Genomic DNA, 57,671 nt, shown 5'->3' on the forward strand with positions numbered 1-57,671 from the left:
TTGGTTACCTGCGATTTATCAAGGATGAAATTTTAATTGTTCTTGGCACAAGCTCATCAGAATCCGTGCTGCCAAGAATGATGGATAAAATGGAACGCTACGGGTGCTCTAAGTCTGTTGTGGGTCTTGTCATCCCAACAGGGTATTCCTTTAACTTAGATGGAACCTCGATCTACTTATCGATGGCTGTGGTCTTCTTAGCGCAAGTGTTTGGTGTAGACTTGTCTATCGGCCAGCAAATTACCATTATCCTTGTTCTAATGCTCACATCAAAGGGAGCGGCTGGGGTGACAGGAAGCGGATTTATCGTGCTGGCTTCTACACTCGCTGCACTACAGGTCATTCCGCTAGAGGGGCTTGCACTTCTGCTTGGTGTAGATCGATTCATGAGCGAAGGAAGAGCCATCACAAACCTCATTGGAAATGGAATCGCGACAATTGTTGTGGCGAAAAGTGAAGGTGAATTTGACGAAGCGAAGAGCAAAACAGCCCTTCAAGAAATGCGCAATATAAAGCAAGCTGTATAGTATAAAAACAACCCAAAACCGAAACCTTATGTCTACATGGGGTTCGGTTTTTTCTTGTGTAAAAAAAGAAAAAACATGAAAGCTTGATAAATTTAGTGCGAATCGTAAGACCTCATTGACCTTTTGTTATATAATTTACAGAAAGATCCGATATAATGTATATCAGATCCAATGAAAAATAGACTTTAGTCCTGGCAGGTGTATAACGAAATGGCAGCATTTTTAAAATTGTTCGAAAAACCCGGTGTTAAGCGGTTTTCTGTATTTGTAGTATTAGCCACAGCCTTATATTTATTAAGAGGAATGATGAATTTAATTCTCTTGACCTTCATATTCACCTTTTTGATGAATCGGTTAGAAGAGGTCATTAGAGGCTTTTTAAGTCGCTTCCTTAAAATAGGGCAGAAATCGGTTATTACCATTTTGTATATTCTTTTGGCTGGTGGATTGACGGTTGGCGGATTCGTGTTTGTGCCAATCATCGCCAAACAGGTGGAGCAGCTATTTCATTTAGGAAAGAAAATTGCAGATCATCCACAAGATTTACCCTTCATTGATGTCATCACGAACGTATTCGGAGATTTTAAAATATCAGCTTACTTTGAGAAAGGGTTTAATTTCCTCTATACATACTTAACTGATTTCAGTACGTTCAGTATCCAGGTCATTATGTCCTTAATATTAAGCATGTTCTTCCTGTTCGAAAAGGAACGCCTCATTCAATTCATGAACAAGTTCAAAACGAGTAAAATCTCTGTGTTCTATAACGAAATCGCCTTCTTTGGACGTAAATTTTCCAGAACGTTCGGAAAGGTACTCGAAGCACAGTTTATTATTGCAACTGTTAACTGTGTTTTAACAACCATTGCGCTAGGTATTATGGGATTCCCGCAATTATTTGGATTAGCGGTCATGGTCTTTTTGCTAGGCTTAATCCCTGTGGCAGGTGTGGTTATCTCACTTATTCCACTCAGCATCATTGCGTATACGCTTGGAGGCGGCATGTATGTCCTGTATATCGTGCTTGTGATCGTCATCATCCATGCCATTGAAGCCTATTTCCTAAACCCGAAGCTCATGTCAGCAAAAACAGAACTCCCTATCTTCTTCACATTTGTTGTGCTGATCTTCTCTGAACACTACATCGGCATTTGGGGACTGATTATTGGTATCCCGATCTTTGTGTTCATTTTAGATATTTTGGAGGTCACGAATAAGGAAGAAAGTAATTAAAAAGTTCATATGAACCTGTTTACAATTTTCCGAAAATAAGGTATAAATAGTATGAAAATATCATATTACCACACGCTTAATCCTTCTAAAGGAATGGGGGACCCATGTTTTTGGGGTGAATTTTTCTCTGTGAGAAAAAAGGACATCTCTTCGTCCTAACCCGTCAGCTAACCTCATCGGCGTGAAGAGAGTAAACAGTGGTACGTGTATGGAAACAAAGACCCACGAGAAAACTCTCTTGTGGGTCTTTTTTGATGAGGAAGGGGAGATTTTATTGAAGCTAGCGACGAAAATTATTATTGCCTTGTTTGTAGGTGCAATCACAGGACTATTGCTTAACATTTTTGCTCCAAATGTATTCAAAGTGTTAGACCCTTATCTATTTACGCCTCTAGGTCAAATCTTCTTAAACCTGATTAAAATGTTAGTGGTGCCGATCGTATTCTTTTCCATCACACTAGGTGTAGCAGGTCTAGGTGATCCGAAAAAGCTTGGCAGAATCGGCGTAAAAACCATTACTTATTTCCTGCTTACTACTACTTTTGCCATCATCATTGGCATTTCATTAGCCTTATTAATCAAGCCGGGAGCATTCGGTCATTTTGATACGAAAGCAGCTGATTATTCCGCAGAGGAAGCCCCATCAATGGCAGAAACACTACTCAACATCATCCCAACCAATCCAGTCCAATCTTTAGTTGAAGGAAACATGCTTCAAATCATCGTCTTTTGTGTATTTTTAGGTCTTGGCATTGCCATGCTTGGGAAGAAGACGGAAGGTTTGCTAAAGCTGTTTGAACAAGGAAATGAATTAATGATGTACCTTGTCGGCATAGTGATGAAGTTCGCACCGTACGGAACATTCGGTTTGATCGCAACTGCCATTGGCAGTCAGGGATTTGATGCGATGAAAGCGATGGGCCTTTATTTCTCGGTCGTGTTAGTTGCGCTCGTGCTGCATTTCTTCCTAACTTATGGGTCAACTGTCGCCATTTTAGCGAAGCGAAATCCGATGGCATTTTTCAAAGGATTTTCTCCAGCAATGGTTGTCGCATTTAGTACGTCAAGTAGTAACGCAGTCCTCCCAGTCTCGATGGAAACAGCCCAGAAACGTTTGAAGGTGCCGGAGCCGATTTCAAGCTTTGTACAGCCGCTTGGTGCAACCATTAATATGGATGGCACAGCGATTATGCAAGGGGTCGCGACTATTTTTATCGCGCAAGTGTATGGAGTTGAACTGACGCTTGTCCAAATGCTGACGGTTGTCTTAACGGCTGTCTTAGCAAGTATCGGTACAGCGGGTGTGCCAGGAGTTGGGCTCATTATGCTCGCTATGGTACTGAACTCTGTGAATCTGCCGGTTGAAGGCATTGCGCTCATCCTTGGCATAGACCGCTTATTAGATATGGCAAGAACCGTTGTCAATATTACAGGTGACGCCGCATGTGCGGTGATTGTGACAGAAACGGAGAAAAAACACGAGACAGACGCAGCATCACCGAACCTATCCATGTAATGTAAAAGAAGGGCTGACTCGATCAGCCCTTTTTTTCATGGAGTCCCTTGTCTTGCGTGATATACTTTTAACAGAATGAGCGGTCTTATTTGCCGCTTTAGGTTTTACATCAGAAGGAGGAACCACGTTGGAATCTGCTGTTCTAAAAGTAGAGAAAGTCGATAAACGAATTGGCCGGAAAATGATCTTACAAGATATATCTATAGAAATAGGGAAAGGGGAAATCGTCGGCTTACTAGGACCAAATGGGTCTGGAAAAACAACCTTGATTCGTTTGATCGTTGGCTTGATGAAAAAAAACAATGGCCGAATCATGATCAATGGATATTCACAGGATGAGGATTTCCTACAAGCGATGTCATCTGTTGGTGCAATCATAGAAAATCCCGAATTTTATTCTTATTTAACAGGCTTCGAAAACCTTGAACTGTATGCGGCGATGCACGATGGAGTGACAGAGGAACGAATGCAGGAAGTGGTGAAAAGAGTTCGTCTGGAGCACGCCATTCATCAGAAGGTGAAGACATATTCACTGGGGATGAAACAAAGGCTTGGGATTGCACAAGCCATATTACATCAGCCGAACCTGCTCATTTTAGACGAACCGACAAATGGACTTGATCCTGCAGGTATGAAGGAATTCAGGGAGCACTTGCAAACGCTAGTAAGAGAAGAAGGAACATCCGTATTATTCGCCACACATTTATTGCATGAGGTTGAAGAGCTATGTGACCGCATGATCATCATTCAAAAAGGACAGATCAAAGCCAGTGCCATGCTTCGAGACATAGAGGGGAAAGAACAGATGCTCATGAATATTCAGCCAGTGGAAAAGGCGGCTGCGTGGCTTGATACACATGCCTATACATATGAACGAAACGGAGCGCATGTATTACTTCAATTGAACAAAGACCAAGTGCCTGAGCTGAACAAACAGCTTGTTCTGGCTGGGTTTGCTGTACTTGAAATGACGCCTCAAAAGCCATCAATTGAAGAGGCATTTATGAAATGGACGGAAGGCGGGACGGCAGATGCTTCAACTCATCAAGAATGAGCATAAGAAAATTACGAGGAAAAAGATCACGTTCATTGCACTTGGATTGATTGTTGTGTTTCAATTGGCGATGGCTCTAGCGTTGAAACGAGTCATCTCCAGCTTTGGTGGACAAGACACTGTCGCCAACTATTTTGCTTATTCCACAAACGTCGTGTTTATTTTACAGGTGCTCGCGGTTGTCATTGGCGCGACCTTGATCTCAACAGAATTTCAAAAAAGAACGATCAAGTTTTTATTGATACGGCCCAAAACAAGGCTGCAAATTTTCCTGTCAAAATACATCACTCTTGTGCTTATGGTCATTTATTTGTTTGTTTTTTATTATGTCATTGCTTTCCTATTTGGCTTTATTTTCTTTGGTACTGCATTTGACGAAAGTACGGGACGATTATTTCAGCATACATTTGCTGTGATCGGATCTCAGTGGGTGGAAGTGTTGATGATGGCAAGCTTCGCTTTTATGTGTTCCAGCTTGTTTAGGAACAGCCTCGTTGCGCTTGTGACCTCGTTTTTTGTTTTATATGCAGCTAAATCACTTGTGCCTATTATGTCTCTTTTAGAAAATCAGTGGGGGAAAATCCTGCTTTTTGCTAATACAGACTTTACTCAGTACAGCTTTCAAGGACCACCGCCCTTCCAAGGCATGAGCCCTTTGTTTTCTCTATTTATGGTAGGGGCGCATTTTGTTTTCTTTGTTGGCACGGCTTGGGTTCTTTTTTGGAAGCGTGATGTAAATGTGTAAAAATTGTGTCAAATAACAAGAAAAATTCGTGACATCTTTGTGAAAACGAGTCTGCATTTCACGATAACCGGCTGATTTTGTCTTATAATAAGAGGGAGTCTTGGAGGTGGCACTATCGTGAAAAATTTCATTACGGCTTTACCCATTTTGTTGCTGCTGTCGTTTTCGTTTGTGTCTTTTGCCTTCCAGTTTGATCATCTTATTTATTTCAGACTAGCGCTGGGGATCTTTTCGTTAGCGGGTCTTTTCTTTCTGTATACACTTAAAAGAAACATGAAATGGTTCATGGTTTATTTATATGCGAGCTGGATCATACTTGCAGCTGTCACAACATTTGAGGAGCCTGTCTTTTCTCAGTTCTTCTTCGGTGGTTTAACAATGACTATGGGTTATCTCACATATATGCTCATTTATTTAGGAATGAAGCAGGACCGCGTAGCGAAATCACATTAAAACAAAAGCCGATAAAATCACAGCATAGATTTTATCGGCTTTTTTTGTTGAAAAAGGCAAAAGAGAGGAGCAGCCAGCTTTGACTGCTCCCCTTTATGTTTATGATTCACGTCCAGCAGCTGCAAGCTGCTTCTGATGCTTTTTGTCGATGGTTTCGTATATACTTTCCATCATTTTAGGATCGCGCATGATGGCTTTCTTGTTTTCTTCAATCAATTGCTGATACGTTTTGATTTTCTTCTTAGACATGTGACTCATCGCTCCTTTATAAGAATAGACGTCTATAGGATTCCACATAGATGAAATTGATAATCATTTTCAATTAGCACCTCTATTATACAAAGCACAATGCCGGAAGTAAAGATTATATTCAGAAAATTCACGTAATCGACAAATTCGAAGCCTAGTCGACGCTCATTCTTTCCCAGGAAATAATTTCTGTCATTTCTTGTCGTAAGAGAAGCATCTATATAAAACATTCTTTCGCTCATTGAAACGTTTTGACTGAACAATTCGTCTTATGAAGAGATTTGATGTAAGAGGTGGAGAAAAAAAGACACCAGCAAGTGTTTGCTGATGTCCTTCGTTTCACGATTTAAGAAACGTGCCCTTGAAGAAACTCTGTCACTTCTTCAGGAGATTTTGCGTTTGCACTGTGTAAATGACCTGTTTTTTCGCCATTTTTGAAAATTAACAGGCTTGGAATACCCATGACCTGATACGCTTCTGCTAATTCAGGGAAATCATCTTTGTTTATTTCAAACCATTCATGGTGAGCATACGCCTCTAAGATGTCTGGAATGAACATGTCCATTCTTGTACAGTCAGGACACCATGTTGCAAAGAATTTAACGATGACTTCTTTGTCAGATTGAATGATTTCATTGAATTGTTCAGTACTTGTGATTTTTTTCAATTTGTCACAACTCCTTTTCAATGTCATTTTAATATAAAATAAAAGCGAATGACATACAAATGCTCGGGAGGCGCTTACAACTTTACAAATCATTTCAATTCCGTAACAACAAAAATTAATTAGAGCATTTTTGCTTGAAAGTGATAAGATAGTAAAGATGAATTTTAGTGGGGGGAGTATCCATTGAAAATAAGTTTAGGATTGATTTACGGCGGAAAGTCAGCCGAACATAATGTATCACTGCAAACAGCCCTTGCAGTTACAAAAGCACTTAACACTGAGAAGTTCGATATACATCCAATTTATATTACAGAAGAGGGCGAATGGCTAAGAGGAGAAAAACTCACTGAACCAGTATCAAACGTCAGAATGCTTCAATTTGAACAGAGCGCAAAGACGTTTTTACCAACTTCTTTAAATGAGAGCATGTTTCCACAGCCTGCATCCGCTGATGAGAAGATTGATGTTGTCTTCCCATTATTACACGGGCCAAATGGTGAAGATGGAACGATGCAAGGATTACTTGAACTGCTAAATATCCCGTATGTCGGCAACGGCGTTCTTGCTTCTGCCGCGGGTATGGATAAAGTCATGATGAAAGATGTTTTTGCTCAAGCAGGACTTGCACAAGCAAAGCACCTTTCCTTCAATAAAAAAGACTATGAGAAAGCCACAGCAGACAGCTTAGAACAGGTAGAACAAGTACTTGGCTATCCATGCTTTGTGAAACCTGCCAACATGGGATCAAGTGTTGGAATAAGCAAATGCCGCAGCAAAGAAGAGCTGCAAACCGCATTCGACTTGGCTTTCCAATATGATCGTCGTGTGGTCGTAGAAGAAGGCGTCGTAGGAAGAGAACTCGAGATAGGTGTATTAGGAAATGACGAGCCGAAGTGCTCTGTCGTTGGTGAAATTGCACCTAAAACAGATTTTTATGACTACAAAGCAAAATATGAAGATGGCGATACAGATTTGATCATTCCTGCGAGTGTGTCAGAAGATGAATACAAGACGATTCATGATATGGCGATTAAGGCATTTAAATCCCTAGATGGTTCTGGTCTTGTACGTGCAGACTTCTTCCTCACAGAAAAAGGCGAAGTGTTGATCAATGAAGTGAATACAATGCCTGGATTCACACCATTCAGTATGTTCCCGCTTCTTTGGAAGCACACTGGTGTAGAGTATCCAGAGCTAATTGAAAAGCTAGTGTCACTTGCAATTGAACGCCATCAAGAAAAACAAACCATTAAAACGACTTTTTAATGTGAGCAACAAGCAGACACTATCCTTAGGTAGTGTCTCTTTTCCTTCAAACGTGAAATGAGAAAGAGAGGCGAAAAAATTATGATCAAACGTACAGTGAATCAAATCGCCCAAATGGCTGGTGGGACACTATCTAATCAAGCTTTTGGCGAAGAGCAAATTTACGGAGTGACGACAGATACACGAAAAGTATCAAAAGGTGCATTGTTTATCCCCTTAATTGGAGAACATTTTAACGGTCACACATTTGCTTCTAAAGCAGTGGAGCTTGGAGCCGCAGCCGTTCTTTGGAATCAAAAAGAAGCCAATCCACCGTTCGGTGTACCTGTCATTCTTGTCGACGATACACTGGCAGCACTGCAGCAATTGGCAAAATCATATTTAAAAGAAGAAAACCCTCGTGTTGTCGGTATTACAGGAAGTAACGGGAAAACGACAACGAAAGATATGATTCATTCCGTCTTACAAACAACGTATCAAGTTCATAAAACAGACGGTAACTTTAATAATCATATTGGTCTTCCGCTCACTATTCTTGCGATGCCAGAAGGTACAGAGATAGCTGTCTTGGAGATGGGCATGAGTGCAAAAGGCGAGATCGAGTTCTTGTCAAACCTAGCTGAGCCTGAAGCAGCAGTCATCACCAATATCGGAGAATCTCATATGCAAGATTTAGGATCAAGAGAAGCCATTGCTGATGCAAAATGTGAGATCACAAAAGGGCTAAAAAAGGATGGTACCTTTTATTATTTAGGAGATGAACCTTTGATCCGCGACAGAGCGACTGCACTTTCGCAGCAAGTGAAAACCTTTGGAGAAGCAGAGGACTGTGATATCAAGGTAACGCATATCAACCAGCTTGCAGAAGGAACTGAATTTCAGGTCGAAGGGTATGCCCAGGGGTTTCTCATTCCTGTATTAGGGAAACATAATGTAAAGAATGCCCTTGCTGCCATTGCCATAGGCCAGCATTTCGGACTGAATGAAAGACAAATCGCCCAAGGACTCATGCAAACAAAGTTGACAGGGATGCGTCTTGAACTGTTTAAAACGGAAAAAGGAATCACTGTTATCAATGATGCATATAATGCAAGCCCTACTTCCATGAAAGCTGCCATTGATCTTGTAGGAGATATGGACGGCTTTGCAAATAGGATTCTTGTACTTGGAGACATGCTTGAGATGGGCAGCGAGGAAGAAACGTATCATTATGAACTAGGCCGCTACATCAAGCCTGAATTCATTGATCATGTGATGACGTATGGCCGCCTAGGTGCATTCATCGCTGAAGGAGCAAAGAAATCATTCGGTGATGCGCGCGTGTTCTCATTTATGGACAAAGAGGAACTGAAGAAAAAACTTGCTGATGTAGCAGGTCCTGACGATGTTGTTCTCGTCAAAGCCTCACGCGGCATGAGATTAGAAGAAGTCATTACTGCGCTATAAAAAGTGAGCGGCAAAGAAGGTGACAGAATGATTGGCTGTCTATGTATACATGGATTCACTGGCGCCCCCTATGAAGTGGAACCGCTAGCGCAATATTTAAAGCAGAAGACAGATTGGAACGTTCAGTCTGTCACGCTTCCGGGACATGGAGATGAACTTCAGCTAAAAGGTATTCTCTATCAAGAATGGATTGCGACAGCTGAATTAGAACTTCTTTCTCTTTACCGAACATGTGATACCATTTTTTTGATCGGGTTTTCCATGGGAGGAATGATTGCTTCTTATCTTGCAGCGAAGTATCCAGTTGCTCGTCTCGTCCTTTTAAGTGCTGCGGCGAAATATGTGAATCCAAAACAAATGATTCAAGACACAAGGCAGTTGGTGAAAGAATCATTGTCTGGGCTGATTGATACGAACCCTTTGTATGATAGATACCGTCATAAGCTAACGAGCACACCGCTGTCAGCCGCTGTTGAATTTATGAAGCTGGTGAAGCAAACGAAGAGCTCCCTTGAGAAACTACACCTCCCTGTGTTAATTGTTCAAGGGGAAAGCGATGGGATTGTGCCAGCTTCAAGTGCACAATTTATTGATCATAAAATCCCGTCTCGTCAGAAAGAAGTGTTTTATTTACCTGACTGTAAACATCATGTTTGTCACGAGCCGTGTGCACAGCAATTGTTTGAAAAAGTAGAGCAATTTCTAAAAAAAACAATTTAATCTATAGAAAAGCGAAAATGTGGCTAAACTAATATAAATTGAATCCCACTTGTTAAAAATTGCATCATTTTTGTCGAATGAGTGACAAGCCTATGGTACAATAGGAAAGAAAAGGTGGCTGATTCGGTTGTTTCAATACGACGGAAAAACCTTTGTCCCGCAGTCTAATTCGAGTAACGGAGAAGTATCGGCAGGCACCATATTTCAATATCGTCAGGACGGGAATATATTAACGGGCACATATCAAGGCGGCAGTATTGTATCTGGTGTACTTGTAGGAACTGTAAATGAGGATGGAACACTTCATTTTAGGTACCACCATGTCAGCAAAGACGGCAGCATGAGAAGCGGGTCTTGCAATTCTACACCTAAGCAGTTGGATAACGGAAAAATTCAACTGTTCGAAAAGTGGAAATGGATGGATGGCGATCAAAGTGATGGTGAATCTGTCATTGTGGAACAGTAGATATATCCATTTCTGTCTTGTTGAAAAACAAATAGTGTAATGGTAAGATATAAGGTAGGGTAATTCGGGCTTTGTATATAATGGACCTGTCCTTTCGGGTAAGGGCAGTTTTTAATGATCATTCACGAGATTACTGAAACAGCAATTAGAAGGAGTTTGAATAATTTGACTATAACGTTTCAAGATTTTCAATTAAGCGAAAGTCTCATGAAAGCTATTAACCGCATGGGATTTGAAGAAGCAACACCGATTCAAGCGGAAACAATTCCTCTCGGTCTTCAGAATAAAGATGTCATTGGACAAGCACAAACAGGAACAGGAAAAACTGCAGCGTTTGGTATTCCTCTTGTAGAAAAAATTGACCCAGCGTCTCCAAATATCCAAGCGATTATCATTGCGCCAACAAGAGAATTAGCGATTCAAGTATCTGAAGAGCTATACAAAATTGGACAAGACAAGCGTGCGCGTGTACTTCCGATTTACGGTGGACAAGATATCGGTCGCCAAATCCGTTCGCTCAAGAAAAATCCTCATATCATCGTAGGGACTCCAGGACGTTTACTCGATCACATTAACCGTCGTACAATGCGTCTTCAAAATGTTGAAACTGTTGTGCTTGATGAAGCAGACGAAATGCTAAACATGGGTTTCATCGAAGACATTGAATCGATCCTTTCAAATGTACCAAGTGAACACCAAACACTTTTATTCTCTGCGACAATGCCTGCACCAATTAAGCGCATTGCAGAACGTTTCATGACAAACCCAGAACACGTAAAAGTAAAAGCGAAAGAAATGACTGTCTCTAACATCCAACAGTTCTACTTGGATATCCATGAGCGTAAGAAGTTTGATACATTGACTCGTCTTCTTGACATTCAATCACCTGAGCTTTCAATTGTCTTCGGCCGTACGAAACGCCGCGTTGACGAATTGACTGAAGCACTTAACCTTAGAGGTTATACAGCTGAAGGAATTCATGGTGACTTGACTCAAGCGAAACGTATGGTTGCGCTTCGTAAATTCAAAGAAGGTTCAATCGATGTGCTTGTAGCAACAGACGTTGCAGCACGTGGACTTGATATCTCAGGCGTAACACACGTGTATAACTTTGACGTACCACAAGATCCAGAAAGCTACGTACACCGTATTGGACGTACTGGACGTGCTGGACGTACAGGTATGGCGGTGACATTTATCACACCGCGTGAAAAAGATATGCTTCGTGCGATCGAGCAAACAACTAAACGTAAAATGGATCGTATGAAAGAACCAACACTAGATGAGGCAATCGAAGGACAACAACAAGTAACCATTGATCGTCTGCGCACAATCATCAGTGAAAACAACTTAAACTTCTACATGACAGCTGCTGCTGAATTGCTAGAAGATCATGATTCTGTCACAGTGGTTGCGGCTGCCATCAAAATGATGACAAAAGAGCCAGATGCAACGCCTGTTCGTTTGACAGATGAAGCACCAATGGTTTCAAAACGCAATCGTAACAACCGCAGCTCTTCTAAACGTAGAGACGGTGGCGGCGGAGGCGGCTATCGCGGAAAAAGTCGTTCATCTTACGGTGATAAAAAGCGTTCTTCAAATGACCGCAATCGTTCTTCTAGCGATCGCCGTCAAAAGAAATCTTATAATAGCTAATTCAAAAGCGAATCCTTTGCAGGATTCGCTTCAGTGTGTAGACAAACCCTCGCATTCGTTGTCAGGTCTGCGCGCTGGTGCTCACGAATGTTCAATTCGCTCCGCGCCAGTGCTCGCCCTTCCTAGACTTCAAAGGTTTTCTATCACGCTGAAAAGAAGACAAAGTGCTAAAATCAACATCATTTTAGCACTTTGTCAACAATCTAAAGCGAATCCTTTGCAGGATTCGCTTTTTTTAACAGGTTTACTGAAACTTTTTAGGCTTTCTTTCGTAATATATTGATAGAAAAGTAAGAGAATGGGGGAAGAATGTGAGAAAACAGCCGCAACGTCAAATTAGTTTAAATGGTTTAAAGGTATGGCGTCTTCAAAATGGAATTATCTCATTGATTTTCTTACTCATCATCATTGGGGTATTTGTTGCTAGTTATTATCTTCAATGGCCATATTGGATTGGCGCCATCCTCGCCGGTTTATGGGTCTTGCAGGTTATTTTTGGCATCTGGCTTATACCGAAAATACGTCATCGCATCTGGCGCTACGAAGTATTCGAAAATGAAATTGAAATTCAGCATGGACTCATTCGCGTTACACGTGTGATTGTACCGATGGTGCGTGTCCAGCATGTCGATACATCACAAGGGCCGCTCTTAAGGCGCTACCGTTTGGCATCTGTTCAAATATCGACTGCTGCCACAGTTCATGATATACCTGCGCTAGAATTAGAAGAAGCAGATGAGCTTCGTGATTACATATCTCGTTTAGCAAGGGTGACGGAAGATGATGTCTGAACCAAAACGTGTACATCCAATCTCGATGTTCATTGATTTTATATCAGATGCCGTATCCATGATTAAAAACTTCATTATCCCTTTTTTCGTGCTTATTTTTGTGAACTCGAATTCGAGCATTCGTTTTTATGCATTTATCTTTCTTGGTGTGCTTCTTTTATGGAAAGCTGTTTCAACCGTTTTAGCATGGAGACGATTTACCTACCGGATGGAAGAGGATGAATTTCGCGTGGAATCGGGCGTCATCACAAAAAAGAAAAAATATATTTCGTTAGAGCGAATTCAAACGGTGAATACAAGTGAAGGTATCTTCCAACGGATTTTTGGTTTGGTGCGGGTCCAAATCGAAACAGCTGGCGGAACAGACGGTCCGGAAGTGAGTCTGACGGCGATTACAAAAGCAGAAGCGGAACAATTAAAGCAATCGATTTTCAACCGGAAGAAAAGCTTGCAGCAAGAAGAAGTGGATGAAAATGGGGATGTCCCGCATGATCCTCTGACAGCGCAGCAACCTGTAGAAAAAGAAATCAATGTTTCCTACCGAATGGGTGTACCAGAGCTGCTTTTGGCTGCGACCACTTCCAGCGGGATCGGAGTCATTATTTCTGGGTGCCTCGCCATTTACACACAAATAGATGAAATTCTTCCTTTGGACGGTTTCCTCAAGCGGTTTTCTTTTTTAAGTCATGCGAGTGTTGAGATTTATGCGATTCTCATATTTATTGCCGTATTGATTGCTTGGATTCTTAGTGTTGGGGTAACAGCCCTTCAATATGCGAATTTTACCGCAAAACGAAAAGGGAAAGACATCATCATCACAAGAGGGCTCATTGAGAGGCATCAAATGACCATTCCGCTTGCGAGAATTCAAGCAGTGAAAATCAAAGAAAATATTCTTCGTGAACCCTTTGGCTTTGCGACGGTGATGCTTGTGAGTGCAGGAGGTTCTATTACAGAAAAAGAAACCTCTTCCGTCTTATTTCCACTGATTCGGAAGAAAAAAATCAACGAACTGCTCTCTCAATTCACAGATGATTATCATTTGGCGCCAGAAGCTGAACTGAAAAAGGTGCCAAAGCGTTCACTCAAGCGCTACCTGATCTCTTTCGGCTTTGTGCCATTACTTGTCGGCGTAATCCTATCTGTCCGTTTCCCGCCATGGGGGTATTTGGCACTCATTCCGCTGCCTATTGCTTTGTTTTTTGGTTATTTAGCTTATAAACAATCAGGCTATACGATCAAAGATCCATTGATTCAACTGACATCAAGAGGCATTGGCAAAACCACTGGCATTGTCTTGAGAAAACGAATGCAAAACTATACGATGACGCAATCTTTCTTCCAAAAGAAAGGCCGAGTGGCGAGTATTCACACCTTTGTGAAATCCTCTGCGCTGCTTGATTCCTTTGGTGTGCATCACCTTGAGGAAGAAGATGCAGCACGTGTAATGGATTGGTATTCGTATGAAAAAAATAAATCTTCTTAAACAAAAAATGTCGATCCGCTTCCTGTTAATAGGAGTGATCGACATTTTTTATGAGGTTAGTAGCGTCTTTTTTTTGAATGGAAAAATAGCGTAAGAGGTGCTAGGAGCATGCCGCCGATTAATCCAAATAAGTGAGCCATGATATTGATGTTCGAGTTGACGAACGTCATGATGACAGAGACGGCAAGAATCGTTAAGATCACCTGAGAATTGCCGCGGTCCATCATATGCGGTTTAAATAGAACAAGGTATAAATAAACGCCAAACAAACCGAAGATCGCACCAGACGCGCCGACATGTACATACTCTAAAGGCTCCACCCAATAGGTTCCGAGATTGCCAATGAACCCTGCACCAAGATAGATAATGAGAAATCGAACCTTCCCAAGCAAATGCTCAAGCGCTGGAGCGAATAAGAACAAAGACATAGAATTGAACAAAATATGGGTCAGACTTCCGTGAAGGAAAATAGGTGTGACGAGCCGCCACCATTCTCCAGTAGCTACACCATAATTGAAACCGACGAGATGGTCGTGACCAAGCTGTATAAGAGGTATAGGAAGCGCAAATAGAAGCCATAGACCAAATTGCAAAGCAAGGATCGTTGTGACGATTGGATACGATCTAATAAATTGTTGAAAGCTCTCCGTTCGAATAAACATAACAAACCCCTTTTGACTAGATAATGGTAAGTTTATAGTAACACGTTTATGAAGAGAACATCCAAATTAGTACGAGTCTCATAGGAGGTACCTCATGATCAAAGGAATAGGTATTGATATAGTAGAGATCAACCGGCTCGCGCGAGTGCTTAGTAGACAGCCTCGTTTACCAGAACGGATTTTAACGTTAAGTGAACAAGACATCTTTCACACACTCAGTGAAAAGAGGCAGCTGGAATTTTTGGCAGGACGTTTTGCAGCAAAGGAAGCTTTCGCTAAAGCATACGGAACGGGAATCGGCCGGCATTTAAGCTTTCATGATATGGAGATCCAGAAAGACGAACTTGGAAAACCTTTCATCAAAAGCGAAAAGACGAAGGGTGACCAGGTTCACGTGTCCATCACTCACACGAAAGAATATGCTGCTGCACAAGTTTTAATTGAAAGGTTGTCAAGCTAGTCTGCATATTGTTTGTCCCCCCTTCATATATTGGGTAGTGCGATAAGGAAGGGCGAGTTGCTAACAGGCTTTGATGGTTCGCGGTACGCAGTTAACTCTTGAGGCGTACTGTTAAAGTCAAACAAGCGGTTTCTTCCTTTTAACACAATTAACGAAGGGGTTGAAAAGGGTGAGAAAAAGCTTTGTTTTGCTTGTAACGGGAATCCTTTTTGTACTGATTCTCTCCGCATGCGGTCAAAAATCTCAGCAGGATATCGTTGGAGATTTAAACAAAAAGGCAGGGGAAATGACATCATACAAAGCCAAAGCAAAAATGACCATTGAGACAGGAAATGACCCGCAGGAGTATCAAGTAGAAATTTGGTACAAGAAGCCGGAACTTTACCGTGTCTATTTAGAAAATCCGAAAAAGGATCAGAGTCAAGTCATTTTAAGAAATGGCAATGGTGTGTTTGTGCTGACACCTTCATTGAACAAGAGCTTCCGTTTCCACAGTGATTGGCCAAATAATAGCAGTCAGGTCTACTTATTTGAGTCACTCGTGAAGGACATTAAAAATGACAGTGCCGCTCAGTTCAAAGCGAAAGATTCAAAGTATGTGTTTGAAACCAAAACCAATTATCAGCACAACCAAATGCTGCCTACCCAAGAGATTTCCTTTCATAAAAAAACAATGGCGCCTGCCAGTGTGAAAGTACTGGATAGCGACAAAAAGCCAATGGTGAAAGTGGAATTCTCTCACTTTGAATTCAATAAATCCTTTGACAAAGATGCATTTGATGAGAAGAAAAACATGACACTCTCTCAAATGGATGTTGCCACAAGTGCAGACCCATCTGACAGCTTTGCGGTGAAAACACCAGTTGACATGCCAGAGGGTGTGAAGAAGATGGAAGAGAAAGAAATGATGACAGATGCAGGTAAGCGTTATGTCATGACGTATGGCGGAAAGAAATCCTTCACACTCATTCAGGAAAAAGCGAGAGTCGCTGAAGCATCTACGCCTGTGACAATGAACGGTGAGCCAGTCGACCTTGGCATGACAGTTGGGGTTCTCACAGATCAATCCCTTTCATGGACATCTGACGGAGTGGACTACTTGATTTCTTCAAGTGATCTATCGAAGGAAGAGCTCTTGATGGTTGCAAAGAGTGTAGAAGGCCAGTCAGCTAAATAAATACCTCAGGCGAGAGCCTTAGAAATGAAACATCAGCCCTATGCATGGGCTGATTTTCTTTGATTTGTTTCACATTATTCTTGATTTTTAGTATCATATGAGGGGATTGAATCATTCAATAGGGAAGTGTGACGGATGGACACAAATGCCTTTTATAGAGACACATGGGCAGAAATTAATTTATCAGCAATCAAGCATAATGTTTCACATATGAAAGATCATATCGGTCAAAGTGTTCAACTGATGGCTGTGGTGAAAGCCAATGCATATGGACATGGAGATATAGAAGTGGCGAGAGCTGCTCTCAAAGCAGGAGCAGACGTATTAGCCGTCGCCTTTTTAGATGAGGCGGTTTCTTTAAGAAATAAAGGCATCAAAGCACCAATACTTGTACTCGGCGCAGTACCGCCGGAATATGTCAAAGTCGCCGTTCGTTACAATGTCATCATGACCGCTTACTCCATCGATTGGCTGAGAGACGTCACCAAAATGGTGAAAGGGCAGATGGGACAACCGATACGTTTTCATTTGAAAATAGACAGCGGAATGAACCGATTAGGTGTGAAAACGATAGAGCAAGTGAACGAAGTGAAAAAGCTTGTCAGCGAGCACTCTTATTTACAACTGGAAGGCGTATTTACTCACTTTGCGACAGCAGATGAAAAGGATGAGGCTTACTTTGATCGGCAGGTCGACACCTTTCAAACACTGCTTGAGCCGCTTCATACGGACAAGCTGCTCGTTCATTGCGCCAACAGTGCTGCAGGTTTAAGGTTTAAAGACGTTTTGTTTAATATGGTTCGCTTCGGCATCAGTATGTACGGGCTGTCACCGTCTGAAGAAATCAAAGATGAATTGCCTTTCAAGCTCGAAGAAGCCATGTCTCTTCATACAAAGCTTGCCCATGTAAAGCATATTCAAGAGGGTGAGAGTGTCAGCTATGGGGCGACGTATACAGCCAATCAAGATACGTGGATCGGCACGGTTCCAGTCGGCTATGCAGATGGGTGGATCAGGAAGCTGGCAGCAACGGAAGTGCTTGTTGGCGGAAAACGCCGGAAGATCGCAGGAAGGGTTTGTATGGATCAATTCATGATTGAACTGAAAGACAAGCTTCCAGTAGGCGAGCCGGTCGTTTTGATTGGTAAGCAAGGAGAAGACATGGTATCAGTCGATGAAATCGCCAAAAGGCTTGAAACCATTAACTATGAAGTCACTTGCTCGATTGGCCACCGCGTCCCAAGAGTATATTTAGAGGACGGCGAAAGAGTGCATGTGCGGAATCCGCTCCTTCAAGGCGGGCCAAGTTTTTTATAAACAACATTCAAAAGAACGATAGTCAAACTGACTTCGTTCTTTTTTATTCGACAAAAGTAGGGTAAACATTCTCCCTTTTTTAGAGATTTTGGAAATACCGTATGATTTTCGGAAAAAAGCGTATAATGGGAAAGAGGAACTCCATTATCATCTTGATTTACGGGTGGCGAGCCGCTTCATGTTCTAATAAGAATTCATGAAAAAACAGCTTTGCTTGTGCATTGAATAATGGTATGATTAGTCTTGGAATGGATCGATACGGTATCCGTAAGTTTTGTGGAGGTGTATGTTTTTTGTCTGAATCCAGCGCAACAAATGAAATGAAGATTCGACTGCCGGAGGCTTTAATGTCTGAGATCGAACGAGTAGCAGAGCAGGATAAGGTAACAAGAAATGAATTGATCTACCGAGCGACAAAAACGTATATTCGTGAACGTAATATTCGACAAAATCGTGAATCGATGAGACGCGGCTACATGGAGATGGCGAAAATTAATCTGAATATCTCTTCAGAGGCACAATACGCAGAGTTTGAGGCTGAGAATACAGTTGAGCGATTAGTCAGCGGGGGTTAAACATTTGATTGTTAAACGCGGTGATGTTTACTTTGCTGATTTATCTCCTGTTGTTGGCTCCGAGCAGGGCGGGGTTCGCCCGGTATTGGTGATTCAAAATGACATTGGAAATCGCTTTAGCCCGACTGCTATCGTTGCAGCCATAACAGCCCAAATACAAAAAGCGAAATTACCGACTCACGTCGAAATTAATGCAAAGCGCTACGGCTTTGAACGAGATTCTGTCATTCTTTTGGAACAGATTCGTACAATCGATAAACAAAGATTGACAGATAAAATCACACATCTTGATGATGAGATGATGGAGAAGGTTGATGAAGCCTTACAAGTTAGTTTGGCTCTTATTGATTTTTAATATGGTGAGATATGGTTGCTCTACTGGGAGCAACTTTTTTTGTGTTCAATTTTTATTAACGTTATAATGAAGACAGACTAAAGAAGAGTTTTAAATGTAAGTAGGGGGTAAAACATGTCGAATCATATCGTGTTAGCTTTTGCAAGAAAGCATCAAAAGGAATTAGAAAATGAGTGGACGGACATTTTAAAACGACTCGGAGAAAAAGAAACGGACATGATGCTGAACGACAAAATGTATGAAACCATCTGTTCGGAATATGTTCAACTGATCATTACATCTCTTTCAGAGGGGTATAGTGAGGATTTTGAAGAAAAAGTGCAAAATTTTGCTTTAAAAATTGTTCAAATGGGTATATCACTTAAGTTACTGGCAAACGGTCTAACGGAAATCCGTACACATTTATATGAAAAAATGAACGATGACAAAGATACAACACAAGAAAGTCATGACCTCATTTGGCAAATCGATCGATTCATCACACCCATCCATAACGAGATCTTAAACCAGTACTCCATCTCATGGGAAAAAACCGTCAGCCTTCAAAAAATGGCGCTACAGGAACTTTCTGCCCCGCTTATTCCTGTATTTGAGCACATCACCGTCATGCCACTTGTTGGAACAATTGATACAGATCGTGCGAAAAAAATTATGGAGAATCTGCTCAATGGTGTCGTCAAACATCGCTCACAGGTCGTCTTGATTGATATCACGGGTGTACCTGTCGTGGACACAATGGTGGCCCACCATATCATTCAAGCGTCAGAGGCTGTGAGATTAGTAGGAGCGAAGTGTTTACTTGTCGGTATTCGCCCAGAAATAGCCCAAACGATCGTTAACCTTGGAATTGATTTATCTCAGGTTACAACAAAGAATACCCTTCAAAAAGGAATTCAAACTGCTTTGGAAATGACAAATCGAAAAATTGTTTCATTGGAGGGATAACCAATTGAGAAATCACCCGAAGATTCCAATCTTAAAATTATATAATTGTCTTCTGATCTCAATACAGTGGGAGCTTGATGATCAAACAGCTCTTCACTTTCAAGAAGACTTACTGAATAAAATTCATGAAACAGGAGCAAACGGTGTTGTCATTGACTTAACATCCGTCGATATGATTGATTCATTTATCGCAAAGGTATTAGGCGATGTGATCACCATGTCCAAGCTCATGGGGGCAAAAGTTGTATTAACAGGAATACAGCCGGCAGTCGCTGTGACGCTTATTGAACTTGGTATATCGCTGGAAGAAATTCAAACAGCACTAGATCTTGAACAAGGGCTTGAGACACTGAAGCGGGAATTGGGGGAATAGATATGAAAGACCAATCCTGTGTGAAAATATTGACGGAATGGGATATAGTCGCAGCAAGACAATTGGGGCGCAATGTTGCAAAAGAACTTGGTTTTGGAACAGTTGACCAAGCAAGAATTACGACGGCCATTTCAGAATTAGCTCGAAACATCTATTTATACGCTGGTAAAGGTCAGATTTGTATAGAAGAAGTGATGGAGCGCGGAAAGCGTGGACTCAAAGTCATCGCAGCCGATGAGGGGCCTGGCATCATGGATATACGTAAAGTCATGGAAGACGGATTTTCTACATCAGGCGGACTCGGAGCAGGCTTGCCGGGCGTCAGAAGACTGATGGATGAATTTAAATTAGATTCTGCACCAGAACAAGGAACGGAGATACAAGCTGTTAAGTGGCTTCGCTAGGAGGGAAACCATGGATTTTAAGGAGGTAATGGAGCAGCGGTACCATCAGCTGCTCAGTCGTTATATCAGTGATTTAACTGAAACATCGCTTTATCAAGCTCAAAAATTTAGCCGTAAAACCATTGAGCATCAAATACCTCCTGAAGAAATAGTGAGTGTTCACCGAAAAGTGATTCAGGAGCTTTACCCTGATTTGCCGGAAGATGTTTTTCATTCACTAGACTTCTTAATTGAAGTCATGATTGGGTACGGACTTGCCTATCAGGAACATTTAACACTTAGAGGCATTCAGCAAGAAATTAAATCTGAAATTGAAATTGCTGCAAATGTTCAGCAAACCCTTCTGGAAACGAAAATTCCAGAAGGAGATACGTTCGATATTGGGGCGATCAGTGTACCGGCAAAACAGATGAGTGGAGATTATTACCATTTTGTAACGGATCACGATACGATTAATATTGCGATCGCAGATGTCATTGGAAAGGGAATCCCAGCTGCGCTTTGTATGTCGATGATTAAATATGCGATGGATTCCTTGCCTGAGTCAGGGAGCGGCCCAACTAAAGTGCTGAAAACCCTTAATCGTGTTGTCGAGCAAAACGTAGACCCAAGTATGTTTATCACCATGTTTTATGGCAGTTATAATAAAGAAACGCATGAATTTAAATATGCATCGGCTGGTCATGAGCCGGGCTTTTTCTATTGCAATAAAGAGAACCAATTTTACGATTTAGATGCAAAAGGGCTTGTACTTGGAATCGCACCAGATTTTGATTATAAGCAGTATGAGAAGCATTTGGACGTAGGAGATATGGTGATCTTATTCTCTGATGGTGTTACAGAATCTAAGTCGGAGGACGGCTTTTTAGAGCGGGAGGATATCAAAGCGCTTATAGCAGAGCACCTACCCTACTCAGCTCAGGAAATGGTCGATGCCATCTATGCCAGCTTACTCAAGCTACAAGATTTTCAGCTTCACGATGACTTCACTTTACTTGTGCTCAAAAGAAAGGTTTAGAAAGTGAAGATGCGGGTATATAAAATTCTAGGAAACAAGAATTTCGAGGTGAATGCATAATGAATATGACAGTGAAAGAGCATCAAATAGATCAAAAAACGAAAATTAGTGTCAGCGGAGAAATTGATGTGTACTCTGCTCCTCAGCTAAGAGAAACACTCATGCCTAAAGCCGAGGCGGGAGAGCATCTTGAGATCTGTTTGAAGGATGTTACGTATATGGATAGTACAGGATTAGGTGTATTTGTTGGGCTGTTTAAAGCGGCTCAAAAAGCAGGTGGAACACTAAAGCTTGAGAACTTGTCAGATCGGCTTGTAAGGTTGTTTGAAATTACTGGACTAAAGGACATCATTGACATTTCTGCAAAGACAGAGGGTGGGGTACAATGAACGAATCAGTAGATCTAATCGAGATGAAAATCCCAGCGAAACCAGAATACGTAGGCATCATCCGCCTGACTCTTTCAGGCGTAGCAAGTCGAATGGGTTATGCCTATGAAGAGATTGAGGACTTAAAAATTGCGGTCAGTGAGGCCTGTACAAATGCAGTTCAGCATGCCTACAAAGGTGAAAATGGCGAAGATGGAGAGGTAGCTGTTCGCTTTCTTGTCTACGAGGATCGTCTAGAAATCATTGTCGCGGACAAAGGCGGTAGCTTTGACTTTAAGCAAAAGCAGGAAGACCTAGGGCCGTATACATCTGCTCATACGGTGGATCAATTGGCAGAAGGAGGTCTTGGTTTATACTTAATGCAAACATTGATGGATGAAGTCGAGGTGCAAGCAAACTCCGGAGTTACCGTTGCGATGACAAAGTTTTTAAACAGGGAGCGAGTTGACCATGACACAACCATCCAAAACTATGAAACTAACTAAAGATGAAGTGGATCGTCTTATCCAAAGCTATCAATCCAACCAAGATGAGCAGGCGCAGCTCACGCTGGTCGAATGCTATACAAACTTGGTTGATATGCTGGCAAAAAAATATTCAAAAGGAAAAAGCTTTCATGAAGACCTCAGACAAGTTGGAATGATTGGTTTACTTGGCGCCATTAAGCGATACGATCCACTAGTCGGTAAATCATTTGAAGCCTTTGCTATTCCAACCATCATCGGGGAAATCAAACGCTTTTTACGAGATAAAACATGGAGTGTCCATGTACCAAGGCGAATCAAAGAGCTTGGACCAAGAATCAAGATGGCCGTTGATCATCTAACAACAGAGACGCAAAAGTCACCGAAAGTCCAAGAAATTGCAGAATACCTAGATGTGACAGAGGAAGAAGTACTGGAAACCATGGAGATGGGCAAAAGCTATCAAGCACTGTCTGTTGACCAAGGCGTAGAGGCTGATTCTGAAGGAAGCACAGTCACCATTTTAGACGTTGTTGGCTCACAGGAAGAGGGCTACGAACGTGTAAACCAAAAAATGATGCTTGAAAGTGTGCTTCATGTTCTGACAGACCGAGAAAAAGAGATTATCAATCTGACTTATTTGCAAAATAAGAGTCAAAAAGAAACAGGCGATTTACTAGGGATATCCCAAATGCATGTATCGAGACTGCAACGGAAGGCAGTTAAAAAGCTACGAGATGCATTATCAGAAGATGCGTCTATGGAGCTAGGGTAATGAAGCAGATTGAACAGCATGAGCATGTGAATGCCATTATCTATCAATCGAATAAAGAAGGGAAATCATGCTGCGGGGACAGTTTTTTTATTAAAGCAGATGATGAAGAACTAATTTGTGCTGTGGCAGACGGATTAGGCAGCGGTCAGTTCGCCAATGAATCATCTTCTTTAGTCAGCGAAATTGTCGAAGAATATGGACATGAGGATATGACGACCCTCATCGACAGATGCAATCAGGCGATGAAAAATAAACGCGGAGCCACTGTAGCCATATTAAAGGTGAATTTTTCCCAGCAGCAGTTTACCTATTGTTCGGTTGGTAATATTCGGTTCATCTTGAATGCCCCTTCTGGCGACTATATTTATCCACTTCCGACATCAGGATACTTATCAGGGAAACCTAGAAAATATAAAACATACACCTATTCCTACGAAAAAGGATCGACATTCATTATGTATTCAGACGGACTGAATGTGCCAAACATGAGAATGTGTTTAAAGCATAGTCATTCAGTTGCAGACATTGCCAAACAGCTTGAAACATACACACAAGACAAAAAGGACGATCTCACCTATGTACTTGGTCAGCTCACGTAAAATAGCTGACCTTTTTTCTGTTTTGCCGATTTTTTTGATACACTAAAAGAGAAGACACAGTGAGGGGATGCAAAGTATGAAGACATCTGACTTTTTATTGAAACAAATTGCAACAGAATTAAAGCTTTCAACAAAACAAATTGAAAGTGTCATCAAGCTCTTAGAGGATGGTAACACCGTCCCGTTTATTGCCCGTTACCGGAAAGAGCAGACAGGCTCTCTGGATGAGGTGCAAATTCAAACCATTTCAGAGCGCTATACATATATCCAAAATGTCATGAACCGAAAAGAAGAAGTCATTCGCTTAATCGCAGAACAAGACAAACTGACGGATGAATTAAAACAAAAAATTGAACAAGCTCATAAACTGCAAGAGGTCGAAGATTTATACCGACCATTCAAACAAAAACGTAAAACAAAGGCGAATGTAGCCAAAGCAAAAGGGCTCGAGCCGCTGGCGGAATATGTACTCACGCTGCCAAGCGATGAGATCGAGAAGAAGGCCGCTTCTTTTATCAACGAAGAAAAAGAAGTAACAAGTGTAGAAGAGGCACTTGAAGGCGCGCAGCACATCATTGCTGAACAGCTGGCAGATGATCCTGATATGCGGAAATGGATTCGCAGCGAAACGTACCAAAAGGGAAGTCTGGTCACATCAGGAAAAGACATCGAGAGCGATGAGAAAAATGTCTATGAAATGTATTACGATTATCAAGAGCCCATCAAAAAGATAGTGCCTCACCGCGTACTAGCGGTCAATCGTGGAGAGAAAGAAGGCATCTTAAAGGCAGCCATCGAGCCACCTGCTGAAAATATTCGTTTCTATCTCGACAAACAAGTCATAAAAGGCAAACAGACGACGGCGAGACCGTTTATCGAAGCGGCAATTGACGATGCGTATAAACGCCTTATTCAGCCTTCCATCGAACGAGAAATACGCAAAGAGCTGACAGAAAAGGCAGAGGAACAAGCGATTCATATTTTTGCTGAAAACTTAAGAAAACTGCTGCTTCAGCCGCCGATGAAAGGGAAGCGTGTACTTGGAGTGGACCCTGCGTTTCGTACAGGCTGTAAATTAGCCGTCGTGGATGATACAGGAAAAGTCCATCATATAGGCGTCATTTACCCGCACCCGCCTGTACAGAAAAAAGCGGAAGCGAAACAAAAAGTGAAAGAGATCATTCAATCATCTAACATTGAAGTCATTGCGATTGGAAACGGAACAGCCTCAAGAGAGACCGAACAATTCATTGCAGACCTCATTCAAGAGCTGGATCAGCCAGTCTCCTATTTGATTGTTAATGAAGCAGGAGCAAGTGTATACTCTGCGTCTGCACTGGCGCGAGAAGAGTTTCCAGACCTGCAAGTCGAAGAACGAAGCGCCATATCCATTGCTCGAAGATTACAAGATCCTTTAGCAGAGCTCGTGAAAATTGATCCGAAGTCTGTCGGAGTGGGCCAATACCAGCATGACGTGAGCCAAAAACAATTAAACAGCTCGTTAACCTTCGTGGTAGAGACGGTCGTCAACCAAGTCGGTGTGAACGTCAATACGGCCTCACAGGCGCTGCTGCAATATGTGTCAGGTCTTTCAAAAGCTGTCGCAGGGAATATCATCAAGCGCCGCGAAGAGATTGGAAGATTCACAAGCAGAAAAGAGCTAAAGGACATTCCAAGACTTGGTGCTAAGACTTATGAGCAGTGTATCGGCTTCCTGCGCATCGCAGACGGACAAGATCCACTTGACCGGACAGGCATTCACCCAGAGAGCTATAAAGAAACAAAACAGTTCTTACGCATGATCAAGATGACACCAAATGATCTTGGCACAGAGCAGTTAAAGGAGAAAATCGCAGAGGTCAAGCTGGACGAAGCAGCAGAGCAGCTTGATATTGGTATCATTACACTACAAGATATCGTCGATCAGCTGACAAGACCTGAGCGTGATCCGCGCGATGAAGTACCAAAACCTCTTTTAAAAACAGATGTGTTGAAATTAGAGGACTTGAAGCAAGGAATGGAGCTGCAAGGTACAGTGAGAAACGTTGTAGACTTCGGCGCATTCGTTGATATTGGTGTAAAACAGGACGGGCTTGTCCATATTTCCAAGCTCAGCAACCGCTTTGTGAAGCATCCGCTTGACGTTGTATCAGTTGGTGACATTGTGACTGTATGGGTGGACTCCGTTGACCAGGCAAAAGGCCGCGTTGCCCTCTCCATGCTGAAACCAGAGTAAACAAAAAACGAGGCGCACCTCAGGATGGGGTGTGCCTTGATGCGACTGAATGTTTTTTTCTGTAGAAGTACCAGCATTGATTCAACAACTTGATTTGGTAATGATTTTTTTCGAAAAAAGCCTTCTGCATCTGATTTTTCAGCCAGTTGGGCATCGCCCATTCCTCCTTTGATCGAAACAGTGGGTGTACCTTCAATGTATGCAAAGGGGAAATTGTCCCGTTCGATGTTTTTATAGAAAGGAACGATCTTGATTGAAGGAGAGAGAGTTACAGCAGTTAACAGAGCATATTTCTGAGCAGTTCTTTGGTAAGGCATTCCGCCATCAGGCTGTTTTTAATGACCGTCTCAAAACGACAGGCGGGCGGTATCTACTTGGAACACACAATATCGAACTGAACCGCCGATACCTAGAGGAACATGGACGAGAAGAATTAATCGGGATCATCAAGCATGAGCTGTGTCATTATCATCTGCATCTTGAAGGAAAAGGCTATCAGCATCGTGACCGTTCCTTTAAAGAGTTATTAAAACAAGTAGGAGCCCCGCGTTTTTGTACACCGCTAAAGACCGTACAAAATAAACGGCGTGTACAGAAACGGCAAGAATATGTCTGCACAGGATGCGGTCAGTATTTTATCAGGAAAAGGCGAGTTGATACCTCTCGTTATGTGTGCGGCGTCTGCAAAGGAAAATTAAAATGGCAGCGTACAATCGGTTCAGAGTGATAAGCATTCCTTTATGGGATGCTTTTTTTGTGAGATGAAGTAGACATATTGAGACAAATAGAGACGCAAGTCTCATTTTGTCTCTTTTTTGATCAGTGTGAATCGCTCAAAAACCTAAGCTTTCAAGCGCCATGATGTTGGCACGCTTTTTGCTTGTATAGAAGTGCAAGCAAAAAAGATAGGAGGTTTTATCATGGAAATGGCACTCACAAAAGAAAAAGCCGTTTGGATGTATCAAAAAATGCAGGAAATCCGCCAATTTGAAGATCAAGTACACACGCTTTTTACAAAGGGGATCTTGCCAGGTTTTGTCCATCTTTATGCTGGTGAAGAAGCTGTTGCTGTAGGAGTCTGCGCTCATCTGAATGAACAAGACAGTATTACAAGTACACACCGTGGCCACGGTCATTGTATCGCTAAGGGCTGTGATCTAAAAGGAATGATGGCAGAAATCTATGGAAAAGCCACAGGCCTTTGTAAAGGAAAAGGTGGATCTATGCACATTGCAGATTTTGATAAAGGAATGCTCGGTGCCAACGGAATTGTTGGAGGCGGCTTTCCACTTGCGTGCGGGGCAGCCCTCACGGCTAAATATAAAAAGACAGATAATGTAAGCGTTTGCTTTTTTGGGGATGGTGCTAACAATCAAGGGACTTTTCACGAAGGAATCAATCTCGCTGCCATCTGGAAACTGCCAGTCATTTTCATTGCAGAAAACAATGGTTACGGGGAAGCAACGCCATTTTCCTATGCTTCAAGCTGCAAATCGATTGTGGATCGAGCCGCCAGTTATAGTATTCCGGGTATTCAAGTAGATGGAAAAGATGTGACAGCCGTTTATCAAGCAGCAGAACAAGCGATAGAACGAGCAAAAAATGGAGAAGGTCCGACATTGATTGAATGCATGACATATCGGAATTATGGTCATTTTGAAGGAGACGCCCAGCGCTACAAAACCAATCAAGAAAAAACCGAACATCAAGAAGAGAAAGATGCCATCACTCTTTTTAAAAATGAATTATTAAAGCAGCAGCTGCTAACGGATCAAGAGATATCAAGTATTGAAGCGACTGTAGCAGAAGCGATAGATCAAGCCGTGAGATTCAGTGAAGAAAGTGAATATCCAGATCATACTGAATTGCTGACTGATGTGTATGTTTCATATTAATAAACCTGAAAGGGGAGAGGGAAATGACAAGAGAAATCAGCATGTCTAGTGCTTTGAATGAAGCGATTAAACTGGCAATGAGAAGAGACGAAGATGTCATTTTAATGGGAGAAGATGTTGCGGGTGGCGCTCATGTAGATCACTTACAGGATGATGAAGCATGGGGCGGTGTTCTTGGTGTAACGAAAGGAATCGTTCAGGAGTTTGGACGTGAGCGTGTCCTTGACACGCCGATTAGTGAAGCTGGCTATGTAGGCGCGGCTATGGCAGCTGCTTCAACAGGGCTAAGACCAATTGCGGAGCTCATGTTTAATGATTTTATCGGTACTTGTCTGGACCAAGTCCTGAATCAAGGCGCAAAATTCCGATACATGTTTGGCGGAAAAGCAGAGGTGCCAATCACGATTCGAACGACACATGGGGCGGGTTTTAGAGCAGCTGCCCAGCATTCACAAAGTTTGTATGCACTATTTACAAGCATCCCTGGATTGAAAGTAGTTGTGCCTTCTTCACCATATGATGCCAAAGGGCTGCTGCTGGCAGCCATCGAGGATCAGGACCCTGTCATCTTTTTTGAAGACAAGACGCTTTACAATATCACAGGAGATGTGCCGGAGAGGTATTACACACTGCCGCTTGGTAAAGCAGATGTGAAGAGAGAAGGATCTGATGTAACCATCTTTGCAGTAGGCAAACAAGTGCATACAGCACTGGAAGCGGCAGAGCAATTATCTGCTCAAGGTATTGAAGCGGAAGTGATTGATCCAAGAAGCTTGTCGCCGCTCGATGAAGAGGCCATTCTGACTTCAGTAGAAAAAACAAATCGACTTGTCATTGTCGATGAAGCAAATCCAAGGTGCGGAATTGCCGCAGATATTTCTTCTTTGATTGCAGATAAAGGATTTGATTTACTTGACGCTCCAATCAAAAAAGTAACGGCTCCTCATACACCGGTACCATTTTCACCACCTCTTGAAGATATATATCTGCCAACACCTGATAAAGTTGTGAACACCGTATTAGAGCTGATTGGCAAGAGCCATGACAAGATCTTGAACTAGAGAAAGGAGAGAGGGAGATGGCTGTCGAAGTTGTGATGCCTAAATTGGGCATGTCGATGAAAGAAGGAACGGTATCTGTCTGGAATAAGGAGGTCGGTGAGTCTGTAAATAAAGGGGAAAGCATTGCAAGCATCAACTCCGAAAAAATTGAAATGGAGATTGAATCACCTGCTGAAGGAACCATATTGGATATAAAAGTATCTGAGGGAGAAGGTGTACCGCCTGGCACGGTCATCTGCTATATCGGTGAAGGAAATGAACCAGTGGAGGAAAAGAAAGAAAGAGACATCCAGTCAAAACCAAAGAAAGAGAGAAAGAAAATCTCTCCTGTTGCCCGTAAAATGGCGAATAGCGCAAACCTAGACATTGATACGCTCGTGGGGACAGGACCAGGTGGAAGAATTACGAAAGAGGATGTGCTTCATGCGCTTCCTGAACGGAAAGAGAAAAAACAAGAAGAGAAAAAACAAAACGAAACAGAGCATCAGCCTATTAACATGATGCGGAAAACAATTGCCTCAAGAATGATGGAAAGCCTGCAAACAAGTGCACAATTAACCATTACGATGAAAGCGGACGTGACAAAACTTACAAACTTACAACAACAGCTGAATGAAACAGCCATAGCACGTTACGATACAAAGTTGACCATCACCGATTTTGTAGCCAAAGCAGCGATCCTTTCGTTGTTAGAACATCCTGCGATGAACAGTCAATATCATAACGGAGTTGTGGAAACCTTTGAGAATGTTCATCTTGGCATTGCTGCTGCGTTAGATAACGGATTGGCTGTACCGGTCATTCGGCATGCGGAGCGGTTAACGCTGATAGAGCTGGCGAAGAGCATTAAATTGTATGGCCAAAAAGCACGTGAAGGAAAGCTTCTTCATGATGAAATTCAAGGTTCAACCTTTACATTGACCAATCTTGGAGCGTATGGTGTAGAGCATTTCACGCCAATTTTGAATCCGCCGGAAGCGGGGATCCTTGGCGTCGGAACAATGTATGACACCCCTGTTTATCGAGAGGATGAATTGTGCAAAGGAACCATCCTGCCACTCAGTCTTACGTTTGATCACCGCGTACTGGACGGAGCACCGGCATCCGCATTTTTATCAACGGTCAAAGCACATTTAGAAGAACCAATATCCATTCTTTTATAGGAAGAAGGTGAATGTACCATGACACTGGTCATTATAGGAGGCGGACCAGCAGGTTATGTGGCGGCCATAACAGCCGCCCGTTTTGGCAGGAAGGTTGTGTTAATTGATCAAGGTCAGCTGGGAGGTACCTGCCTCAATGAGGGCTGTATTCCAACCAAAGCACTTTTGCAAAGCGCCGATATATATGAGCATGTGAAATCGGCTGTACATTTTGGAATTGAGCTTCCAGAACATGAGCCTACCATTCAATGGGATGCTGTCCAAAAACGGAAGCAGTCTATCGTCAAGCAGCTCACTGATGGTGTTCGCTTCTTGATGAATAAAAACAAAGTCACCGTGGTAAATGGGAAGGCTTCATTTCTATCAGCACATGAGCTATTGATAGAAAGTGAAGGAAAGTCTGAAATCATTCAAGCAAAACAAATCATTATTGCATCAGGGGCAGCGCCTGCTGCTTTACCGTTTGCACCTTTTGATGGCGAATGGATTATTCACAGCAAGGATGCCATGTCACTTTCTTCGATTCCAGATTCGCTTTGTATCATTGGGGGCGGGGTGATCGGCTGTGAGTTTGCGAGCATCTTTAGCAGAATGGGATCAAAGGTTGTCATGGTTGAACGGGCAGTGCACATTTTACCTGAAGAAGATCGTGATATTGCACAATGTCTTCACGAGCAGCTCGAAGAAACGGGTGTAGACATTTTGACGTCCGCCGCAGTCAAGCAGCTTGATTCCTCTTCAAGAAAAGTAGTGGTGGAGAATAATCAAGGAGAGCGGTGTGAAATCCAGTCGGATCTTTGCTTAGTGGCCATTGGCAGAAATCCGCAGCTTGGAGAATTGAATCTTGATCAGGTTGGTATTGATTTTGATAGAAACGGCATCTACGTCAATGAACATATGCAAACCAATCACCCGCATATCTATGCGTGCGGTGATGTAACAGGTGGGGTCCAGCTTGCTCATGCTGCTTTTCATGAAGGAACGGTTGCGGCATCCCATGCATCAGGTGAACATGTAAAGGTGAATGAGCAAGTAATTCCGAGATGCATCTACACCTCTCCAGAAATCGCCAGTGTTGGTTTAAATGAAGAGAGTGCTAGAAAACAATATGAGGAGATTCGGATAGGGACATGTGCATTTTCTGCAAATGGAAAAGCATTAATCTTAAATCAACCAGCCGGTCACGTAAAGGTCATTGTAGAACCGCAATATCAAGAAATATTAGGTGTTTCAATCATCGGACCAAATGCAACAGAACTGATTGGACAAGCGGCGGTGATGATGCATACAGAGCTGACCGCTGATACTTTAGAGCAGTTTATTGCGGCACATCCGACACTTTCAGAGGCGATACACGAAGCCTTGCTGCAAACCATTGGACGAGCGGTACACTGCTGAAAAAGGCTTCTTTTCTATCCGATTGACTTCTTGGGTTAGCTAATGATAATTGAAAGCGCTTTTATAATTATCTATAATGAATAAAAAGCCCCTAGAGGAGAGGATGGAATGAATCCGACGCCTTGTTATTTAAATACGTGGAAACGTTTTGTTCGTGAAGGTTTGCTTGATCAGTCTCGTCTGAATAAGAGAGTGGTAGAATCATGGCACAGGTGTAAACAGGCAAATGTGAATCCGTATTTAGATAAAGGACAGTCGTTGTTAGAAAAGGAACGTTTCAGTGCCCAAAAAAAGAAATATTCATTATTCCTAAATGCGGCTCTTCCTTACTTAAATAAAATCAGTCAGCAATTAAAAGAATCTGACATGCTGGCCTTACTCATCGATGCAGACGGTTATGTGCTAAGTCTGACAGGAAGCGAAAGAACGATGGTGGAAGCAAAAAGAATTAATTTTATGGAGGGTTCACGCTGGACTGAAACAGATGTAGGGACAAACGCGATCGGAACTGCACTCGTCATCGGAGAAGCGGTGACGATCAACGGAACTGAGCATTTTTCTATCGCCTCTCACCATTGGAGTTGTTCAGCCGCTCCTATTCGCGATGCAGGTGGTACAATCATAGGGGTGATTGACATCTCTTGTATGACGGATAACAAGCACCCTTTTATGCTTGGAATGGCTTCAACGGTTGCTTATGCCATCGAGAGAGAAATTCAAGTCCAGCAAAAAAGGAGAGAGTTGGAGCTCATCACTCATTGTCTCCAGCAGGTGGAAACAGACGAACCGTATGTGGTCTGTAATGAAAAAAAGCAAATTGTTTCTGCCAGCAGGTCGATTAGAGAACGATTTTCAGACTGGTATGGAATGGATGTCGAGCGGCTTAAGGATTATCCATTTGTTATCCGGGGAAAGCAGATCATTCAATCAGAGCAAGACGGAAAGATGCTAGGCATGTCCCTTTCCCTTGAAGAAGCAGCGAAAAGCAGCATCACCGTTTCTTTTGCTCAATTTCCCGGGGAATCAGGAACAAGTAAGGTATTTCAACAGACGCTCAGCGAAATGAAACGAGCGGCACAAACAGATGCAAATGTATATATTTGGGGAGAAACAGGTACAGGAAAGGAACTGACCGCTAGAGCCATTCACTCCGCCAGTGAAAGGCATAAAGGGCCGTTTATTGCTGTTAATTGCGGAGCCATTCCTGAAAGCCTGTTAGAAAGTGAGCTGTTTGGCTATGCTGAAGGGGCTTTTACAGGGGCAAAACGTCACGGAGCTAAAGGGAAATTTGAACAAGCTCATAAGGGAACACTCTTTTTAGACGAAATTGGTGAAATCCCATATGCGATGCAAGTAGCGCTTCTTCGGGTGATAGAAGAAAGGGCAGTCGTACCGCTCGGCGGGACACACGAAATCCCTTTGGATATTCGAATCATTACAGCGACTCACCGTAATATGAACGAACTGCTGAAGGAAGGAAAAATACGAGAAGACTTGTATTACCGTCTTCATGTCTATCCGATCAACATTCCGCCGCTTAGAGAAAGAAAAGAAGACATTCATGATTTATATCGTTATTACCAAAAGAAGTACCACTGGAATGCGGCGTTTCCTGAATCATTTTTTCAGAAATTGCAAGAGTATCATTGGCCAGGAAACATACGAGAGCTTTTTAATCTGTTTGAACATCTAAGGGTCCTCTTTCCGAAAGGCGGATGGATTGGTGAATCGCAATACGCTTCAGTATTAGAGGCGGTTGATCAGAAAAAGCAGAAGCTGCATCCAGCAGAGTATACCGAGACTCCAAAAGAACTCACATTCAGGGAACGCATTCAAATGCAAACAGTGATAGACGCACTGCATAAAACGAAAGGTCATGTGTCAGAAGCAGCGAGGCTAGCAGGGGTGCCAAGAAGTACTTTTTATAAGTGGATGCGAAAGTTTCATCTGTCTTAATCTCATGGAAGGCTGTATCAAGGCCCTTGGTCTACTTGAAGAGGTCGGGGGCTTTCTGCCAAGTTAAACAAATGGCATGGAAAAAGGCTTGACTGTTATATTAGTATATGTTAAATTATAAAAGCCGTCGCAAATGAAGCAGGATTGAAACGCTTAAAAATTCTTGACACATTTTTCCGGCATATATATAATGAAACATGTCTTATTATTCCGCAGTAGCTCAGTGGTAGAGCTATCGGCTGTTAACCGATCGGTCGTAGGTTCGAGTCCTACCTGCGGAGCCAAATGGAGAAGTACTCAAGTGGCTGAAGAGGCGCCCCTGCTAAGGGTGTAGGTCGCGCGAGCGGCGCGAGGGTTCAAATCCCTCCTTCTCCGCCATTTATCTGGCCCGTTGGTCAAGCGGTTAAGACACCGCCCTTTCACGGCGGTAACACGGGTTCGAATCCCGTACGGGTCATGTTTTGTTTTTTTCATTCGTTGGGCTATAGCCAAGCGGTAAGGCAACGGACTTTGACTCCGTCATGCGTTGGTTCGAATCCAGCTAGCCCAGCCATTTTTTTATATGTTTTTCTGCATAGCAGATGAGCCATTAGCTCAGTTGGTAGAGCATCTGACTTTTAATCAGAGGGTCGAAGGTTCGAGTCCTTCATGGCTCACCATTGTCACGCGGGTGTGGCGGAATTGGCAGACGCGCTAGACTTAGGATCTAGTGTCTTTATGACGTGGGGGTTCAAGTCCCTTCACCCGCATTGTTTTTTCAAACAGTGCACTTATGAATATATGAGCACATCATACACGCGGTCGTGGCGGAATGGCAGACGCGCTAGGTTGAGGGCCTAGTGGGTGAATAACCCGTGGAGGTTCAAGTCCTCTCGGCCGCATCTAAGAAACCAAAGGTGGTAAACCTTTGGTTTTTTAATTTTTTATCACTTTTAAATGAATTTGTCCATTTACCTTAAGTAAGTGGACTTTTTTAATTATCGAGGTTCAACTGTAATCTTAAAAATGACGTAATTATCGTTTATATCATAGGCATAAACCAACGCCGTGCCCAGTGATGAGTAAGAAGATACGACACCACTAGAACTAATGCTAATAAGGTGACTGCCAGAGATGATTTCCCATCTTGTATAGCCATACAGCAATCCAACGTTTGAGTTTCTTAGCATATGGAAATCGACCGTTCCAATTTCATTTGTAGGCTTTGCTATATTGTGAATTTTTGCAGGTTCTTGCGCAGAAGCTTGATTTGTTAAAGCTGGAAGAGCTAATGAAGAAATTGATAATACTGAAACAATTAATCCCTTGTAAAGTTTATTCATAATACTTCCCCCTCAGTTTGGTTTTATTACAAATTCATCATAACATGTAAAATATTTGAATTGTATGGATGTCGAGTATATTTCGAAATTTAACATTCTTCAAGGTCTGTATTTAAAAGAAGATAAGCATTTGTTAGACCGATGTTTTGGGTTCTTAAAAAGTAGGAAAATGTATAGTGATATTGAAGACTTTGCATTAGAAGCAGCTGAATACTTTAGAAGAGCTGGAAGATTTGAAATGGCTACCAAGCATGTACCTCTTACAACAGAAAAATTGAATAATGTCATGTCATTTGATGGTTTATTTGTTATCAAGTAAATTTATGATACGTTTTCCTCGTCCACCTCCAGTTTCTAAGGAATGATGAGCTTTGGCAACATCAGATAAAAGATAAATGCTATCAACAACTGGTCTGACCTTGTTGGAATCTACATAAGATGCTAATTCTTTTAAAAGTTCATTTTTGGGGTTTGCGCTGAATGTGCGAACTCTACGAGAACCGAAAGTAGTTGAAGCTAATATATATATGAAAGACGAAAAACTAGGAAATCCAATAGTAACCATTCTTCCGTTCTTTGTAAGCAGGCGCCTATAATGTTTGAGGTCAGTTCCAACTGTGTCCATGACTACATCAAACTTTTTAAGATCAGTAGGATACGTCTTTTTATAATCAAGTACTTCGTCTGCACCTAGCTCTTGAAGAAAAGTGAGATGTTTTTCGTTTGCAAGAGCAGTTACATGAGCACCTAACATTTTTCCAATTTGAATCGCAATGCTTCCGACTCCTCCACTTGCACCACGTACAAGTAAATTTTCGCCTCTTCTAAGTTTAGCTTGATATTTTAAGGCAATAATTGCAGTAGCACCTACGCCAGGCAATGCCGCGGCTTGTATGAGATCAATCTTTGTAGGAGTTTTAGATATTTTCTCAGGTGATATAGCTACATATTCAGCGGCACTACCAATTTGGCTCCTGAGATTCATAGGAAGAACCCCCCACACTTTATCACCTAATTGATAACTTTTTACGTTCGATCCTACTTCAACAACCTCTCCAGAAAAATCTGCTCCTGTCCCTTTAGGGAATTGATTACCCGTTAATAGTTTCAACTTGCCTGATCGAAACAGCGTATCCATAGAGTTTACACTCGACCCATGTACACGAATGAGTACTTCTCCAGACTCTATAACAGGTTTTGATATAGAATCTTCAAAAAGAACATTCGGTGACCCATAATTAGTGTATTGTGCAGCGCGCATCTGTTCATTTTTCATTTACTCACTCCATCTCCTTGAAAAAGTATTGACTTGAAGGGTTTTTATAATCAATTTGGCTCTCTAATACATGGATGACACGGTTTACATATTTGATTATAATAAATGGAATTGATTTAACAAGTACGCAATATAAACTGCTTAAGGAAGGAAAAACTGACTAAGGGGTGGATAAAATATGACTGAAAGTGAGCTGAATAAAGCGATAGCTCCAGCGAGTTATGCATTAAATATATTAGCGGGAAAATGGAATTTGAAAATCTTAGCTGTACTATGTAGTTACAAGGAGATTCGATATAATGAGTTAAAGCGTAAAGTGTATGGAATTACAGGAACAATGCTCAATCAATCATTAAAGGACCTGATTGAAAACGGAATTGTTCAACGAGTTCAGTATAATGAAGTTCCATCAAGAGTAGAATATTCATTGACTGGGGCAGGACTAGAGCTGATCCCTATATTTGAACAACTTCTTTTATGGGGCGAAAACCAATTAAAAAAATCAAAGTCATAATAAAATCCATCTACGTGAGAAATTCGTTAGGGAATCATAGCATAGCTTCCTAACAAAGATTTTATTCACTTTAAGCTATGTTGAAGAAAAACAACAAAAAATCTTGAGATTACTAGGGAAGCGCTAGAAAAGGGGATGCAAATACATGTCAATTTATCATAAAGTCATTGGAGAAGGATTTCCGATCGTTATATTGCATGGTTGGACACTTGACCATCAAGTGATGTTACATGCATTGGAACCGGTATTTGAAAAACAAAGCGGTTGGAAGAGAATATACATAGACTTACCGGGTATGGGACGTTCCGAGCCGCATCCATCTATTCAGAATTCTGATGATATGTTAGAAGCGGTATTGCGTCTTTTGGACGAAATTATCCCTGATGAACAGTTTATTGTTTGTGGTTATTCGTATGGAGGGTACATAGCTAGAGGTATTGTTCATTCACGCCTAGAAACCGTTCGTGGATTACTACTTGTGGCCCCAATGACTATACCTGTATTCGATCAAAGAGTCGTGCCAGAGAAGACCGTTCTAAAAAGTGACAGCAGCTTGATATCACAACTCTCTCCAGAGGAGACGGATGAATTTTGCTCCATGGCAGTTGTGCAAGGAAAACCGGAATGGGAGAGGTTTCGAGATGAAATTTACCTTCCTTCTAAACAAACAAATCATGAATTTATCAATAACATTCTTCAAAATGGATATGGCTATACCTTCGACATTTCATCTGAATTTCAGTATCCCACGCTCATTATCACAGGGCGTCAAGACAATGTAGTTGGATATCACGATGCGTGGCGGCTGATCGAAGACTATCCAAGGGCAACCTTTGGAGTGCTTGATATGGCTGGCCACAACTTGCAAATCGAACAACCTGATGTATTTAACTCATTAGTTCATAACTGGTTAATCAGACTTGAGTCGGAAAATGTAAAGAAATAGATTAGGTTTTGTGCAAAATATGTGCAAATCGGAGTCAGGGGTGAATAACCCCGTGGAGGTTCAAGTCCTCTCGGGCATCTCTAAAAAATACCAAGGGTCGTGTACCATTGGTATTTTTTTTGTGTGCTCTTTTATTAGAAAGAGATCACAAGATACATCGATTGTATGCTAGCTGTGAAATCTTAATTACTATCCTCTAAAGAATAGTTGTCAGTCATGATGTGATTGTTGTCCATAAAAGAACTGAATAAGCTCTTTTATTCAGCTTTTAGTTTCCTTTCATCTTTCATATTGTTAAATAAAGGTTATAATGAGATGATTTGATAAAAAGAAATTAAGTCGCTTAAGATCAACCAAAGGAGTTATAACATGATAAAAAGGTTTTCTCTAGTTTTATTTACTCTCATGATGTCTATAGTTGTTTTGCTAGTGGCTGCCAAAAATTCCCCTGGGGATCATGTCATTTCATTTGATCAGCCTCACATCTTAATAATATCAATTGTAATAATGGTATGTTTATTCACTCCTCCGTTAGTGATGTCCTTTTTCAGTCACTTGATTGTGAGAACTATATCTAGTTTATACCAATGTTTTATTGTTCTATCTTTTCTGGGGCTCATTCCAATAGGATTTCTTATTCCAGATTTTTTAACAATTGTTGTTTCTATTGTAGGAACTTTAGCCAGCGTAGCTAGTCTTATAGTCACTTTAAGAATTGATAGGAATAAAGATGCTAACCTTAACTAAAATAAAAATGACATCAATTTTCTAAGAGTACAGTAATGTTTCGTTATTCCTTACTTTTAAATAAAGCTGAAAGATGTCTGAAAAATGGATTGACGTTATAAACTTGTTTATTCCTTTCGGATTGAACACCCTTTTTGCAAAAAAATAGTTTAAAGTCAGAGAAGAACAAAATTGAGTATGATCGTTGATTTTGCTCTTTTAAATCCTAAATTGCAATTATTTCCGAATCATGTTACAATAAGATTAATTATTTTTGTTCGGCGTAAAGGATAGCATGAAGAAAGACTTTTCGTCTTGAGGATACTTTGGGCAAGGATAGTATAATACATTGTGTGATAACGCACTAGGAGGCAACAAACATGGAACAAGGTACAGTAAAATGGTTTAACGCAGAAAAAGGTTTTGGATTTATCGAACGTGAAGAAGGCGACGATGTATTCGTACATTTCTCAGCTATCCAAGGTGACGGATTCAAATCTTTAGACGAAGGTCAAAAAGTAACATTTGACGTAGAGCAAGGTTCTCGTGGAGCTCAAGCTGCTAACGTTCAAAAAACTGCTTAATCTTCATTTTTTTAAAACAGGTTCTCTGTAGAGAGCCTGTTTTTTTGTGCTTTCATTTATTTCTTCAATAAAAAACCCTACTCAGCGTACAAGTAGGGAGATGTTACAAGGTAATCGTAAAAAAATTCATGCTTCAAAGGTTTATCAACAGTATAGCATATTGGATTTACAATATGCGGAATTTGCCTAAATAAATTCTTTTTTCTTTCATTAATTGAAGGGTGGGTCAGAGAACTTGAATTCAAAAATGGTGAGGGATGCCCAAAAGAGCGGCAGAGTTCTTAACAGAAACTTTTGATTTGTTTTTCTGTAATCCCTTTGATGACCTCTAATTCACTTAGCAAAAATTCATGGGCATCATCTAGCATTTTCTTTTCACTTGCATTTAGTGCTTTCTCTTTTTTCATACGCATCAGGTCACGTACAACTTCAGCACCGTCTTGGATGCTACCCGTTTTTATTTTGTTTGTATTAATTGTATGTCGTTCTTTCCATGTCAGTATTTGCTCTGATTTGCCATGCTGGAAAATGTCCATCACATTGTTTAATGCCAGTATATCTGTAACAGGTCTAATGCGTGAACCCGATATTTTCCGTGTTGGAATCATCACTTTCATATGACTGATTGACATATTAATCACATAATACTGTTGTTTTTCATCAGAAAATTCTTTTTCTTCTATGGCTTCAATTATACCTGCTCCGTGCATTGGATAAACAATGTTATCACCAATTTGAAACATATCATCCGCCTCCATATCATGTATCTACTTTAAGGGTACCACACTTAGAGATAAAATAATCAAATTTTTAATAATAACATGTTTATTTATTTTTTGTCAATAAATTTAGTTCTAAAAAAAAGAGATGATTTCATGAAAATGTTGGATGATTTTTGAACATATCCTCTAAAATCTCACTACAAGAAAAACAGGATATCCACCATTAAAAAAGACCAGCCATTGAGCTGGTCTTTCCAGATAGAATCCGATCATAATGTCGAAATATCAATGACAAACCGATAACGCACATCACTTTTCAGCACACGTTCATACGCTTCATCAACTTGACTTGCGTTAATCACTTCAATTTGTGGTGCGATCTTGTGAGCAGCTGCGAAATCAAGCATTTCTTGTGTTTCTTGGATGCCGCCAACGAGTGAACCAGCAATGCTACGGCGGCCGGAAATTAATGAAAAGACATGGAATTGATCTGGATTAGGCGGTGCACCGACATTCACTAAGGTTCCATCCACGCGAAGTAAGGATAAATAGGCGTCTACATTGATATTGGCAGAGACTGTATTGAGAATGAGGTCATATTGACCGGCTAATGTTTTAAATGTATCGGGATCACTTGTGGCAAAATAGTCTTTTGCACCAAATGACAGTGCTTCTTCTTTTTTATTCATAGAGCGGCTCAATACTGTGACTTCAGCGCCAAGTGCACGTGCGAATTGAATGGCCACATGACCGAGCCCGCCCATCCCGACGATGGCGACTTTTTTGCCAGGACCTGCCTTCCAGTGCTTTAACGGAGAATAAGTGGTAATGCCAGCGCAGAGAAGAGGACTTGCGGCATCAAGGGATAGTTGATCTGGAATGCTGACGACAAAGCGCTCTGTCACGACAATCTTCTGACTATAGCCGCCATAAGTTGGTTCTCCGTCATAATCAATGCTATTATAGGTTTGGACGACTCCTTTCGTGCAATATTGCTCGTCTCCGTTTTGGCAATATTCACAGGTGCCGCAGGAATCAACAAAGCAGCCAACGCCTACACGGTCTCCAATCTGAAATTTCGTCACATCATCGCCGGCATCGGCAACAACTCCAGTAATCTCATGACCCGGAACCATTGGGAAAATACCGCCGCCCCATTCATCAAAGGCGCTGTGGATATCTGAATGACAGATTCCGCTAAATTGAATATCAATTAAAATATCATGTGGACGAAGTGCTCTTCGTTCAATGGTTGTCCGTTCAAAATTCGCTTTTGCATGTGAAACACTTAAAACGTTTGATTGGTGCGTCTGACACATTCTAAATCATCCTTTCAAAAGTAAGATTCTGTTCTACTTCTATACTGTACGTCTTAAAGTGAACTCTAAGTCAATAGAGAACCCTCTTCAGGCTTTTCAACATCTTTAAATAAAGAATTGAGCCAAAAGCATCTTGCGTTCTCTATCAAATTGGAGATGATGAGAAGAAGGAATTTCATTTTTCATAAGGTGAAAGAAGAAGCGAAGGGTGGAAACAATGAAAATAGCACAAGCCGCCAAGCAGCTCAATTTATCTACTGCTACGCTCAGGTACTATGAGAATATTGGGTTAATTCGACCGATCCGGCGGGATGAAAACGGTGTTCGTGATTATGCAGAAGAGGATATTCAGTGGATTGAATTTATAAAATGCATGAGAAATGCGGGTCTCTCAATTGATGCACTTCGAGAATATACGGCTTTATTTATCGAGGGCGAGGATCATACCCTGTCCTCGCGGAAAAGTATTTTGGTCAATGAGAGAGAAAGACTTGTAGAAAAGCAAAAGGAAATCGAAGAGACGATTAAGCGGTTAGATTACAAGATAGAAAGTTATGAAGATGTTATCCACAGTTATGAACAAAAGCTAGTTCATCAACTAAAAACTAGCTCTATTTAAATGAAGAAAAACCTGTGACTTGTCACAGGTTTTGTGATGTGGTTATCTTTTTGTGTAACGCACCCAGTTATAATGCGCGTGGAGTGGTGTAACACCGTTATAGGAGCCGAGCCATTCATCGACACCTGCACCATTCCAGAGGTTCATCATAATCTTACCTGGAGTTTGAGGGATTTGAGTAGTGGCAGTATGTTTTAATTGTCCGTCCACATACCATTTAATCGAGTTAGGCTGCCAGTCAAATGCATACGTGTGATAAGAGTTTGCTGCATCAAAACCAAGGTTGACGATCTTTTCATGATTTCCTACACCATTGGTATAGTAGTTAAACTGAACCTTTGTCGTATCTTTTCCTAGAAATTCGATGTCAATTTCATCCCAAGGCGTACCATCAGTCGGTCCTGTATAAGTAAAGAACGAAGACACGATCCCAACATTTTTGGCTGGTTTCATACTGACTTCATAAAGCCCGTAGCCATATGTTTGAGTGGAACGGTTTTCTCCGCAGTCAAACTTATTATAGGAAGGACTTGTGAGCGATAATCGCATTTCCCCTAACGACGTCATGGAGACATTATTTGCACGCCACGTACAGTTAAACATGTTTCCATTCGAGTACCCATCGGCTTTTTGCCATAACCCCGTATTATAGTTGTTAAAAGGCTCATAAAACGATCCGCCTGTTTGAGCTGAGGCACCCGCAGTAAATGTGGATAAACTCAATACTATTCCAGTGACAAGCAGCATCAACATTCGTTTCACACGGTAAGACATGTAGGCATTCCCCTCTCTTATTTTGAAAGCGATTTCTTAATTGATCATACATGATTCTCTCGAAATGGAGAATCGGTCTAATATATGATATTAAAGAGGATTTTTTACTAGATTTTTCTCTTATTTCATAGGAAGTTACGAAAGAAAATGATCTTTTTCAGGCTATTTACTAAAGAATGATTGACAAAGCGGACAGTTGTCCGTAAGATAATACCGGTACAATTGTCCTAATGAAAACCAAAAAGTTTTGATTGAACACATAGAGAGAAGTGCAATATGGATGAAGGTAAAGAAGGTGTAGCATCATGGAAAAGGATATTGGGAAGGAAATTGAAGAGGTCGCTTTTACTTTGTTTCAGGAATTTGGCGTGGAAAATGTCAGCATGCATAAAATTGCCAAAACAGCTGGTGTTGGGCAGGGTACTCTTTATCGCCGTTATGCCAATAAAAGTGATTTGTGCCTTTCTATCCTTGGAGAAAAATTTGAACAGCTGATCCCTGCTGTGCATCTTTACTTGAGCAAAATCAGTGACCAGCCAGTTCGTGAACGTTTGCGTTATGTGCTCGAAGAAATTCATCTCATTGTCGGTCATCATTTAGACTGGATTCGGATGCTTACGATATCTGGGAATTTAGAGCAGACAAGCAAAGTGTATGACTGTCATTACAGTCAATCGCTTAGACAAATGATTCGTGATTTGCTAGAAGAAGCAGATGAAAAAGGGGAAGCGAATATACAGGATATTGAGCTGACGACACTGTGTATGTCCTCTCCGATGACGCCTGAACTAATGTTTTATATTCATGAATCTGGTTATTCAATTGAAAAAATCGCTCAATTCGCTGCAGAAAAACAGATTTTATCTGTTTTCAATAGACATTGAAGTGGCTCATTTCTAACCGTCCTCACTTCCTATGATTGATTTAAATTGAAAAAGAAAAGGAGCCAACCTACTATGAACAAACAGCAAGCAGCAGCTTCTCATATTCGAACGCTGCCCATTATTATCTCATTTATTACAGCCGGTTTTATTGGCCTGTTCAGTGAAACGGCACTAAATATGGCGCTGAGAAGCTTAACGTTAGACTTTGGAATTGAAGCGACGACAGCTCAGTGGCTAACAACAGGATATTTATTAACACTTGGTATTCTCGTACCAATTTCAGGACTCATTCTTCAGTGGTTTACAACAAGACAGCTTTTCATGACGTCGCTCGTCTTTTCGATCATTGGAACTTTTATCGCAGCAGTTGCACCAGTCTTTAGTATTTTAATGGTGGCACGTGTCGTACAGGCAGTCGGAACAGCATTGCTTCTTCCATTGATGTTCAATACGATTTTGGTGATCATCCCGCCTCATAAACGAGGCAGATCTATGGGGATTATAGGTCTTGTGATCATGTTTGCACCAGCTGTTGGTCCAACAGTCTCTGGTCTTATTTTGAAATCGCTGACGTGGCATTGGATTTTCTGGATTTCACTCCCGCTATTAATAGCTGCACTCGTCTTTGGTTTTATCTTCATGCAAAATATTACAGAACCAACAAGACCAAAAATCGACATCTTATCGATTGTGCTTTCAACCATTGGTTTCGGAGGAATTGTGTATGGCTTTAGTAGTGCCGGTGAAGGCGGCGGCTGGAGCAGTATGCATGTGATCGTTGCAATTGTAGTAGGTGTCATTGGGATTCTTGTATTCTCTCTCAGACAGTTGAATATGAAGGAACCGATGCTGAACTTAAGCCCGTTTAAATATCCGATGTTTGTCATTGGGTTACTGCTGATCTTAATTTGTATGATGGTCATGCTGTCTGCTATGATGATTTTGCCATTGTATCTGCAAACATCCTTGGCACTAACGACCTTTACAGCAGGTTTAATGCTATTGCCAGGTGGAATTATCAACGGTCTGCTATCTCCAATCATGGGTGGTTTATTTGATAAGTTTGGACCGAAATGGCTTGTGATTCCAGGGCTTGCGATCGTCGCAGTGACGATGTTAGGTTTTACCAATCTAAGTGTGAATACATCGATTGGATACATTGTGACCCTTCATATTACATTAATGGTCGGCATCGCGATGATCATGATGCCTGCACAAACAAATGGATTAAATCAGCTGCCGCCAGAGCTATATCCGCATGGTACAGCGATTATGAATACATTGCAGCAGGTGTCAGGAGCCATTGGTACTGCGGTTGGTATTTCGATCCTTTCATCAGGAACCCGCAGCTTTATGGAAAATGTGGCTGATCCTGCAAATCCGATGAACAAGCTGCTCGCCTTTACAAATGGCGTCCAGCATGCATTTATCTTTGCTGTGATCATGACCGTCATTGGTTTGATCATCGCTTTCTTCATTAAACGAGTGAAGGTAGAGCAGCAAGTTTCATAAAATAAATGAAAAGCACTGAGGACTTAGCGCCGCAGTGCTTTTTTCAATAAAGTAGATCAAATTAAATGGGATACCAGCTCAAGTTGATCTACTTTATTAGTTTTTTAAAGATCTATGAATCTGCATTTTAAAACAAAACAAAAGAACACGGTGCCTATCCTCTTGGAGCAAAACACAAGATGATATATTCTTAAATATTCGAAACGACTTCTATTTTAAATTCTTTCTCAAATTGGTGTAGTGCCTTTTCTAATTTTGAAAGTCCATCGTCAATCTGTTCTTTTGTGACTGTCAGAGGAGGGATCATTCTAATCACTTCTCCTTCGTTACCGCATAAGTAAAAGAGAACTCCCTGCTCAAGGGCATAATCTAAAATCTTCATGACAGCGTTCCCGTCCGGTTTTTTTGTTTTTGGGTTTAACATTTCAATTCCAATCATTAAGCCTACTGAGCGTATCTCTCCAATGATCGGGTGATTTTTTTTCATTTTTTTTAGTTTTTCAGTAGCATATTGACCAACCACTTTTGCATTATCTAGTAACCTTTCTTCTTTCATGATTTCGAGAGTGGTTAACGCTACCGAACAGGCAATTGGATTTCCACCGAACGTTGTTCCATGACTTCCAGCAGGCCATTTGCTCATCAGTTCTTTTGAAGCTACTGTGGCACTTAAAGGTAGACCAGAAGCTATTCCTTTAGCAATCGCCATAATGTCTGGAGTGACTTCAAATGTCTGAGTAGCAAACCACTCTCCTGTGCGTCCAAAGCCAGTTTGTACTTCATCAAAAATAAGCAGTATACCATGCTGATCGCATATGTCGCGGATCTTTTTCAGCCACCCTTTAGGAGGGATGATGTAGCCGCCTTCTCCCAATACAGGTTCTAATATGACGCAGGCTACTTCTTCAGGTGTCACTTGGTGTTTAAATAATTCTTCAAAATGTTTTTCTAATTCGTTGATGCAGAAAGTTTCTGGGTCTTTACCTTCGGGGCACGCCTGCATATTAGCGTAAGGCAGATGATAAGTCAGGTGAGAAGGATTTACATATTTTCTATATTTACTTTTTGATGTCGATACGCTTAAAGCACCTAAAGAACGACCATGAAAGCACCCCGTAAAAGAAATAGCATAAGGTCTCTTTGTAGCATATTTAGCCAATTTTAAAGCTCCTTCAATTGCTTCAGCGCCGCTATTGGCAAAGAAAAAACAATTTAAATCTCCTGGCAGAATTTCACCTAGAGATTTGGCCAGTTTTAAAATGGATTCATACATAATGACTCCCGAAGGGCCATGCATTAATTGATCTGCTGCATCCTTGATACTTTGTACAATTTTAGGATGGCGATGTCCTGTATTAGCTACTGCAATCCCGGAAGTAAAGTCTAAATAGGTTTTCCCATCTAGCCCGTAGTAATAACAACCTTCTGCTTTTACTACAGGTAAGTTTGGATGATCTTTTGCCATGCTAGGTGCTAAATAATCACCCATGTTCTCAACTAAGGAACTCCAGCTGTTACTCATAAAATCTTACCTCTCCCATCTTCTTGAGTATTGTTTAAGCTTGTTACATTCCACCTCTACCTTTCCTCTTTCATCTGTTGCAGATGTAGAATAACACGAAAATAATGAACTCAAAATTTGAACTTCTTTATGGTAACTATTGAAATGAATGATGTAAGATAATCCGACAAGATATTGCAATGTCTTTAGGGGGTTAAATATCCTGATTAACTTTACAAAAAAACGAACTAACCATTTGGCAGTTCGGTTTTTTGTACGATTAGATTTTCCAAATATCTATCTTAATGGTTGATCATCAGCTGTTTACTTTAAGGGTACGCAGATATTCAGAGAATTTTTCAAGACCTGCTTTTAATACATCTGTTGAACATGCGTAACCGATACGAACATATCCTTCCATATCAAAGCAAGAACCGGGCGTTAAGAATGTGCCATTCGTTTTAAATAGGTCAACGCAAAATTCTTCTGATGAAACAGGGTAATCGTATTTCAGCATAGATGTTGTGCCTGCGCGTGGCTTTACGTAGGAGATTGAAGGTTCGTTTTGAACCCACTCATCTAAAATAGCCAGGTTATCTTTGATAATTTTGCGGCTTCTCCCCAGGACTTTGTCATAATTTTTAAGAGCATGAACGGCTAACATATCGTCAAGCACACCACAACTGATGGTTGTGTAATCACGGTGTTTTATGCATTCAGCGATCACATCACTTGGACCTGCAATCCAGCCAAGGCGCAAGCCGGCTAATGAAAATACTTTTGACATACTTGATGTACTGATTCCTTTTTCATATAAATCAGCAACAGATGGCACTACAAGGTTATCTTCCTGTAATAGGTTTCTGTATACTTCATCGCTCAGCAAGTAAGCATCACATGAGCGTGCAATGTCTACAATCTCTTCAAGCATTTCTCTCTCAATAATAGCACCTGAAGGATTATTCGGATTGTTGATAATAATCAATTTTGTTTTTTCGTTAATCAGAGACTTTAATTCGTTTAGATCCGGCAGGAAGTTATTTTCTGGTCTCAATGGCAGCAGATCTACATCCGCGCCAAATGAAGCCGGCACATCATATAATTGCTGGTATGTTGGGTGTACAGCAATTACATGATCTCCTGGCTCAATAAGAGAATAGAGCACTAAGAAGTTTGCACCGATTGCTCCATTCATGACAAGCACATTATCAGCTTCAACTGTCTCATACAGGCCAGATACTAAGCTTTTAAACTCTGGAGATCCTTCAATATGTCCGTATGTTAATTTTTTCTTTCCGACTTCATTGAAAAAGTCAGCTGGATTTGTGCCATCCATTCCAATCAACTCATTTACAGTGAAAGATTCAACACATGTTTCCGCGATATTATAAACGGCCTCTTGCTCGTATAAATTCATCCAATGTTCTACAGCAAATGTTTTAATATTCATCCTATTAACTCCTTTGTAAAGAATACTTTCTAAATCTGCTTATTTAAAAAGTTATCGATTCATTACAGCTTTGTCGACATCCCAATTTGTTTTTCTTCTGCTTGTTCTAGAACATAGTTCGCTGTCAATAGATCTTGAAGAGAAATGCCTGTACTGTCAAAAACAGTGATGTCTTCTGGAGAAATGCGTCCTGGTGCTTGATTTGTAATCACCCCTCCAATTTCCGAAACGATGCTATTTTTTGTAATGATGCCTTTTTTGAATGCAGTTTCAAATTCTCCTACCGTAACAGACTGTTCAAGGTCATCAACGAATATGCGAGAATCAGTTAAAATATTTTCATCAATTTCCTGTTTTCCTGCCATGTCTGCACCCACACATGAAAAGTGAGTACCCGGCATTACCCATTCTTTTTGAATAATTGGTTGGCGTGCTGAAGTAGCCGTAATAATAATATCTGCATTTCTCGTAGCTGTTTCAATATCATTAACTGGCGTATACTCAATCTCTATCTTTTGAAGCATTTCTTCATAAACTTCCGGGTTTTGCTCTTTAGTTTGAGCTAACAGCTCTTTTAACTTGCCTTTGATGTCTGCACAAAACTGACCAGCCTTGTCAAATGAATGGGCATTATACACTCGAACTCTTTTGATATGATTCATTGTCATTAAAACAGCTAAGATTTGATAAGCCGCAACATGACCTGATCCTACCATCAGCAATTCTTCTGAATCTTTTCTTGCTAAATATTTAGCTCCAATTCCACCAGCTGCTCCGGTGCGCATCATGGTCATATACTCACCGCTCAAGATGCCGATCGGAAGACCTGTATGGCTGTCAAGAACTAAGACAGTACCAACAACAGCAGGAAGATCTTTAGAAGGGTTATCCCCGAACCAGGAAACAAGCTTTAAACCGAAAATGCCTACTCCTGACAATTCTCCTGATTTAATATCCATGTCCGCTTTACCAGGTTCGAACTCGTGAAATACCATTGGGAATAAAGAAGCTTCTTTATTTTCTTTTAACACGTAAGCTTTTTCTACGATATCAATTACATTTTGCATATCAAGAATAACTTTGATATCTTCATGATTTAATACTTTAAATGGATACATAATAACCTTCCTTTCCCTTACCTCGTTCTGCTCTTTATCCAATCTATCACAGGATGAAAAAAGCTAAAAATTAATTAATTTAATAGTATGTATTAGAAAACTTTAGCGATATATTATAACTTTAAGAGTAAGGAGAAGATTTGATTTTTATTGGTATTTTATAGAAGCTAATCCATTTTTGTTTTATATACATTCGATAAACTGCTTTCCTACATCGTTAACATTTTTGATATAATGTTTTGAATGCTATTCTTTTCAGTGCATCTTGTCTATGGGGTTATATGGTTCACCTTATATCAGATGATTTTTTTATACTTTTGGTTAGTAGTTTTTGTAGGCTATAAAAAATATAGATAGTGAGATGAAGGTTAAATGGAACTCAGAAATCTAAAAACTTTTCAAGTAGTAGCCAATGAATTGAATATGACCAAAGCTGCAAAGATCTTAAAATATACTCAACCCACTATTACTTTACAAATTCAAGTATTAGAAAGGGAAATAAATCATTCTCTATTCACCCGTATTGGGAAAAAAACGTTTTTGACACCTGCTGGAAAAAAATTAAAGCAACATACAGATAGATTATTTGAATTAATGGAATATATGGAAAGAGACATGGAAGAGTTAAATGGTCCTTCCGGAAGTCTAACTGTTACAGCTTCAGAATATTATTGTACGAATCACCTATCCTTACTACTTAGTTCTTATACAAAATTGCATAAAAAAGTGAAGCTACGCCTTATGCCAGCGAACAGCCTTATAGCTGTCGATAAAATTTTAAATAATGAAGCAGATATTGGGATTGTTGCAGGGGAAGTTGATTCCTCAGAATTAGAAAAGTTTGTTTTAGAAAGGGAAAAGGCGGTGTTGGTTGTCTCCGCCGACCTTGCCAAAAACCGTTCTAAAGAAGAGGTTATAGAATCCTTTCCGTTTCTCGCATATCATGAACATTGCGGTTTTAGCTCAATTACAGAGCAGTGTTTTTCTGAAATTAACACCCGTCCATCTTCTATCATTGAATGCGGGGGAAGCGATGAAACGATTAGACGGGCAGTTTTAAATAAAACCGGAATCGCCTTGCTTGGAGAAAATATGATTAAAGAAGAATTAGCAGAGGGTATTCTTCTCCCTTTGCATTACTGTGAAAAACCAATTGAAACATCTGTAGTATTTTTAAAAAGTCGTTCAGAAGGACCAACCGTTCAATCTTTCTCTGAATTGCTCAAAGACACTTGGTTTGCAGTTACAGATTGATCGTTTTTTCTTAAACATTATTTATTTTTATAGGTTTTCTGCTGTGATATAGAGTAATATAAAAACGAGTTTTTCACGTTTACAATAAACATGGAAAACTCGTTTTCTAATTTTTTATTTTCTTAGTATCGTGTGTTATATTCAGTGTGTTACTTAGCTTTATTGATTAGTTTAGCTAATAAACGTATACCATCTTCAATGTCTTCTTCGTCAATTCCTTCGAAACCAACTAAAAAAGCGGGATTATCTTTTTTATTTTGATGAATTCAGTAAGGTGGTGCTGATTCAGTAGAAGGAAAAGAGGAAAAAGGAACGAATGAGTTAAGAAGAAATGAATAAGATAGGAGACTGAGATCATGAACTTACAAGAACAAATCAAAATCGCTGAGTCATTACGTCAACCATCTGAAGGTTCATTACCGAGTCAATCGGAACTAAAACCAGTCCATCCACCTGAAGTGAACAAAATGGAATATGACATTCCAACAAGTGCTGGCGAAACAAAGGTATGGGTATTTAAGCCGGTCAACACATCAAAGCAGCCGCTTCCTGTTTTTGTGAATTTACATGGCGGAGGATTTATTCTAGGCAGTGCTGAAATGGATAACCACTGGTGTCCGGTCATTGCAGACCGTGCCCAATGTATCGTCGTCAATGTCGAGTATCAGCTTGCTCCAGAGCACCCTTTCCCAGCCGCTCTTCATGAATGCTACGATGTGCTGAAGTGGCTGTATGAACACCCTGATGAGCTTCAAATAGATCCTAATAGAGTAGCCATTGGCGGACATAGCGCAGGAGGAAACTTGGCAACGGCTGCTTGTCTCTTAAATATTCAAAAAGGGAACCAACTCCCGATTGTCTATCAAGTGCTTGATTATCCGCCACTTGATTTAGCCACTGATCCAGCACAAAAGCCAGCGTTTGAAGAAGCGATCCCAGTTGAAATGGCGAGGCTCTTTAATGCCTTCTATCTGCAAGGCCAAGATCCGCGCAATCCGCTCGTTTCTCCAATCTTTGCCGATCGTTCATCCTTGGCACAAATGCCACCAGCTCTCGTTATCACAGCTGAAAGAGATTCGCTAGCTCAAGAAGCCGAACAATATGCGGAGAAGTTAAATGAAACAGGGATAGACGTCACGTACAGACAGTTTAAAGGAGTTCCCCACGCCTTCACGCATGCCGGAGATTTAGAAATAGCTGAAGAAGCTTGGCATCTCATGAGTGATCAATTGAAGAAGGCGTTTGAATAAGAAAGAAGCATTGATAGAAAAGCACAGAACCTAGCGGGTCTGTGCTTTATTGTTGTGAAGTGAATGAAAAAGATCAGATATGTGCCTTCATTGTCGATATAATAGAAAGATAGAAGACGACTTAAAAAGGAGCGAATCTAATGGAAAAAGAGAATCTACAGGCATTTTGCCTTTCTTTAAAAGGAGTCACCCATGATTATCAGCCAGAATGGCAGGCAGATCGATATCATATTGGTGGAAAGATGTTTGCTATGATGGGCGGGGATGCGAATCGAAAGCCTGTGATCACTTTAAAATGTGACCCTCAACGTGCTGAAGAACTAAGAGAGATGCATGAGGGGATTATTCCGGGCTATTATATGAATAAGACTCATTGGAATTCCATCTACCTTGATGCAGACATTCCGGCTTCATTTGTAGAGGAGTTAATCGAACATTCCTACCAATTGGTTTTTCACAAATTAACAAAAAAATCTCAACATGACATCCTCCAACATGATGAATGAAGATAGACAAGCTAATCACCCCTGTGATTCTCTTCAAAATTGACTAGAGCGAAGTGCTGTCGTTATAATTTAACTAGTTAGAAGACGTTCATAGGGGGATATAAAATGAGCTATACAGTCATTACAGGAGCAAGTTCAGGTATTGGATATGAGGCGGCACTGGCCTTTGCAGCACGAGGCAAAAATCTTATTTTAGCTGCACGCCGGCTCGAGAAACTCCAAGAACTGAAGAAGGAGATTCTTGATCAATATCCCGATATCGAAGTAAATATACAGTCTGTCGATTTAACCGACATGGAGCAAGTGTATTCATTTTATGAATCATTGGCTGAATATGAGCTCGACACCTTCATTAATAATGCAGGATTCGGCCATTTCGGCTCGATAGGAGAACAGGATGTAAGTAAAATTGGAGATATGCTTCATCTGAATATCGAAGCCTTAACGATTTTATCCACTTTATTTGTTCGTGATTATGAGCAAGTAGAAGGGGCTCAGCTGATCAACATTTCTTCAAGAGCGGGCTATACAGTCGTCGGCAATGCCGTCACCTATTCGGCCACAAAGTTTTACGTGAGTGCCTTTACAGAAGGACTGGCACTAGAGTTGAGAGAAAAGGGAGCTAAGTTACAGGCAAAAATATTAGCACCTTCTGCAACAGAATCGGAATTTGCAAAGCGTTCATTAGATGTAGATCAATTCGAATATGAAGGCAATATCAAGAAATATCATACATCAAAAGAAATGGCAGCTTGTCTGCTCGAGCTGTATGATCATGAAAAAACAGTCGGTATTGTTGACGGCAAGACATATGATTTTGAATTGAAAGATCCGATTTTTTCACATGCTGGTCCAAGTATGAAATAGAAATGACACATCACTGAGGGAAGATGTCCTCGGTGATTTTTTTATGGCATGATTGACTGTGTGGTAACCACATGGTTTAGACTATGTACACAAGGAGGGAATCTAGTGACGTATGTAACAAGTGGAGAAGTATGTAAGCTATTAAACATCACAAAGTATACGCTTCGTCATTATATAGAACAGGATCTCGTCCGCCCTGCGAAGGTCGCTCAAAATGGGTACCAATTATTTGATGAAAAAGAAATTTACACCCTTTATCAAATCCTCTTCTTAAAAAAGGCGGGGTTTTCTTTAAAAGATATCAGCAAGAGCTTTTCGAAAGAACCCGTTATGACTCTGTCCTATCAAGGTATGCTGGATCAGGTCGAGAAGCAATTACAGGAATTGAGTGAAGTGAAACAGCGTCTGGGGCATATGCTGTCGATTCAAAACAACCTTCAGCTTCATCAAACAACCACTCAAGATCGGCCAATTCGTTATTTAAAACAGATCCCAGATCATCTTCTAAAGACTGAAACAGAGCTCGATTTTAAACAAATCGTTCAACAAAAGGATCTGGATCTGTCTCTTTTTGAGGAGAGATATTATGTGATCAATCTGCAAGATGACTCAACCATTTCTTATTATGTATCAAATGAACAGGATTACGATGTGAGACTGGATGCAGGTTCTTACGCGGTTAAAAGTTTTTTAGCCGAAGATGAAGAGAAAGTCATTGAAGAAATTGAGGCTTTTCTACACGAAGCTCCGTTTGATCAGCCTTCATATATGATCTTATATGAGAATGTACCAGTCTCTGTCACGTACCAAGATTCCATGGTGTATACAGTTGAACAGAGAGCGGGGAATAGAACTTGAAAAAAAGGATTTGGCTGATCATCGCTGCAGCGGCATTCATTTTTATCACAGCATTTGTATTTTATGAAAACAGCTTTGCTATGAATGAAAAGGAAGTCGTCATGGAGACTGCGGATGGGACATTATCAGGTATCGTCACAACACCTAAGAAGGAGTCGGTAAAAGGAATTGTCCTTTTTGTACACGGAGATGGTCCACAAAATGCCACATATGACGGAGGATACAGACCTATAATGGAACGCTTTGCAAAGCAAGGCTATGCGTCTATATCATGGGATAAGCCCGGGGTGAGTCAATCAGAAGGAAACTGGCTGCATCAATCCATGGATGATCGTGCAAAGGAAGTAGAGAATGTGATCAAATGGGCGAAAAAAGAGCATAATCTTCAATCAAAACAAATCATCTTATGGGGAGCAAGCCAAGCGGGCTGGGTGATCCCAAAAGTAATGACAGATCAAACCGATATCACAGCCTCCATCCTTGTCGGGCCTGCTGTCAATTGGATGAGACAGGGAAGGTACAATACACTTCAAACATTAAAAGAAGCGGATGCATCTCAAGAACAAATTCAAAAAACACTCAAAAAAGAAGATGAGCAAAACAAATTATTAGAAGAAGGCGCGGCTTTTCGCACATATCAAAAGAAAACGGACGATCAAGAGATGACAAAAGATCGTTATGAATTCATTCAAAAGAACATGAAAGCCGATGCCACTTCAGATATCAAGCGCATCCAATCACCGATCTATTTGGTTTTGGCACAAAATGACCGAAACGTAGATTCCGCTGAAACAAAAAGGATCTACGAGAAAGAAGTAGCACCTCAATGGTTGCATATTAAAACAATAAGAGACGTAGAGCATTCAATGCTGAATCCGCTCATTCACCATTCCAATGCCCTGATCACATTAGCAGCGATCGCTACACCGAAAGATTTCCTGCTTAGCCAAGCGTATTTAGATCACTGTGAACATATACTCGAGCAGCTAAAAACACCTTCACATTAGGTGTTTTTTTCATGCGTTCTTTGATAAAGCAAAGAATCAAAGATCCAGTAGATGAGACTGCTCATGATGACGATAGGTATAGATGCTGAGCTTCCAGTTAGATAAAGAGGATGGAAAGCCTTTGGCTTTGTAAAATTTACTATATTTTATCATAAATTGATGATCTAGCATCGTTTACTATTCTTAATTGAACAACCTCAATACTCCTTTTTAAAAAGTAAAGTTAGGTATTTAGATGTAAATAAATGATGGTGATAATGCCCTTTTTACCTTTAATTGGTTCTATATCTTTCGCCTCATGTTGATGAATGAAGGAATGTTATAAAGTAAACCCTATAGAAAGAGATCTAGCTTTGAATCCATCACATTTAAGAAAAGAGATGATCGAATGAACGTAACAAAATGGTTAGGTGCTGTCCTTCTTTCAGTTTTATTAATGTCGACAGCAGCTTGTGCCAATACAAGTACCCAAGAGAAAAATCAAAGCGAAAACGAAACCGCATCTAAGGAATCAAAGGACAAAACGACAGCCGTAGAAACAGGGAATAAGTCCTTGTCTAATATTAAGGTATTAGCGACAGGCGGGACGATTGCTGGCAGTTCAGACAGTGATACAGATACGACAGGGTATAAATCTGGTTCACTTGGCATCGATAAAGTCATTGCTTCAGTTCCTCAGCTCAAGGATATTGCAAACGTAACAGGTGAGCAGGTGGCGAACGTAGGTAGTGAAAATGTGGATGATGCTCTTCTTTTAAAATTAGCTAAACGAGTCAATAAACTCTTAAACGATGATCAAGTCGATGGGATTGTCATCACACATGGAACAGATACACTTGAAGAGACCGCTTACTTTTTACATTTGGTTGTCAAAAGTGATAAACCAGTTGTAGTCGTTGGCTCAATGCGTCCAGCATCTGCTATCAGTGCGGATGGTCCGCTAAACTTGTATCATGCTGTCAAAATTGCCTCTACAAAAGAAGCAAAGGGCAAAGGGGTCATGGTCACATTAAATGACCGAATTGCATCCGCTCGATTTATTACAAAGACAAACACGACGACAACCGATTCCTTCAAGTCTCTTGAGCAAGGCTACATTGGAGAAATTGCTGGTGAAGTGGTTTCCTTTTATAACGAACCAACAAGAAAACATACGTCTGAAAGTGAATTTGATGTATCAAAAATAAAAGAATTACCACAAGTCGATATTTTATACGGCTATCAAAATGATCAAAAATACATGTATGATGCAGCAGTAAAAGCAGGAGCGAAAGGCATTGTCGTTGCCGCAGCCGGAAATGGAACGATGTCAACAGAAGCCATCAAAGGGGCAACAGATGCTGTGAAGAAAGACGTGGTCCTCGTGAGATCAAGCCGTGCAGGAAGTGGAATTGTGACCCATGAAAAAATGGATGATGAACATCACTTTGTCTCATCGGATTCATTGAATCCACAAAAAGCACGCATTCTGCTTATGCTCGCTCTAACGAAGACAAAAGATCCAAGTAAAGTGCAGGCATATTATGAAAAGTATTAATGAAGAAAGGGACCCGAAGCTTCGGGTCTTTTTTATGCGTGCTCCTGATGATGCTCTTCTGCACGTGTTTTTAAAGAGAGTAAAATATCTCGCCAAATATCGTCTACATCTGTAAGAAAATGTCCCGCTTCATCGATATAATAGGTTTTGACGTTTGGAATGCTAGGAGCTAATTTTTCTATTTCGACAAACGGAGCCATCGCATCTTCTTTTCCATGCCATACATCAACAGGGATTTGAATATCCTTCATATCGAATGCCCACGGACGCGAGAGCAAATCTGGTTCATGAATACATTCATCCACCGATTGACGAGTGGCTTCGTGTAAATGTGTCATCATCATCTCTAACTGCTCATCGGTTTGAAGGAATTGACGGTCCCACGGATGTAAATGCTTGTTCCCATTTTTGGCCAGCTTCTTAAATTTTTCTGGTTTGTTCTCAATCATTTTTTTCTGAGAACGGTAGCTTGCTTTCAATAGCCAAGGGAACTTCTTACTGAGGAAAAAAGCCAATTTGTTTTCTTTGAGCATACTTTTAGGCGGTTTTCCGTCCTGAAATGGCGTTGTACTTGAAATCAGAGCGGCTGAAAGGACTCGGTTCGGCAATTGATAGGCACAGCCAGCAGCGAATGCGCCGCCTCCAGATACACCCATCACTGAAAAATAGTGAATGCCGAGATGATCTGCTACCTCTAGCACATCTTTTGCCCAATCTAAAATCGTACGTTCAGGTTGAGGGGTAGATAAACCAAATCCTGGTCTGTCTAAACAGATGAGACGAACACCGAGCTCTTTAGAAATGGGGTCATCATCTAAAAACATCACTCTTGATCCAGGAGTTCCATGAAAAAAGAATACTGGAAACCCTTCAAGATCCCCGTATTCACACAAACCAATATGACGTCCATCTTGTAAATGAATACTATCCATACTTTCATCCCCTTAATAGTTTATCTAACTTAAATGTCAGAGAAAGAAACACCGGATTAAGGCGTTTCTTTCGCAATCTGATAGATTTTTTCGTATAGAGACAATAATGTTTTTAAATCTTCTTTTGGAAGCTTTGCATAGTATTTTTGAATGAGGTGCAATTGAATTTCTTCTGTATTCTTGTGAAAGTCATGACCCTTTTCAGCAAAATCAACAATGATTTCCCGCCGGTTATGTGGATTAATTTCTCGTTTGACATAGCCAAGTTGTTCAAGCTTTGATACAAGCTGGCTGGCGGCACTTGCCGAAATGGAAAAGTAATCAGCTAGTTCGTTGATTGTTCTTGTTTTTGTCCGTAATAATTCAAGTGTCAGCTCTTGTTTGGCTGATAAATCTGCATATTCATGTTTTAAAAATCGTTGATACTCTTCTACGTAGATGGAGCCTAGTGCATTCGAGTATTCAATGATTTTTTTACTGTAATGAATGATTTCTGCATCCAATGACATCACCTCTATTCCATTATAGGCATTGTTTATAGTTAAGTGAAGTTAAATATTAAGGTAATTTAAATAAGGAGATGGCATGAGTGATTGTTTCGACGACTTTTTCATTGTATTTTGAAAAAGATCCATTTATAATAAAAAATAAACCAACTGGTCGGTTTTGAATTGTCCTGATGAAGAAAAGCAAGAT

Annotated in this window: 61 protein-coding genes, 7 tRNA genes and 1 riboswitch (1 of these 69 running past the window's edge); of the genes, 54 read left to right on the forward strand and 14 right to left on the reverse strand. The window is 40.9% G+C overall.

Going from position 1 to position 57,671, the window contains the following annotated elements:
- From dctP to MHH54_RS02530, 6 genes are all read left to right on the forward strand, one after another.
- Positions 1-527 carry the 3' end of a C4-dicarboxylate transporter DctP gene (gene dctP, locus MHH54_RS02505; protein WP_003214472.1) on the forward strand. It extends 742 nt beyond the left edge of the window, so 527 of the gene's 1,269 nt are visible here — the last part of the coding sequence; its start codon lies beyond the left edge, outside the window; the stop codon is at positions 525-527.
- Between the two features lie 210 nt (positions 528-737).
- Positions 738-1,760: an AI-2E family transporter gene (locus tag MHH54_RS02510; protein ID WP_050945541.1), complete on the forward strand. Its 1,023-nt coding sequence runs from the start codon at positions 738-740 to the stop codon at positions 1,758-1,760.
- A 63-nt stretch (positions 1,761-1,823) separates the two neighbouring features.
- Positions 1,824-1,956: riboswitch (cyclic di-AMP (ydaO/yuaA leader) on the forward strand.
- A gap of 78 nt (positions 1,957-2,034) precedes the next feature.
- Positions 2,035-3,276 carry a dicarboxylate/amino acid:cation symporter gene (locus MHH54_RS02515; protein WP_034620244.1) on the forward strand — a complete coding sequence of 414 codons (1,242 nt, stop codon included), beginning with the start codon at positions 2,035-2,037 and terminating at the stop codon, positions 3,274-3,276.
- A gap of 127 nt (positions 3,277-3,403) precedes the next feature.
- Complete coding sequence (locus MHH54_RS02520) at positions 3,404-4,330, forward strand: ABC transporter ATP-binding protein (protein WP_003214395.1); 927 nt, start codon at positions 3,404-3,406, stop codon at positions 4,328-4,330.
- Positions 4,308-5,075, forward strand: coding sequence for an ABC transporter permease (locus MHH54_RS02525; RefSeq protein ID WP_003214257.1), 768 nt, complete (start codon positions 4,308-4,310; stop codon positions 5,073-5,075). The genes MHH54_RS02520 and MHH54_RS02525 overlap by 23 nt, the downstream gene beginning before the upstream one ends.
- Before the next feature lie 117 nt (positions 5,076-5,192).
- The gene (locus MHH54_RS02530; protein ID WP_003214381.1) at positions 5,193-5,528 is read left to right on the forward strand and encodes a hypothetical protein; all 336 of its coding nucleotides are present in this window, start codon (positions 5,193-5,195) and stop codon (positions 5,526-5,528) included.
- Between the two features lie 99 nt (positions 5,529-5,627).
- Here the strand turns inward: MHH54_RS02530 and fbpB are convergent, their stop codons facing one another.
- Complete coding sequence (gene fbpB / locus MHH54_RS02535) at positions 5,628-5,777, reverse strand: Fur-regulated basic protein FbpB (protein ID WP_003214266.1); 150 nt, start codon at positions 5,775-5,777, stop codon at positions 5,628-5,630.
- 346 nt (positions 5,778-6,123) lie between these two features.
- Positions 6,124-6,444 carry a thioredoxin family protein gene (locus MHH54_RS02540; protein ID WP_003214131.1) on the reverse strand — a complete coding sequence of 107 codons (321 nt, stop codon included), beginning with the start codon at positions 6,442-6,444 and terminating at the stop codon, positions 6,124-6,126.
- A 183-nt stretch (positions 6,445-6,627) separates the two neighbouring features.
- Between MHH54_RS02540 and MHH54_RS02545 the strand changes: the two genes are divergently transcribed.
- From MHH54_RS02545 to MHH54_RS02575, 7 genes are all read left to right on the forward strand, one after another.
- The gene (locus MHH54_RS02545; protein ID WP_003214019.1) at positions 6,628-7,710 is read left to right on the forward strand and encodes a D-alanine--D-alanine ligase; all 1,083 of its coding nucleotides are present in this window, start codon (positions 6,628-6,630) and stop codon (positions 7,708-7,710) included.
- A gap of 81 nt (positions 7,711-7,791) precedes the next feature.
- Positions 7,792-9,156, forward strand: a complete 1,365-nt coding sequence (gene murF / locus MHH54_RS02550) for a UDP-N-acetylmuramoyl-tripeptide--D-alanyl-D-alanine ligase (RefSeq protein ID WP_106030170.1) — start codon at positions 7,792-7,794, stop codon at positions 9,154-9,156.
- A 27-nt stretch (positions 9,157-9,183) separates the two neighbouring features.
- Entirely contained in the window at positions 9,184-9,876 is a 693-nt protein-coding gene (locus tag MHH54_RS02555) for an alpha/beta fold hydrolase (RefSeq protein ID WP_003214409.1), read from the forward strand.
- Between the two features lie 127 nt (positions 9,877-10,003).
- On the forward strand, positions 10,004-10,342 hold the full coding sequence (locus tag MHH54_RS02560) for a hypothetical protein (protein WP_003213982.1): 339 nt from the start codon (positions 10,004-10,006) through the stop codon (positions 10,340-10,342).
- 165 nt (positions 10,343-10,507) lie between these two features.
- Positions 10,508-11,998, forward strand: a complete 1,491-nt coding sequence (locus MHH54_RS02565) for a DEAD/DEAH box helicase (RefSeq protein WP_003214093.1) — start codon at positions 10,508-10,510, stop codon at positions 11,996-11,998.
- 311 nt (positions 11,999-12,309) lie between these two features.
- Positions 12,310-12,789, forward strand: coding sequence for a PH domain-containing protein (locus MHH54_RS02570; RefSeq protein WP_003214135.1), 480 nt, complete (start codon positions 12,310-12,312; stop codon positions 12,787-12,789).
- Entirely contained in the window at positions 12,779-14,275 is a 1,497-nt protein-coding gene (locus MHH54_RS02575) for a PH domain-containing protein (protein WP_034620218.1), read from the forward strand. Before MHH54_RS02570 ends, MHH54_RS02575 begins: the two co-directional genes overlap by 11 nt.
- 56 nt (positions 14,276-14,331) lie before the next feature.
- Here MHH54_RS02575 and MHH54_RS02580 read toward each other — a convergent pair whose 3' ends face one another.
- The gene (locus MHH54_RS02580) at positions 14,332-14,937 is read right to left on the reverse strand and encodes a rhomboid family intramembrane serine protease (protein ID WP_003214209.1); all 606 of its coding nucleotides are present in this window, start codon (positions 14,935-14,937) and stop codon (positions 14,332-14,334) included.
- 94 nt (positions 14,938-15,031) lie between these two features.
- Between MHH54_RS02580 and acpS the strand changes: the two genes are divergently transcribed.
- From acpS to MHH54_RS02650, 14 genes are all read left to right on the forward strand, one after another.
- A complete protein-coding gene (gene acpS / locus MHH54_RS02585; protein ID WP_050945549.1) occupies positions 15,032-15,397 on the forward strand; it encodes a holo-ACP synthase in 366 nt (121 codons plus the stop codon).
- A gap of 160 nt (positions 15,398-15,557) precedes the next feature.
- Complete coding sequence (locus MHH54_RS02590) at positions 15,558-16,574, forward strand: outer membrane lipoprotein carrier protein LolA (protein WP_268494244.1); 1,017 nt, start codon at positions 15,558-15,560, stop codon at positions 16,572-16,574.
- 135 nt (positions 16,575-16,709) lie between these two features.
- Entirely contained in the window at positions 16,710-17,891 is a 1,182-nt protein-coding gene (gene alr / locus MHH54_RS02595; RefSeq protein ID WP_106033114.1) for an alanine racemase, read from the forward strand.
- A 293-nt stretch (positions 17,892-18,184) separates the two neighbouring features.
- Positions 18,185-18,466, forward strand: a complete 282-nt coding sequence (locus tag MHH54_RS02600) for a hypothetical protein (RefSeq protein WP_003214273.1) — start codon at positions 18,185-18,187, stop codon at positions 18,464-18,466.
- A 4-nt stretch (positions 18,467-18,470) separates the two neighbouring features.
- The gene (ndoA, locus tag MHH54_RS02605; protein ID WP_003214169.1) at positions 18,471-18,821 is read left to right on the forward strand and encodes a type II toxin-antitoxin system endoribonuclease NdoA; all 351 of its coding nucleotides are present in this window, start codon (positions 18,471-18,473) and stop codon (positions 18,819-18,821) included.
- A 114-nt stretch (positions 18,822-18,935) separates the two neighbouring features.
- Positions 18,936-19,766, forward strand: a complete 831-nt coding sequence (locus tag MHH54_RS02610) for an RsbT co-antagonist protein RsbRA (RefSeq protein ID WP_003214372.1) — start codon at positions 18,936-18,938, stop codon at positions 19,764-19,766.
- A 4-nt stretch (positions 19,767-19,770) separates the two neighbouring features.
- A complete protein-coding gene (rsbS, locus tag MHH54_RS02615; RefSeq protein ID WP_003214235.1) occupies positions 19,771-20,139 on the forward strand; it encodes an RsbT antagonist protein RsbS in 369 nt (122 codons plus the stop codon).
- Positions 20,140-20,141: 2 nt separating this feature from the next.
- The gene (locus MHH54_RS02620; protein ID WP_003214085.1) at positions 20,142-20,543 is read left to right on the forward strand and encodes an anti-sigma regulatory factor; all 402 of its coding nucleotides are present in this window, start codon (positions 20,142-20,144) and stop codon (positions 20,541-20,543) included.
- A 10-nt stretch (positions 20,544-20,553) separates the two neighbouring features.
- Positions 20,554-21,561: a PP2C family protein-serine/threonine phosphatase gene (locus MHH54_RS02625; protein WP_137055564.1), complete on the forward strand. Its 1,008-nt coding sequence runs from the start codon at positions 20,554-20,556 to the stop codon at positions 21,559-21,561.
- Between the two features lie 59 nt (positions 21,562-21,620).
- A complete protein-coding gene (locus MHH54_RS02630; RefSeq protein WP_003213847.1) occupies positions 21,621-21,950 on the forward strand; it encodes an anti-sigma factor antagonist in 330 nt (109 codons plus the stop codon).
- Positions 21,947-22,435 carry an anti-sigma B factor RsbW gene (gene rsbW, locus MHH54_RS02635; RefSeq protein ID WP_003214356.1) on the forward strand — a complete coding sequence of 163 codons (489 nt, stop codon included), beginning with the start codon at positions 21,947-21,949 and terminating at the stop codon, positions 22,433-22,435. The genes MHH54_RS02630 and rsbW overlap by 4 nt, the downstream gene beginning before the upstream one ends.
- Entirely contained in the window at positions 22,401-23,189 is a 789-nt protein-coding gene (gene sigB, locus MHH54_RS02640; protein WP_012009000.1) for an RNA polymerase sigma factor SigB, read from the forward strand. The genes rsbW and sigB overlap by 35 nt, the downstream gene beginning before the upstream one ends.
- The gene (locus tag MHH54_RS02645) at positions 23,189-23,788 is read left to right on the forward strand and encodes a PP2C family serine/threonine-protein phosphatase (RefSeq protein ID WP_003214034.1); all 600 of its coding nucleotides are present in this window, start codon (positions 23,189-23,191) and stop codon (positions 23,786-23,788) included. The genes sigB and MHH54_RS02645 overlap by 1 nt, the downstream gene beginning before the upstream one ends.
- Before the next feature lie 76 nt (positions 23,789-23,864).
- Positions 23,865-26,024, forward strand: coding sequence for a Tex family protein (locus tag MHH54_RS02650; protein WP_106033113.1), 2,160 nt, complete (start codon positions 23,865-23,867; stop codon positions 26,022-26,024).
- A 19-nt stretch (positions 26,025-26,043) separates the two neighbouring features.
- On the opposite strand, the gene cmpA is transcribed toward MHH54_RS02650, so the two are convergent.
- Positions 26,044-26,178, reverse strand: coding sequence for a cortex morphogenetic protein CmpA (gene cmpA / locus MHH54_RS02655; RefSeq protein ID WP_012009003.1), 135 nt, complete (start codon positions 26,176-26,178; stop codon positions 26,044-26,046).
- A 99-nt stretch (positions 26,179-26,277) separates the two neighbouring features.
- Between cmpA and MHH54_RS02660 the strand changes: the two genes are divergently transcribed.
- The 13 genes from MHH54_RS02660 (at position 26,278) to MHH54_RS02720 (ending at position 34,378) form a co-directional block, all read left to right on the forward strand.
- Positions 26,278-26,751, forward strand: coding sequence for a SprT family protein (locus MHH54_RS02660; protein WP_003214448.1), 474 nt, complete (start codon positions 26,278-26,280; stop codon positions 26,749-26,751).
- 193 nt (positions 26,752-26,944) lie between these two features.
- Positions 26,945-27,919, forward strand: coding sequence for a thiamine pyrophosphate-dependent dehydrogenase E1 component subunit alpha (locus MHH54_RS02665; RefSeq protein WP_342500637.1), 975 nt, complete (start codon positions 26,945-26,947; stop codon positions 27,917-27,919).
- 23 nt (positions 27,920-27,942) lie between these two features.
- Positions 27,943-28,980 (forward strand): alpha-ketoacid dehydrogenase subunit beta, encoded by a 1,038-nt coding sequence (locus tag MHH54_RS02670; protein WP_003214035.1) that lies wholly within the window; start codon positions 27,943-27,945, stop codon positions 28,978-28,980.
- A 17-nt stretch (positions 28,981-28,997) separates the two neighbouring features.
- The gene (locus MHH54_RS02675; protein WP_342500638.1) at positions 28,998-30,143 is read left to right on the forward strand and encodes a dihydrolipoamide acetyltransferase family protein; all 1,146 of its coding nucleotides are present in this window, start codon (positions 28,998-29,000) and stop codon (positions 30,141-30,143) included.
- A gap of 18 nt (positions 30,144-30,161) precedes the next feature.
- Positions 30,162-31,541, forward strand: coding sequence for a dihydrolipoyl dehydrogenase (gene lpdA, locus MHH54_RS02680; protein ID WP_278177928.1), 1,380 nt, complete (start codon positions 30,162-30,164; stop codon positions 31,539-31,541).
- Between the two features lie 108 nt (positions 31,542-31,649).
- Positions 31,650-33,497 (forward strand): sigma-54-dependent Fis family transcriptional regulator, encoded by a 1,848-nt coding sequence (locus MHH54_RS02685; protein ID WP_003214480.1) that lies wholly within the window; start codon positions 31,650-31,652, stop codon positions 33,495-33,497.
- A gap of 209 nt (positions 33,498-33,706) precedes the next feature.
- Positions 33,707-33,781: transfer RNA gene (locus MHH54_RS02690), tRNA-Asn, on the forward strand.
- A gap of 3 nt (positions 33,782-33,784) precedes the next feature.
- A tRNA-Ser gene (locus tag MHH54_RS02695) sits at positions 33,785-33,875 on the forward strand.
- A 7-nt stretch (positions 33,876-33,882) separates the two neighbouring features.
- A tRNA-Glu gene (locus MHH54_RS02700) sits at positions 33,883-33,954 on the forward strand.
- Positions 33,955-33,975: 21 nt separating this feature from the next.
- A tRNA-Gln gene (locus MHH54_RS02705) sits at positions 33,976-34,050 on the forward strand.
- Positions 34,051-34,080: 30 nt separating this feature from the next.
- Positions 34,081-34,156, forward strand: a tRNA-Lys gene (locus MHH54_RS02710).
- Between the two features lie 7 nt (positions 34,157-34,163).
- Positions 34,164-34,246, forward strand: a tRNA-Leu gene (locus MHH54_RS02715).
- A 48-nt stretch (positions 34,247-34,294) separates the two neighbouring features.
- Positions 34,295-34,378, forward strand: a tRNA-Leu gene (locus MHH54_RS02720).
- Positions 34,379-34,474: 96 nt separating this feature from the next.
- On the opposite strand, the gene MHH54_RS02725 is transcribed toward MHH54_RS02720, so the two are convergent.
- Positions 34,475-34,819, reverse strand: a complete 345-nt coding sequence (locus MHH54_RS02725; RefSeq protein ID WP_034620217.1) for a hypothetical protein — start codon at positions 34,817-34,819, stop codon at positions 34,475-34,477.
- Between the two features lie 301 nt (positions 34,820-35,120).
- Positions 35,121-36,095, reverse strand: coding sequence for an NAD(P)-dependent alcohol dehydrogenase (locus tag MHH54_RS02730; protein WP_268459875.1), 975 nt, complete (start codon positions 36,093-36,095; stop codon positions 35,121-35,123).
- Positions 36,096-36,273: 178 nt separating this feature from the next.
- Between MHH54_RS02730 and MHH54_RS02735 the strand changes: the two genes are divergently transcribed.
- From MHH54_RS02735 to MHH54_RS02750, 4 genes are all read left to right on the forward strand, one after another.
- A complete protein-coding gene (locus MHH54_RS02735; RefSeq protein ID WP_034620215.1) occupies positions 36,274-36,609 on the forward strand; it encodes a helix-turn-helix domain-containing protein in 336 nt (111 codons plus the stop codon).
- A gap of 145 nt (positions 36,610-36,754) precedes the next feature.
- Positions 36,755-37,555: an alpha/beta hydrolase gene (locus tag MHH54_RS02740; RefSeq protein ID WP_342500639.1), complete on the forward strand. Its 801-nt coding sequence runs from the start codon at positions 36,755-36,757 to the stop codon at positions 37,553-37,555.
- 369 nt (positions 37,556-37,924) lie between these two features.
- Positions 37,925-38,302, forward strand: a complete 378-nt coding sequence (locus MHH54_RS02745) for a hypothetical protein (RefSeq protein WP_106030183.1) — start codon at positions 37,925-37,927, stop codon at positions 38,300-38,302.
- 359 nt (positions 38,303-38,661) lie between these two features.
- Positions 38,662-38,865 carry a cold-shock protein gene (locus tag MHH54_RS02750; RefSeq protein WP_003214229.1) on the forward strand — a complete coding sequence of 68 codons (204 nt, stop codon included), beginning with the start codon at positions 38,662-38,664 and terminating at the stop codon, positions 38,863-38,865.
- A 281-nt stretch (positions 38,866-39,146) separates the two neighbouring features.
- On the opposite strand, the gene MHH54_RS02755 is transcribed toward MHH54_RS02750, so the two are convergent.
- The gene (locus MHH54_RS02755) at positions 39,147-39,608 is read right to left on the reverse strand and encodes a CarD family transcriptional regulator (protein WP_106030184.1); all 462 of its coding nucleotides are present in this window, start codon (positions 39,606-39,608) and stop codon (positions 39,147-39,149) included.
- Positions 39,609-39,856: 248 nt separating this feature from the next.
- Complete coding sequence (locus MHH54_RS02760; protein WP_342500640.1) at positions 39,857-40,906, reverse strand: NAD(P)-dependent alcohol dehydrogenase; 1,050 nt, start codon at positions 40,904-40,906, stop codon at positions 39,857-39,859.
- 217 nt (positions 40,907-41,123) lie between these two features.
- Here MHH54_RS02760 and MHH54_RS02765 point away from each other — a divergent pair, with 217 nt between their 5' ends.
- Positions 41,124-41,525 (forward strand): MerR family transcriptional regulator, encoded by a 402-nt coding sequence (locus MHH54_RS02765; RefSeq protein WP_342500641.1) that lies wholly within the window; start codon positions 41,124-41,126, stop codon positions 41,523-41,525.
- 42 nt (positions 41,526-41,567) lie between these two features.
- On the opposite strand, the gene MHH54_RS02770 is transcribed toward MHH54_RS02765, so the two are convergent.
- Positions 41,568-42,299, reverse strand: coding sequence for a glycoside hydrolase family 16 protein (locus MHH54_RS02770; RefSeq protein WP_003214284.1), 732 nt, complete (start codon positions 42,297-42,299; stop codon positions 41,568-41,570).
- Positions 42,300-42,604: 305 nt separating this feature from the next.
- Here MHH54_RS02770 and MHH54_RS02775 point away from each other — a divergent pair, with 305 nt between their 5' ends.
- Positions 42,605-43,183, forward strand: a complete 579-nt coding sequence (locus MHH54_RS02775) for a TetR/AcrR family transcriptional regulator (RefSeq protein ID WP_106033106.1) — start codon at positions 42,605-42,607, stop codon at positions 43,181-43,183.
- A gap of 72 nt (positions 43,184-43,255) precedes the next feature.
- A complete protein-coding gene (locus MHH54_RS02780) occupies positions 43,256-44,695 on the forward strand; it encodes a DHA2 family efflux MFS transporter permease subunit (protein WP_003214214.1) in 1,440 nt (479 codons plus the stop codon).
- A 190-nt stretch (positions 44,696-44,885) separates the two neighbouring features.
- Here the strand turns inward: MHH54_RS02780 and MHH54_RS02785 are convergent, their stop codons facing one another.
- From MHH54_RS02785 to MHH54_RS02795, 3 genes are all read right to left on the reverse strand, one after another.
- A complete protein-coding gene (locus MHH54_RS02785; RefSeq protein ID WP_342500642.1) occupies positions 44,886-46,217 on the reverse strand; it encodes an aspartate aminotransferase family protein in 1,332 nt (443 codons plus the stop codon).
- A 295-nt stretch (positions 46,218-46,512) separates the two neighbouring features.
- Positions 46,513-47,646, reverse strand: a complete 1,134-nt coding sequence (locus tag MHH54_RS02790; protein ID WP_003214003.1) for an aminotransferase — start codon at positions 47,644-47,646, stop codon at positions 46,513-46,515.
- 62 nt (positions 47,647-47,708) lie between these two features.
- On the reverse strand, positions 47,709-48,764 hold the full coding sequence (locus MHH54_RS02795) for an ornithine cyclodeaminase family protein (RefSeq protein ID WP_342500643.1): 1,056 nt from the start codon (positions 48,762-48,764) through the stop codon (positions 47,709-47,711).
- Positions 48,765-49,136: 372 nt separating this feature from the next.
- Here MHH54_RS02795 and MHH54_RS02800 point away from each other — a divergent pair, with 372 nt between their 5' ends.
- From MHH54_RS02800 to MHH54_RS02830, 7 genes are all read left to right on the forward strand, one after another.
- Entirely contained in the window at positions 49,137-50,018 is an 882-nt protein-coding gene (locus MHH54_RS02800; protein ID WP_034620212.1) for a LysR family transcriptional regulator, read from the forward strand.
- A gap of 356 nt (positions 50,019-50,374) precedes the next feature.
- The gene (locus tag MHH54_RS02805) at positions 50,375-51,268 is read left to right on the forward strand and encodes an alpha/beta hydrolase (protein ID WP_342500644.1); all 894 of its coding nucleotides are present in this window, start codon (positions 50,375-50,377) and stop codon (positions 51,266-51,268) included.
- A gap of 140 nt (positions 51,269-51,408) precedes the next feature.
- Complete coding sequence (locus MHH54_RS02810; protein ID WP_003213869.1) at positions 51,409-51,774, forward strand: MmcQ/YjbR family DNA-binding protein; 366 nt, start codon at positions 51,409-51,411, stop codon at positions 51,772-51,774.
- Positions 51,775-51,879: 105 nt separating this feature from the next.
- Complete coding sequence (locus tag MHH54_RS02815) at positions 51,880-52,641, forward strand: SDR family NAD(P)-dependent oxidoreductase (protein ID WP_342500645.1); 762 nt, start codon at positions 51,880-51,882, stop codon at positions 52,639-52,641.
- Positions 52,642-52,746: 105 nt separating this feature from the next.
- Entirely contained in the window at positions 52,747-53,499 is a 753-nt protein-coding gene (locus MHH54_RS02820; RefSeq protein ID WP_342500646.1) for a MerR family transcriptional regulator, read from the forward strand.
- Positions 53,496-54,506 (forward strand): alpha/beta hydrolase, encoded by a 1,011-nt coding sequence (locus MHH54_RS02825; RefSeq protein ID WP_342500647.1) that lies wholly within the window; start codon positions 53,496-53,498, stop codon positions 54,504-54,506. Before MHH54_RS02820 ends, MHH54_RS02825 begins: the two co-directional genes overlap by 4 nt.
- A gap of 388 nt (positions 54,507-54,894) precedes the next feature.
- The gene (locus tag MHH54_RS02830; RefSeq protein ID WP_342500648.1) at positions 54,895-56,043 is read left to right on the forward strand and encodes a type II asparaginase; all 1,149 of its coding nucleotides are present in this window, start codon (positions 54,895-54,897) and stop codon (positions 56,041-56,043) included.
- A 32-nt stretch (positions 56,044-56,075) separates the two neighbouring features.
- On the opposite strand, the gene MHH54_RS02835 is transcribed toward MHH54_RS02830, so the two are convergent.
- Both MHH54_RS02835 and MHH54_RS02840 read right to left on the reverse strand, forming a co-directional pair.
- On the reverse strand, positions 56,076-56,975 hold the full coding sequence (locus MHH54_RS02835; RefSeq protein ID WP_106030193.1) for an alpha/beta hydrolase: 900 nt from the start codon (positions 56,973-56,975) through the stop codon (positions 56,076-56,078).
- Between the two features lie 56 nt (positions 56,976-57,031).
- Positions 57,032-57,484 carry a MarR family transcriptional regulator gene (locus MHH54_RS02840; RefSeq protein WP_050945644.1) on the reverse strand — a complete coding sequence of 151 codons (453 nt, stop codon included), beginning with the start codon at positions 57,482-57,484 and terminating at the stop codon, positions 57,032-57,034.
- Positions 57,485-57,671 lie beyond the last annotated feature (187 nt).

The organism is Bacillus sp. FSL K6-4563 (assembly GCF_038630405.1).
Taxonomy (GTDB): Bacteria; Bacillota; Bacilli; order Bacillales; family Bacillaceae; genus Bacillus; species Bacillus pumilus.

What these genes read in the sequence shown, in the direction of transcription:
- MHH54_RS02805 (WP_342500644.1), top strand. Translation starts at nt 50,375, where the DNA reads ATGAACTTACAAGAACAAATCAAAATCGCTGAGTCATTACGTCAACCA.
- MHH54_RS02790 (WP_003214003.1), bottom strand. Translation starts at nt 47,646, where the DNA reads ATGAATATTAAAACATTTGCTGTAGAACATTGGATGAATTTATACGAG.
- MHH54_RS02730 (WP_268459875.1), bottom strand. Translation starts at nt 36,095, where the DNA reads ATGAAAAATGAACAGATGCGCGCTGCACAATACACTAATTATGGGTCA.
- MHH54_RS02575 (WP_034620218.1), top strand. Translation starts at nt 12,779, where the DNA reads ATGATGTCTGAACCAAAACGTGTACATCCAATCTCGATGTTCATTGAT.
- MHH54_RS02830 (WP_342500648.1), top strand. Translation starts at nt 54,895, where the DNA reads ATGAACGTAACAAAATGGTTAGGTGCTGTCCTTCTTTCAGTTTTATTA.
- MHH54_RS02800 (WP_034620212.1), top strand. Translation starts at nt 49,137, where the DNA reads ATGGAACTCAGAAATCTAAAAACTTTTCAAGTAGTAGCCAATGAATTG.
- lpdA (WP_278177928.1), top strand. Translation starts at nt 30,162, where the DNA reads ATGACACTGGTCATTATAGGAGGCGGACCAGCAGGTTATGTGGCGGCC.
- MHH54_RS02760 (WP_342500640.1), bottom strand. Translation starts at nt 40,906, where the DNA reads ATGTGTCAGACGCACCAATCAAACGTTTTAAGTGTTTCACATGCAAAA.
- MHH54_RS02620 (WP_003214085.1), top strand. Translation starts at nt 20,142, where the DNA reads ATGAAAGACCAATCCTGTGTGAAAATATTGACGGAATGGGATATAGTC.
- MHH54_RS02745 (WP_106030183.1), top strand. Translation starts at nt 37,925, where the DNA reads ATGATAAAAAGGTTTTCTCTAGTTTTATTTACTCTCATGATGTCTATA.
- MHH54_RS02770 (WP_003214284.1), bottom strand. Translation starts at nt 42,299, where the DNA reads ATGTCTTACCGTGTGAAACGAATGTTGATGCTGCTTGTCACTGGAATA.
- MHH54_RS02625 (WP_137055564.1), top strand. Translation starts at nt 20,554, where the DNA reads ATGGATTTTAAGGAGGTAATGGAGCAGCGGTACCATCAGCTGCTCAGT.
- rsbW (WP_003214356.1), top strand. Translation starts at nt 21,947, where the DNA reads ATGAACGAATCAGTAGATCTAATCGAGATGAAAATCCCAGCGAAACCA.
- sigB (WP_012009000.1), top strand. Translation starts at nt 22,401, where the DNA reads ATGACACAACCATCCAAAACTATGAAACTAACTAAAGATGAAGTGGAT.
- MHH54_RS02650 (WP_106033113.1), top strand. Translation starts at nt 23,865, where the DNA reads ATGAAGACATCTGACTTTTTATTGAAACAAATTGCAACAGAATTAAAG.
- MHH54_RS02725 (WP_034620217.1), bottom strand. Translation starts at nt 34,819, where the DNA reads ATGAATAAACTTTACAAGGGATTAATTGTTTCAGTATTATCAATTTCT.
- acpS (WP_050945549.1), top strand. Translation starts at nt 15,032, where the DNA reads ATGATCAAAGGAATAGGTATTGATATAGTAGAGATCAACCGGCTCGCG.
- MHH54_RS02685 (WP_003214480.1), top strand. Translation starts at nt 31,650, where the DNA reads ATGAATCCGACGCCTTGTTATTTAAATACGTGGAAACGTTTTGTTCGT.
- MHH54_RS02555 (WP_003214409.1), top strand. Translation starts at nt 9,184, where the DNA reads ATGATTGGCTGTCTATGTATACATGGATTCACTGGCGCCCCCTATGAA.
- MHH54_RS02750 (WP_003214229.1), top strand. Translation starts at nt 38,662, where the DNA reads ATGGAACAAGGTACAGTAAAATGGTTTAACGCAGAAAAAGGTTTTGGA.
- MHH54_RS02525 (WP_003214257.1), top strand. Translation starts at nt 4,308, where the DNA reads ATGCTTCAACTCATCAAGAATGAGCATAAGAAAATTACGAGGAAAAAG.
- MHH54_RS02765 (WP_342500641.1), top strand. Translation starts at nt 41,124, where the DNA reads ATGAAAATAGCACAAGCCGCCAAGCAGCTCAATTTATCTACTGCTACG.
- MHH54_RS02740 (WP_342500639.1), top strand. Translation starts at nt 36,755, where the DNA reads ATGTCAATTTATCATAAAGTCATTGGAGAAGGATTTCCGATCGTTATA.
- fbpB (WP_003214266.1), bottom strand. Translation starts at nt 5,777, where the DNA reads ATGTCTAAGAAGAAAATCAAAACGTATCAGCAATTGATTGAAGAAAAC.
- MHH54_RS02675 (WP_342500638.1), top strand. Translation starts at nt 28,998, where the DNA reads ATGGCTGTCGAAGTTGTGATGCCTAAATTGGGCATGTCGATGAAAGAA.
- MHH54_RS02735 (WP_034620215.1), top strand. Translation starts at nt 36,274, where the DNA reads ATGACTGAAAGTGAGCTGAATAAAGCGATAGCTCCAGCGAGTTATGCA.
- MHH54_RS02755 (WP_106030184.1), bottom strand. Translation starts at nt 39,608, where the DNA reads ATGTTTCAAATTGGTGATAACATTGTTTATCCAATGCACGGAGCAGGT.
- MHH54_RS02840 (WP_050945644.1), bottom strand. Translation starts at nt 57,484, where the DNA reads ATGTCATTGGATGCAGAAATCATTCATTACAGTAAAAAAATCATTGAA.
- MHH54_RS02645 (WP_003214034.1), top strand. Translation starts at nt 23,189, where the DNA reads ATGAAGCAGATTGAACAGCATGAGCATGTGAATGCCATTATCTATCAA.
- MHH54_RS02810 (WP_003213869.1), top strand. Translation starts at nt 51,409, where the DNA reads ATGGAAAAAGAGAATCTACAGGCATTTTGCCTTTCTTTAAAAGGAGTC.
- MHH54_RS02610 (WP_003214372.1), top strand. Translation starts at nt 18,936, where the DNA reads ATGTCGAATCATATCGTGTTAGCTTTTGCAAGAAAGCATCAAAAGGAA.
- alr (WP_106033114.1), top strand. Translation starts at nt 16,710, where the DNA reads ATGGACACAAATGCCTTTTATAGAGACACATGGGCAGAAATTAATTTA.
- MHH54_RS02665 (WP_342500637.1), top strand. Translation starts at nt 26,945, where the DNA reads ATGGAAATGGCACTCACAAAAGAAAAAGCCGTTTGGATGTATCAAAAA.
- MHH54_RS02815 (WP_342500645.1), top strand. Translation starts at nt 51,880, where the DNA reads ATGAGCTATACAGTCATTACAGGAGCAAGTTCAGGTATTGGATATGAG.
- MHH54_RS02510 (WP_050945541.1), top strand. Translation starts at nt 738, where the DNA reads ATGGCAGCATTTTTAAAATTGTTCGAAAAACCCGGTGTTAAGCGGTTT.
- MHH54_RS02670 (WP_003214035.1), top strand. Translation starts at nt 27,943, where the DNA reads ATGACAAGAGAAATCAGCATGTCTAGTGCTTTGAATGAAGCGATTAAA.
- MHH54_RS02580 (WP_003214209.1), bottom strand. Translation starts at nt 14,937, where the DNA reads ATGTTTATTCGAACGGAGAGCTTTCAACAATTTATTAGATCGTATCCA.
- cmpA (WP_012009003.1), bottom strand. Translation starts at nt 26,178, where the DNA reads ATGCCCAACTGGCTGAAAAATCAGATGCAGAAGGCTTTTTTCGAAAAA.
- MHH54_RS02795 (WP_342500643.1), bottom strand. Translation starts at nt 48,764, where the DNA reads ATGTATCCATTTAAAGTATTAAATCATGAAGATATCAAAGTTATTCTT.
- MHH54_RS02775 (WP_106033106.1), top strand. Translation starts at nt 42,605, where the DNA reads ATGGAAAAGGATATTGGGAAGGAAATTGAAGAGGTCGCTTTTACTTTG.
- MHH54_RS02835 (WP_106030193.1), bottom strand. Translation starts at nt 56,975, where the DNA reads ATGGATAGTATTCATTTACAAGATGGACGTCATATTGGTTTGTGTGAA.
- MHH54_RS02780 (WP_003214214.1), top strand. Translation starts at nt 43,256, where the DNA reads ATGAACAAACAGCAAGCAGCAGCTTCTCATATTCGAACGCTGCCCATT.
- murF (WP_106030170.1), top strand. Translation starts at nt 7,792, where the DNA reads ATGATCAAACGTACAGTGAATCAAATCGCCCAAATGGCTGGTGGGACA.
- MHH54_RS02630 (WP_003213847.1), top strand. Translation starts at nt 21,621, where the DNA reads ATGAATATGACAGTGAAAGAGCATCAAATAGATCAAAAAACGAAAATT.
- MHH54_RS02785 (WP_342500642.1), bottom strand. Translation starts at nt 46,217, where the DNA reads ATGAGTAACAGCTGGAGTTCCTTAGTTGAGAACATGGGTGATTATTTA.